The 57424-nt window shown below is 59.0% G+C and carries 57 protein-coding genes and 1 tRNA gene (1 of these 58 cut by a window edge); 7 read left to right on the forward strand and 51 right to left on the reverse strand.

The window, feature by feature from the left end:
• Window positions 1-157: 157 nt before the first annotated feature.
• The 7 genes from AWB81_RS20775 to AWB81_RS20805 form a co-directional block, all read right to left on the reverse strand.
• Entirely contained in the window at window positions 158-1042 is an 885-nt protein-coding gene (locus AWB81_RS20775) for a hypothetical protein (protein WP_062638438.1), read from the reverse strand.
• A 149-nt stretch (window positions 1043-1191) separates the two neighbouring features.
• Window positions 1192-1569 (reverse strand): hypothetical protein, encoded by a 378-nt coding sequence (locus AWB81_RS20780; RefSeq protein ID WP_062638439.1) that lies wholly within the window; start codon window positions 1567-1569, stop codon window positions 1192-1194.
• Between the two features lie 126 nt (window positions 1570-1695).
• A complete protein-coding gene (locus AWB81_RS20785; RefSeq protein WP_062638440.1) occupies window positions 1696-2106 on the reverse strand; it encodes a hypothetical protein in 411 nt (136 codons plus the stop codon).
• A gap of 433 nt (window positions 2107-2539) precedes the next feature.
• Window positions 2540-4786, reverse strand: a complete 2247-nt coding sequence (locus AWB81_RS20790; RefSeq protein ID WP_062638441.1) for a hypothetical protein — start codon at window positions 4784-4786, stop codon at window positions 2540-2542.
• Window positions 4787-4794: 8 nt separating this feature from the next.
• On the reverse strand, window positions 4795-5910 hold the full coding sequence (locus tag AWB81_RS20795) for a hypothetical protein (protein WP_062638442.1): 1116 nt from the start codon (window positions 5908-5910) through the stop codon (window positions 4795-4797).
• An 18-nt stretch (window positions 5911-5928) separates the two neighbouring features.
• The gene (locus tag AWB81_RS46905; RefSeq protein ID WP_062638443.1) at window positions 5929-9279 is read right to left on the reverse strand and encodes a hypothetical protein; all 3351 of its coding nucleotides are present in this window, start codon (window positions 9277-9279) and stop codon (window positions 5929-5931) included.
• Window positions 9280-9379: 100 nt separating this feature from the next.
• On the reverse strand, window positions 9380-10135 hold the full coding sequence (locus tag AWB81_RS20805) for a hypothetical protein (protein ID WP_144444146.1): 756 nt from the start codon (window positions 10133-10135) through the stop codon (window positions 9380-9382).
• Window positions 10136-10162: 27 nt separating this feature from the next.
• Here AWB81_RS20805 and AWB81_RS20810 point away from each other — a divergent pair, with 27 nt between their 5' ends.
• Complete coding sequence (locus tag AWB81_RS20810; RefSeq protein ID WP_144444147.1) at window positions 10163-10594, forward strand: hypothetical protein; 432 nt, start codon at window positions 10163-10165, stop codon at window positions 10592-10594.
• A 197-nt stretch (window positions 10595-10791) separates the two neighbouring features.
• Here AWB81_RS20810 and AWB81_RS20815 read toward each other — a convergent pair whose 3' ends face one another.
• The 8 genes from AWB81_RS20815 to AWB81_RS20850 all read right to left on the reverse strand — a co-directional run bounded on the left by AWB81_RS20815 (window position 10792) and on the right by AWB81_RS20850 (window position 19229).
• Entirely contained in the window at window positions 10792-13335 is a 2544-nt protein-coding gene (locus AWB81_RS20815) for a hypothetical protein (protein ID WP_062638446.1), read from the reverse strand.
• A gap of 104 nt (window positions 13336-13439) precedes the next feature.
• Window positions 13440-13880: a hypothetical protein gene (locus AWB81_RS20820; RefSeq protein WP_062638447.1), complete on the reverse strand. Its 441-nt coding sequence runs from the start codon at window positions 13878-13880 to the stop codon at window positions 13440-13442.
• A complete protein-coding gene (locus tag AWB81_RS20825; RefSeq protein ID WP_062638448.1) occupies window positions 13871-14587 on the reverse strand; it encodes a hypothetical protein in 717 nt (238 codons plus the stop codon). The genes AWB81_RS20820 and AWB81_RS20825 overlap by 10 nt, the downstream gene beginning before the upstream one ends.
• A gap of 10 nt (window positions 14588-14597) precedes the next feature.
• Window positions 14598-15917 (reverse strand): hypothetical protein, encoded by a 1320-nt coding sequence (locus AWB81_RS20830; protein ID WP_062638449.1) that lies wholly within the window; start codon window positions 15915-15917, stop codon window positions 14598-14600.
• An 11-nt stretch (window positions 15918-15928) separates the two neighbouring features.
• On the reverse strand, window positions 15929-16633 hold the full coding sequence (locus AWB81_RS20835) for a hypothetical protein (RefSeq protein ID WP_062638450.1): 705 nt from the start codon (window positions 16631-16633) through the stop codon (window positions 15929-15931).
• A 138-nt stretch (window positions 16634-16771) separates the two neighbouring features.
• Window positions 16772-17002, reverse strand: coding sequence for a hypothetical protein (locus AWB81_RS20840; RefSeq protein ID WP_062638451.1), 231 nt, complete (start codon window positions 17000-17002; stop codon window positions 16772-16774).
• The gene (locus tag AWB81_RS20845; protein ID WP_062638452.1) at window positions 17002-18102 is read right to left on the reverse strand and encodes a LamG domain-containing protein; all 1101 of its coding nucleotides are present in this window, start codon (window positions 18100-18102) and stop codon (window positions 17002-17004) included. The genes AWB81_RS20840 and AWB81_RS20845 overlap by 1 nt, the downstream gene beginning before the upstream one ends.
• Window positions 18103-18116: 14 nt before the next feature.
• A complete protein-coding gene (locus AWB81_RS20850) occupies window positions 18117-19229 on the reverse strand; it encodes a hypothetical protein (protein WP_062638453.1) in 1113 nt (370 codons plus the stop codon).
• Window positions 19230-19386: 157 nt separating this feature from the next.
• Between AWB81_RS20850 and AWB81_RS20855 the strand changes: the two genes are divergently transcribed.
• Together AWB81_RS20855 and AWB81_RS44795 are read left to right on the forward strand one after the other, a co-directional pair.
• A tRNA-Ala gene (locus AWB81_RS20855) sits at window positions 19387-19459 on the forward strand.
• Window positions 19460-19764: 305 nt separating this feature from the next.
• Entirely contained in the window at window positions 19765-20454 is a 690-nt protein-coding gene (locus AWB81_RS44795) for a hypothetical protein (protein ID WP_144444148.1), read from the forward strand.
• Window positions 20455-20552: 98 nt separating this feature from the next.
• Here the strand turns inward: AWB81_RS44795 and AWB81_RS20860 are convergent, their stop codons facing one another.
• The 21 genes from AWB81_RS20860 to AWB81_RS20955 all read right to left on the reverse strand — a co-directional run bounded on the left by AWB81_RS20860 (window position 20553) and on the right by AWB81_RS20955 (window position 33973).
• Window positions 20553-21326, reverse strand: coding sequence for a hypothetical protein (locus AWB81_RS20860; RefSeq protein WP_062638454.1), 774 nt, complete (start codon window positions 21324-21326; stop codon window positions 20553-20555).
• A 364-nt stretch (window positions 21327-21690) separates the two neighbouring features.
• Entirely contained in the window at window positions 21691-22221 is a 531-nt protein-coding gene (gene ybiA, locus AWB81_RS20865) for a riboflavin biosynthesis intermediates N-glycosidase (RefSeq protein ID WP_062638455.1), read from the reverse strand.
• Between the two features lie 9 nt (window positions 22222-22230).
• Window positions 22231-23217 carry a hypothetical protein gene (locus tag AWB81_RS20870; RefSeq protein WP_144444149.1) on the reverse strand — a complete coding sequence of 329 codons (987 nt, stop codon included), beginning with the start codon at window positions 23215-23217 and terminating at the stop codon, window positions 22231-22233.
• A 178-nt stretch (window positions 23218-23395) separates the two neighbouring features.
• Window positions 23396-23929 carry a Y16D family protein gene (locus tag AWB81_RS20875; RefSeq protein ID WP_062638457.1) on the reverse strand — a complete coding sequence of 178 codons (534 nt, stop codon included), beginning with the start codon at window positions 23927-23929 and terminating at the stop codon, window positions 23396-23398.
• A gap of 8 nt (window positions 23930-23937) precedes the next feature.
• Window positions 23938-24492, reverse strand: a complete 555-nt coding sequence (locus tag AWB81_RS20880; protein ID WP_144444150.1) for a hypothetical protein — start codon at window positions 24490-24492, stop codon at window positions 23938-23940.
• An 87-nt stretch (window positions 24493-24579) separates the two neighbouring features.
• Window positions 24580-24945, reverse strand: coding sequence for a hypothetical protein (locus AWB81_RS20885; RefSeq protein WP_062638459.1), 366 nt, complete (start codon window positions 24943-24945; stop codon window positions 24580-24582).
• Window positions 24914-25684 (reverse strand): hypothetical protein, encoded by a 771-nt coding sequence (locus AWB81_RS20890; RefSeq protein WP_062638460.1) that lies wholly within the window; start codon window positions 25682-25684, stop codon window positions 24914-24916. The genes AWB81_RS20885 and AWB81_RS20890 overlap by 32 nt, the downstream gene beginning before the upstream one ends.
• A gap of 71 nt (window positions 25685-25755) precedes the next feature.
• Window positions 25756-26058 (reverse strand): hypothetical protein, encoded by a 303-nt coding sequence (locus AWB81_RS20895; RefSeq protein ID WP_144444152.1) that lies wholly within the window; start codon window positions 26056-26058, stop codon window positions 25756-25758.
• Between the two features lie 528 nt (window positions 26059-26586).
• Window positions 26587-27645, reverse strand: coding sequence for a thymidylate synthase (gene thyA / locus AWB81_RS20905; protein ID WP_062638463.1), 1059 nt, complete (start codon window positions 27643-27645; stop codon window positions 26587-26589).
• Between the two features lie 106 nt (window positions 27646-27751).
• Window positions 27752-28522 (reverse strand): dTMP kinase, encoded by a 771-nt coding sequence (gene tmk / locus AWB81_RS20910; RefSeq protein ID WP_327372383.1) that lies wholly within the window; start codon window positions 28520-28522, stop codon window positions 27752-27754.
• Window positions 28483-28983, reverse strand: a complete 501-nt coding sequence (locus tag AWB81_RS45775; protein ID WP_159938918.1) for a hypothetical protein — start codon at window positions 28981-28983, stop codon at window positions 28483-28485. Before AWB81_RS45775 ends, tmk begins: the two co-directional genes overlap by 40 nt.
• On the reverse strand, window positions 28934-29287 hold the full coding sequence (locus tag AWB81_RS20915; protein ID WP_144444153.1) for a hypothetical protein: 354 nt from the start codon (window positions 29285-29287) through the stop codon (window positions 28934-28936). The genes AWB81_RS45775 and AWB81_RS20915 overlap by 50 nt, the downstream gene beginning before the upstream one ends.
• A 106-nt stretch (window positions 29288-29393) precedes the next feature.
• Entirely contained in the window at window positions 29394-29930 is a 537-nt protein-coding gene (locus AWB81_RS20920; RefSeq protein ID WP_144444154.1) for a hypothetical protein, read from the reverse strand.
• Between the two features lie 35 nt (window positions 29931-29965).
• Window positions 29966-30130, reverse strand: a complete 165-nt coding sequence (locus AWB81_RS45780) for a hypothetical protein (RefSeq protein ID WP_159938919.1) — start codon at window positions 30128-30130, stop codon at window positions 29966-29968.
• 14 nt (window positions 30131-30144) lie between these two features.
• Window positions 30145-30471: a hypothetical protein gene (locus tag AWB81_RS20925; RefSeq protein ID WP_062638468.1), complete on the reverse strand. Its 327-nt coding sequence runs from the start codon at window positions 30469-30471 to the stop codon at window positions 30145-30147.
• A 205-nt stretch (window positions 30472-30676) separates the two neighbouring features.
• A complete protein-coding gene (locus tag AWB81_RS20930; RefSeq protein ID WP_062638469.1) occupies window positions 30677-30955 on the reverse strand; it encodes a hypothetical protein in 279 nt (92 codons plus the stop codon).
• Between the two features lie 69 nt (window positions 30956-31024).
• On the reverse strand, window positions 31025-31750 hold the full coding sequence (locus AWB81_RS20935; protein WP_062638470.1) for a hypothetical protein: 726 nt from the start codon (window positions 31748-31750) through the stop codon (window positions 31025-31027).
• Between the two features lie 54 nt (window positions 31751-31804).
• A complete protein-coding gene (locus tag AWB81_RS20940; RefSeq protein WP_062638471.1) occupies window positions 31805-32119 on the reverse strand; it encodes a hypothetical protein in 315 nt (104 codons plus the stop codon).
• Window positions 32120-32304: 185 nt separating this feature from the next.
• Window positions 32305-32562, reverse strand: coding sequence for a hypothetical protein (locus AWB81_RS20945; protein ID WP_062638472.1), 258 nt, complete (start codon window positions 32560-32562; stop codon window positions 32305-32307).
• 150 nt (window positions 32563-32712) lie between these two features.
• The gene (locus AWB81_RS20950) at window positions 32713-33198 is read right to left on the reverse strand and encodes a hypothetical protein (RefSeq protein WP_144444156.1); all 486 of its coding nucleotides are present in this window, start codon (window positions 33196-33198) and stop codon (window positions 32713-32715) included.
• Between the two features lie 94 nt (window positions 33199-33292).
• On the reverse strand, window positions 33293-33973 hold the full coding sequence (locus tag AWB81_RS20955; protein ID WP_062638474.1) for a hypothetical protein: 681 nt from the start codon (window positions 33971-33973) through the stop codon (window positions 33293-33295).
• Window positions 33974-34368: 395 nt separating this feature from the next.
• Between AWB81_RS20955 and AWB81_RS20960 the strand changes: the two genes are divergently transcribed.
• Entirely contained in the window at window positions 34369-35613 is a 1245-nt protein-coding gene (locus AWB81_RS20960; RefSeq protein WP_062638475.1) for an NHL repeat-containing protein, read from the forward strand.
• 21 nt (window positions 35614-35634) lie between these two features.
• On the opposite strand, the gene AWB81_RS20965 is transcribed toward AWB81_RS20960, so the two are convergent.
• From AWB81_RS20965 to AWB81_RS21020, 12 genes are all read right to left on the reverse strand, one after another.
• Entirely contained in the window at window positions 35635-36102 is a 468-nt protein-coding gene (locus AWB81_RS20965; protein ID WP_062638476.1) for a DUF7941 domain-family protein, read from the reverse strand.
• 4 nt (window positions 36103-36106) lie between these two features.
• On the reverse strand, window positions 36107-36664 hold the full coding sequence (locus tag AWB81_RS20970) for a DUF7941 domain-family protein (RefSeq protein ID WP_062638477.1): 558 nt from the start codon (window positions 36662-36664) through the stop codon (window positions 36107-36109).
• A gap of 12 nt (window positions 36665-36676) precedes the next feature.
• Window positions 36677-38056 (reverse strand): hypothetical protein, encoded by a 1380-nt coding sequence (locus AWB81_RS20975; protein WP_062638478.1) that lies wholly within the window; start codon window positions 38054-38056, stop codon window positions 36677-36679.
• Window positions 38057-38065: 9 nt separating this feature from the next.
• The gene (locus tag AWB81_RS20980; RefSeq protein WP_062638479.1) at window positions 38066-38734 is read right to left on the reverse strand and encodes a hypothetical protein; all 669 of its coding nucleotides are present in this window, start codon (window positions 38732-38734) and stop codon (window positions 38066-38068) included.
• 23 nt (window positions 38735-38757) lie between these two features.
• A complete protein-coding gene (locus AWB81_RS20985; RefSeq protein ID WP_062638480.1) occupies window positions 38758-40110 on the reverse strand; it encodes a hypothetical protein in 1353 nt (450 codons plus the stop codon).
• On the reverse strand, window positions 40094-41629 hold the full coding sequence (locus tag AWB81_RS20990) for a hypothetical protein (protein ID WP_062638481.1): 1536 nt from the start codon (window positions 41627-41629) through the stop codon (window positions 40094-40096). Before AWB81_RS20990 ends, AWB81_RS20985 begins: the two co-directional genes overlap by 17 nt.
• 97 nt (window positions 41630-41726) lie before the next feature.
• Complete coding sequence (locus tag AWB81_RS20995; protein WP_062638482.1) at window positions 41727-43565, reverse strand: hypothetical protein; 1839 nt, start codon at window positions 43563-43565, stop codon at window positions 41727-41729.
• 82 nt (window positions 43566-43647) lie between these two features.
• Window positions 43648-45030: a hypothetical protein gene (locus AWB81_RS21000; protein WP_062638483.1), complete on the reverse strand. Its 1383-nt coding sequence runs from the start codon at window positions 45028-45030 to the stop codon at window positions 43648-43650.
• A 114-nt stretch (window positions 45031-45144) separates the two neighbouring features.
• Entirely contained in the window at window positions 45145-46443 is a 1299-nt protein-coding gene (locus AWB81_RS21005) for a hypothetical protein (RefSeq protein WP_062638484.1), read from the reverse strand.
• A gap of 112 nt (window positions 46444-46555) precedes the next feature.
• Window positions 46556-47164: a hypothetical protein gene (locus AWB81_RS21010; protein WP_062638485.1), complete on the reverse strand. Its 609-nt coding sequence runs from the start codon at window positions 47162-47164 to the stop codon at window positions 46556-46558.
• Complete coding sequence (locus tag AWB81_RS21015; RefSeq protein WP_062638486.1) at window positions 47157-48047, reverse strand: hypothetical protein; 891 nt, start codon at window positions 48045-48047, stop codon at window positions 47157-47159. Before AWB81_RS21015 ends, AWB81_RS21010 begins: the two co-directional genes overlap by 8 nt.
• Window positions 48048-48120: 73 nt before the next feature.
• Complete coding sequence (locus tag AWB81_RS21020; RefSeq protein WP_144444157.1) at window positions 48121-49623, reverse strand: hypothetical protein; 1503 nt, start codon at window positions 49621-49623, stop codon at window positions 48121-48123.
• Here AWB81_RS21020 and AWB81_RS21025 point away from each other — a divergent pair.
• Window positions 49589-50917, forward strand: coding sequence for a hypothetical protein (locus AWB81_RS21025; protein ID WP_144444158.1), 1329 nt, complete (start codon window positions 49589-49591; stop codon window positions 50915-50917). The genes AWB81_RS21020 and AWB81_RS21025 overlap by 35 nt on opposite strands.
• A 12-nt stretch (window positions 50918-50929) precedes the next feature.
• Window positions 50930-53902, forward strand: a complete 2973-nt coding sequence (locus AWB81_RS21030; protein ID WP_062638489.1) for a hypothetical protein — start codon at window positions 50930-50932, stop codon at window positions 53900-53902.
• 58 nt (window positions 53903-53960) lie between these two features.
• On the opposite strand, the gene AWB81_RS21035 is transcribed toward AWB81_RS21030, so the two are convergent.
• Genes AWB81_RS21035 through AWB81_RS21045 form a run of 3 tightly spaced genes read right to left on the reverse strand, consistent with a single transcriptional unit; the run spans window position 53961 to window position 57121 of the window.
• Window positions 53961-55370, reverse strand: a complete 1410-nt coding sequence (locus tag AWB81_RS21035) for a hypothetical protein (protein WP_062638490.1) — start codon at window positions 55368-55370, stop codon at window positions 53961-53963.
• On the reverse strand, window positions 55370-55816 hold the full coding sequence (locus AWB81_RS21040) for a hypothetical protein (RefSeq protein ID WP_062638491.1): 447 nt from the start codon (window positions 55814-55816) through the stop codon (window positions 55370-55372). Before AWB81_RS21040 ends, AWB81_RS21035 begins: the two co-directional genes overlap by 1 nt.
• A 21-nt stretch (window positions 55817-55837) precedes the next feature.
• Entirely contained in the window at window positions 55838-57121 is a 1284-nt protein-coding gene (locus AWB81_RS21045; RefSeq protein ID WP_062638492.1) for a hypothetical protein, read from the reverse strand.
• Between the two features lie 126 nt (window positions 57122-57247).
• On the opposite strand from AWB81_RS21045, the gene AWB81_RS21050 reads away from it, so the two are divergent.
• Window positions 57248-57424 carry the 5' end (the start) of a hypothetical protein gene (locus AWB81_RS21050; RefSeq protein ID WP_062638493.1) on the forward strand. Its footprint extends 1641 nt past the window's final position, so the window shows 177 of its 1818 coding nt (coding positions 1-177); its start codon is at window positions 57248-57250; its stop codon lies off the right edge, out of view.

Genomic DNA, 57424 nt, shown 5'->3' on the forward strand with positions numbered 1-57424 from the left:
GCTCTATCAGTATCGGAATCGAGCTTCACTTGGCTAGCCGCGCACAATAATTCACCCATAGATTCCCCCGACGATCCAAAAAAAGAAAAGAGAGGAATGCAGGCGGCCGAAGCGCGCCCACATTTCCTCTCTTTTCAATTACTTCGCTTGATGTTGCTTACAGATTTGCGCCCAGCGTCGCAATTGCGTCCGACTTGATGACTTCAGCTGCCGCCGGGTTGATGGCCTGAACGATGCCATTGACCGTGCCGCCGACCGTGGCTATTGCAGCGCCGCCCGAAGCGGATGCGCTGAAGTTGCCGTTGCCGTTGGTGTTGGTCGTTGCGGTGCCGAGCGTCGTCGTGATGGCCTTTCCGTCTGCGTCCACGCCGGTGTTCAGGTTCACGCTGCCCGAAGCGCCCGAGACCGACAGGTCAGCCGTATGGCTCGACGTGATTGCCACGCCGTTGACCACATTGCTGTTGTCGTTGATGCCCGTGGTGATGGGACCGCCGACCGTCGAGGCGCCGAGTGCAACTTGCAGCGAGCCCGACGAGGACGTTGCCGACACACCGCCTTGGTTGGTCGATGCGTTGATGGCATCTTGCGTCTTGACCGACAGCGCGCCCGCGCCGGCCAGGTCACCCGGGACACCAGCTTGCGCTTGACCCGGGATGCCCGTGATGCCGATGTTCGCGATGTTCGCTGCACCAGCGACGCCCGCTGCCGACAGGCCGTTGGAGTTCGCCGTGCCCGTGCCCGAGCCCGTCGAGTAGTTCCATGCCTGACCGGCGCCGGTCGTCTGCGTGACACCGGTGAAGCCAGCGGCGGCCGCGTTCACGTTGGTCGACGTGGTTGCGTTCAGGTTTGCTGCGGCGGTCTGGGTGTTGATGGCCTTCGATTCGCTGCTGCCACCGTTCACCATGTTGACCGAGCCGCTGATGCTGTTGCCGACTTGCACGACACCGAGCGCACCCGCAGCCGGGTTCGATTGAGCGTGAGCAACAGCCGATGCGAGCAGGGCAGCAGTGAAAGCGGAGATAGCGATGAAGTTCTTTTTCATTTGTGACATTTCCTTGTGTCAAGGGGTTATCGAATTAGTGACGAGTGCCCCTTGACCACTCAGTCACTGTAGGGGAAAGAGGTGTTGCAGAGATTTCATTGGTTCAATCTCACGGTTGGAATATATGGTTGAGATTTTCTAGGATCGCACTACTGATCATTCTGAACGCGCGTAAGGATCAGATTGTCCGTGCGACAACGTCCCGTGAAGACATACGACAGGTCTCCATGCTGATAAATGCCGAACGACCTGAGCTGGTCAAAGAGATCACGACCGAACTCCAAGATGTCCCAGGCGACATTCCCCGCCTCGGAGAGCGTGCCTTGTCTAGCGTGGCGATAACGCTCGGCTTCGGCGTACGTCATGAGACTGGACATGGCGCTGGCCTCCTGAGAGAGACACTGAACCACATCTTCGATGACATGGTTCAGGTAACCGTCGCTGTCTCCGCTCTCGCGGTCGATGCGCTTGTGCAGGGCCCGGACCGACTTGTTCAGGTCCAGGATAATCGTGTCAGGCGTGCTCATGTGCGTTAACGGAAAAAGAGCTCGCACCCGTGAGGATGCGAGCTTGAAGCGATGTTTACGAGGTTTGGACCGTGAAAGTCACTCCGGGTCCAGACGATGAAGCAGGGCGGTAAAAACAGACCCGCGTCACGAGGACCACCACGTCTCCGTATGCCCGGGGACTTGATAGGGCAGCGTAGACGCCCCGATCACTTCCATGACCACCTGCGTGGCAAGAGGCGGTCTGAATCCCGCACCGATCACTTCTATCGACACGCCGGACACTGGCATGTGTGGTGGCACGCCCCCAATGACCTCCATCGTCACCTGTGCGACAGACCAGTCCTTGAGCGCTTTGACAACCACCTGACCCATCACGGCTTGGGCGCCCAGGTTCGAAGGCGGTCTGAGGACGACTTGTCCCGTCACCCCTTTAACGCCTAAGTTCGAAGGAGCCTTAACGACGACTTGGCCGACGACGCCCTGGACGCCCAGGTTTGAGGGCGTGTCCACCATGTAGTGAACTGCTGCCGCCTGCACCGATACTGCTGTGGACATGACGGCCTCCTTATGTCACTTTGGCAACCGCAACTTTCACGGCCCTCGCACCGGAAAGGGTCCAGGGTTGATTGGTGTTCGGATCCACCGACTGGAGGCGGCTCGCGAACGATGGTGTTGCAGTTAAGCCACTCACCGCGGCACCGTCACCTTCCACCGTTCCGCTGACCAGTCCCACCTGACCTTGTGCGCGTGTTGTGACCATCCCGAAATTAGGATACGGCGCACTGGGCAGCGGCATACCGGAGACGTTGCAGTACGGTCCCTTCAACATCAGGCCGCGCCCGACTGCGCCCGAGCGAGACGGAACCGTACATACGGTGTTGCCGTTGACATTCGTCTGCTGGCTTGTTGCCCGGCCCCGCCTTGTCAGGTCCGAAGTCTCAATGACCGACTCATACCCTTCCATGTACTGTAAGGTCATAGTTCGTCGTCAGTTTGCTTTTGTGACAGCGATGTGTGCTGAAGTGACTCCGCTCTTCGTCCACGCTGTGTTTGTGTTCGGGTCGTTTTCCAGCAATACCGACGCGAATGTAGGGGCGCCCGTCGCTAACGCGGTGACCGTGCTCGAGTCGGCCTCCTTTCCGTTGTTGACGACCCCAACCTTGCCTTGCGCGCTGACGATGCCGTTCTTGGTAAAGTAGGCCTCAGCTTGCACTGCGCAGACACTGTAATTGGCTGGAATTGAAACGCTCGCGTTATAGACGTCCTGGGCGCCTGTGACCAGCGAGGAGACGTAACCCTCGGAGTTCGAAAGAGGACCACCGGAAAGGGCAGCGTTACTCGTCGATGCTGTGCTAGGAGTCATAGCGACTTGCGCGTCACCCGTAATCACCCAGGGAAGGACGTTGATCGGGCCTAGCTGACCAGCGTTGTTGCCGCCAGCCATCGACGTCAAATAGAGGTCGTCGATCATCACCCAATTACCAGTTCGAGGAAGGTTGATGAATAGCATCGACGCGCCTGTGTCCGTGCTTGGCGCGAGGAGGAGGGTGCCAATAGTTCCGAGAATCACACCGTCGAGGGCCCACTGAACGGTGAACGTGTTCGGAGTAGCGGTCGCTGTTGCGATGAGTTCGTAGAAGTGAGTGAGCGAACTCGCCGGAGCATTCGCGCTACCTCCAGTGGGCAAAGCAATCGACGTGGTGCCCGAGTTCGTCAACGCTGCATTGCCGGCGATGGTGTAAGCCGTGATCGTTCTGCTGTTGCTAGAGATGGCGCCGGCCACAAATCCTGCACCGACGCAGTTCCCGGAGGCCGTGCCCCACGGCGTGTACACCCCGGCCGCGCTTTGCGACCCGGAGAAGAGTGCCAACATCGAAGCACTCGCGCCCGTCGCTTCAGCGTGGTCTGGATAGTAGACCGGTGTCCACGCAATGCCATCTGTCGACGTTGCCACGACATTGTTGCTGGTGGCGCCCGTGATCACGAAGCGTTGTCCGTCCCAGGTCACGTTTGAGAAGCCGTTTCCGTTCGACGCGCTCGGCGTAGACAGGATGAATCGGTTCTGCTTGGTCCAGCTCAGGCCATCGGCGGATGTATAGATGGCCCCGAGTGCCGGCGACACCGGGTCTTGGCCGACCGCAACGAGCATGCTTCCGTTTGCCGCGATACTCCAAACCGTCGTGGTGCTCCAGCTCACGCCGCTACCCACAACCCATGCGTTGCTGGTCGAGCTGCCGTTGATGTAGATACCGCCGTACCCGACCCCGACCCAGTTGTTCTTGAACCGGACCATGTCGTTGATAAATGCCGGATAGCTGGGCAATGCGGTCCAATTTGCCGCTACCGTGGGATCGGCGCTTACTGGACAATAGAAGGCGTATGAGGTGGTTCCGGAAATCGGCAGGGTAGTCGCGCCTCCCGAGATCGTCGCCGTGGCAATGAAATAGCCGTTGCTAATCTTGCACCAGGCGCTGCCGTATCCGGAGCCGGTCATGTTAACGCCGGAGACCATCGTCGGCGCCGCCGAGAGCGAGCTGTAATAGAAAATGCGGAAACCTGGAGCGCTCGAATAGCCGACAGCCAAATACGGCGCGGCGCTAATCCCGGTGGGAATTACAGTTTTCTGTGAGGTCCCGGTGACGCTCATCGCTGTCCACGTGACACCCATGTTCGTCGAGTAGTAGGCGGATGAACTCGTCGAGCCACTCTTATTCGAGACAATGATCGTGGCGCTCGAACCACTACCCGCAACAGCGATGGTGCTATTGATGCTCTGACCGGATGGCGTCGCCCCCGTGACTGTCCAACTCATCAAATCGGTAGAGTAAGCAACGCCGATTGTCCCGCTGGCCAAGATGCAGATCGCCCAGTAATACTGCGCGCCGTCGTAGGCAATTTGCATCGTGTCGCCTGGAGCAATCTGCAAAACGCTAGCCTTGTTAAAGGTTGCATATGTGCCGAACGAGAAGCCACCCAGTTGCCAAAGGCCGTACACGCTCTGCTTCGTGTTGATCATCCCGAAGTCGGCGACGGTTGTGCCGGAGTTGGGCAACCCAGCTGCGCTGGAGTACGGCCCCCGCAACATCAATCCTCGGCCGGATAAGCTCGTGCGCGACGGCAATCCCAACACGCCCGCGCCCGCCAAATTCGTCGCAGATGCACGCATCCAACCGCGTCGAGTGATGTCCGTGTCATCGACGACAGACTCGAAACCTTCTGTGAAAAGCAACGTCATGATCTTTCCTAGTTGTGCGAGTTCTGACCGAACTCGGCAGCATTGACCGAGGCTGCCGTCCAAGCAGCGCTTCCGTCGCTCTCGGATATTCCGATGAATTCGTTCGGCCCTGACATCGTGACGCCCATATTCGTCTGCACGCCACCCACCGCCTGCACGGCTGTCAGCTGTGTGTACTTGTCGCTCGCTCCTCGATAAATCACTGCCTTTATGTCCGTCGCGGAAGTCGTCCACTTGTACCGGTCGGTCTGGTTCGCTGCGGTGGAGACGACAGAGTTCGCGCCAGTCGGATCCGTGGCTGACTGCCAGTTCGGCTCGTTTCCTGAAGCTGAGAATTGGGTGACCGAGCCATTTCCAACGGCGGTCGCAAACGAGATCTGTCGCGGCGTGAACTGAGCGATGAGCTCCGGGGTCAACGTCGCCGGAGCCGGCCAGTTGGTATCTGCGCTCGACACCGCGTGAACGATCAGGTCATCAAACTGCCATGGAGCCGTGACCGCGGAATAGAACTTCAGTCGGTTTGCAATCTGCCCCGCGCTGAAAATATCGGTACTGAACGTAACGGCAACGTCTTTGAAGATCGGACTGCCCGCAAGACACAGCGTTGCCATCAGCGCGCCGGTTGGTGCATACGAGAAATACACCCCTACCCAGACATACGTTCCCGCCTGCACCGCCAAGTAATGGGGGGCGTTGGTAAGGCCCGTCGTGGTCGAGGGAAGAACCAGATTGAGTCCGGTCGTTGCCGAATAGCTCAATCCGAGCAGGGGCAGGGCAGGGCCCGCCGCCGTGCTGCTACCAAGTGCCACGAGTACATCCGTGCCGCTGGCCACCGGTGTCCCGATCTCGATCCATCCGCAGAACCCAAACGCCCCCGACCCGCCGGCCGCGGCCAAGCTGCGAAGCACCTGCATCGTGGAGGCGAACTGATACTCCATGCCCGACTGGTTCTGCGCCGAGGCAGCGAACGCCAGCGCGTTACCATTGAACGCACCTGCGTTCTGCGTAATTTGGCCTTGATAGGCGGTGTTGGTCTGGTACCAAGGAAAGGCGTTTCCGATGGCTCCTGCCGGATAGACGTCCAGCCCTTCCGCACCGGCAATAAATTCGGCCGCTACACTCATGATTTCCCCTTCCTTCGATTAGCTGTAGCTTCCGCGCAGCGCCACCGACATCTGCGAAAGATTGGTGGTGTTGAACTGGAACGAAAGCTGATCGCCCGCGTTGAACACGGTGCTGGTATTGACAGAACTGAACGCCCCGCTACCTTGCTGACCGTTCCCGGTCGAAGTAAACGTGATGGTCCCGACCTGGATGCCGCTCGGGTGAGCGCTGGTGTATGCCATCACATTGACGACTGCGGTCGTGCCGGAATAGAACACGCAGTTCGCCACGGAGGGACTCCAATTGCTTCCGAACGTGCAGGTCTCGGTGAACGGATACCGGACCTCCTGGAAAAGATTGGGATTACCGTTTAGACAACAGACGATCCGTGCGTTAACGAGTGCCGATGCCGCGGCTGCTTGCGAAGCGGCGGCGCTCGCCGCAGCGGCACTCGCCTGCGTCTGCGCGTCGGCATCCGAAGCAGCCGCACTCGTCGCCGAGGCGGAAGCCTGAGCTGCACTGGACGAAGCCTGGGTCGCGTGCGTCGCCGCGGCAGTTGCGCTGCCGGAGGCGTTGCTCTCGGAGGTGGCGGCCGCGCTCGCGCTCACCGAAGCCGCACTGGCGGAAGCGGCAGCATTACTGGCCTGAGTACTAGCGCTGCTAACTCCGCTCGTCACCTGACTCACTGCGACTGCAGCGTTGGCGGCCGATTGTGCCGCTGCTGCTGCACTTGTTGCCGATTGAGTCGCTGCCGCCGATGCATTGCTGGCCGACGAAGCAGCCTGCTGCGAATAATAGTTAGCCGATCCCGAGGGACCCGCTACCAGATCCGCCGCGGTGGCCGCTGACGCTGCTGCTGCACTGGCGCTGCTGTCTGCGTCGGTCGCGCTGATCGAAGCATCCTGGGCGCTCGTCGCTGACTGCGCAGCGTAATATGCCGCCGAGTAATACTGCGAATTGTCGACCACACCGTCCTGCTGGGATGCCCATTGAGCCGCGAGGTCCGCCGAAGCGGCAGCTGCATCTGCCTTACCTTGAGCATCGGTCCGGGCGCTCGTTGCCGCGGTCGCCGAAACGGCGGCGGACTGTGCGCTATTGCTCGCGTCGTTTGCAGAAGCAGAAGCCGCTGCCGCGGAACCGGCCGCGTTGGTCGCGGACGTGGACGCGCCAGCAGCCGCGGAGGAGGCCATATCCGCCGACGCTCCAGCGTTCGCTTCGCTGGTCGCGGCGCTGCTCGCGCTGGTCGCCGCCGCGCTTGCAGAGCTTGCCGCTTGCGACGCGGCGAGCGCCACGTTCGCGGACGTCGTGGAATCCGATGCACTCGGTGCGTTCCATTGAGTTCCGTCCCACGTCATGATGACCGGTGGAGACTGACTCGTGTCCTCATACTGCGCACCGACATTTAGCTGATTGCCGTTGTTGTCGACTGCCGGCGGCGTATTGTGGGCACCCAACCACGTGGCGTTGAACGCAGCCAGCGCTGCCTGGAGTTGCGAAAACGTCGTCGCGGCGTTACCCGCGGAGGTCGCGGCATTACTTGCGCTCGTGGCGGCGTTTGATGCATAGGTCGACGCACCGGTTGCCGAGTCTGCGGCACTGTTTGCAGAGCCAGCGGCCTGGAGGGCATAGACATAGGCGGACCAGTAGACCGTCCCTCCCACCGTTCCCGATGTTTGAGAAGCCCATGCTCTTGCTAGTGCGGCTGAGTCTGCGGAGTTCGAGTTGCTCGCCGCTGCGCTCGCGGCATATCCCGACGCTTGGCTGGCGTAGTACTTCGCTGAATAGTCCACGCCACCAACCGTGCCCGAGCCCTGCGTTGCCCAAGCCTGCGCAGTGGCGGCTGATGCGGCTGCGCTGCTGGCTTGCGCTGTTGCGTCGGCGTCTGATGACGCGGCGCTGGTCGCTGCTGTTGACGCAGTAGCCGCTGACGCCGCGGCCTGTAAAGCCGAGTAGTAAGACGAGTAGTTCTGGCCGTCGACGGTACCGCTCGACTGCGTGGCCCATGCCTGTGACAACGTGGCATATTGAGAGGCACTGCCGTTCGTGGTCGTCGCATCTTGGAGTAGACCGGCTGCCTGCTGGGAGAACTGTTGTGCCGAGCTCGCGCTTGCCGCCGCATCAGTTGCCGACGCTTCGGACGCACTTGCACTATTGCTTGAATCGGTCGCGTACGTACCTGCCTGAGACGCCGCGGTCGCGGCCGTCGCAGCGGACCCAGCCGCGCTCGTCTGAGCGTTGCCGGCCTGAGTCGCGGCACTGGCCGCCGCGCTTGCGCTATTGGCTGCAGCGGTGTTGCTATTTGCCGCTTGCGTTGCAAACGACGCTGCCGCCGACGCCGAACCAGCAGCCGCAGTCGCTGAACTCCCGGCGCTGGTTGCCGAATTCGACGATCCTGTTGCCGCCGTCGACGCTGCAATCGCGGAGCTGCTTGCTGCCTGCGCGTACACCATCGCAGACGCATACCCCGAACTGGCGACATTGCCCGACGTTGAGATAGCCCAGTCCTGAGCGAGTTGTGCGCTTGCCGTTGCATCATTGGAACGCTGCGTAGCCGTTGTCGCGCTCGCTGCGGCTTGCGCGGCCGATGCAGATGAGGCGCTCGCCTTGATGTCTGCGTCACTTGCCGATGCGACAGCCGCAAGCTGAGCAGACGTCGCGTTGTTCGCCGCGGTTGCAGCCTGCTGTGACGATGTTGCCGCCGCCTGCGCCGAGCTCGCTGCTGACGTTGCAGCCAGCTGGGCGTTGGCGCTCGCCTGTTCGCCAGCCTCATCCCAATCCTGCCAGACACCTCCGAGATAGATCCGAATGTTTGGCGGGATAGTAGCGGTGTTCATGTACATCGCGCCATCGACCAAGGCATTGTCGTTGGCATCGACATCCGGATCCTCGGCGAACTCGCCCAGCCAGACCGCGCCGAAGCTTAGTATCAGGGCCTGCAGCTTCGCTTGCGTGGCCTGGACCTGCGTGAGCGTGTCGCTCAGATTTCCGCCGACAGCCGCGGCGCTTGCGGCTGCCGCTTCAGCAGACGCTGCCGCTGCTTGCGCAGATGAGGCTGCTGCGCTCGCTTGCGATTTGGCATCCGCATCCGCTGTCTGTACGACGCTCAGAAAGCTTTGTGCTGCGTCCAATTGCGACGAAATGCTGTTCGCCGTGTCCAGTACCGATGCGGCCGTTGCTGCGGCGGCGCTTGCGCTACTCGCAGCGTCAGTGGCTGATGTGGCCGCCGCGGCGGCGCTGGCCGTCGCAGCAGCTTCAGACGAGGAGGCACTCGCTGCATCTGCATCGGCTTCTGCGACGTCCTGCTCGATCTCGTCGAATGCGGCGCCCATTCCCTCAATGACATCAACGAGAGTTCCTAACTGCGTATTAAGATCGTCTACGACGCTCATGGCCGATTCCTATAAAGAGACCCTTCATAGGATTCCGACGACCCCCTGGTACAAAGGCGGGCATATACCCCCACCCGAAGGCAGGGGATCCTGGTTCCGTTCAGACCAAATCCGCAATCGTGACCGCACCCACGGCGTGACTGTTACTCACCACGTTCGAACCAATCCGTTGCTGGACTAGATTGACGATCTGACCGTTGTAGACTCGGAACGTGTAATCGAGAATCGCATCGAGACACCCCTGATCACTGGCAGGCGATGAAGCCGAGGGATTCGAGACCGAGTTCATGAACGTCCCGCAAGACGTCTCCAGCACAGGTGCCTGATTCGCCAGTCCTATCGCGAGATACGCCCCGCGATAAGGCATCGTGGAGGCGATGATCGACGGGATGCCGCCGAACAAGTTCGAGACCGCGCTCGTCAGCGCGTTCGCATTCGTCGAGGGTTCGTCGTAGGAGCAGATGACATACGGCGTTCCAGCAGGTATTGAACCCAATGCCGAAATCAAGTACTGAGTTGCGCTGTTGGCATTGGCGTAGTTAGTCGAATCGCCGAAGACATCGTAGACGTTGGAGGTCAAGATGTTGCCGTATTGGTCGAACGTGACCAGCACATAGGACCGATTTCCTGCGAACCCCGTTGTGCCGTTCGCCCACAATCCGCGGTTCGATGCGCTCACCACGCTTTGCTCGAGGCCCAGCGAGTACACCTCAAACACATTGCCGCCATGAAACTGGGTCCACGTGCCGTTCTGTTTAACGAAAGCCCTCTTGACTCGAGTCCACGTCCCCGCGGATTTCCCGTAGATGTTCCGGACCGTATCCCAGGTGCCGTTTTGGTTGCTGGACGCGCTCATGATTAGATCTGGTACCAGAGGTCACCATTGTTCCCGCCACTCGGTGCCGACGAAGAAATGGTCATTTTGGGAATCGAGTTCGCCGAGCTACTCGCCGCAGCGGCACTGGCGGCGGCCGCCGTCGCCGAAGTACTGGCATTGGTGGCACTATTGCCGGCACTGGTTGAAGCAGACGCGGCCGTGGTCGCGCTACCCGAGGCAGCGGTCGCCGAACTCTGCGCCGCATTCGCATATGTCTGGGCATTCGCCGCGTTGGCCGACGAGGCGTTTGCGTTCAGCGTGGCAGTGCTCGCAGATGCACTGGCGGATGTGGAGGAGTTACTAGCCGCCGTCGCGCTGTTCGCGGCATTGGTAGCGCTGCTTGCAGCTGCATCCGCGCTCGTGGCGGCCGCCGCCGCAGACGCTGCGGCATTACTCGCTTGTGCCTGGGCGTCCAGATCGTCGGCCGCGATCGAATGAATGCCCGTAGCCATGCCACTGATTTCATTAGCGAGCGCCGTGACTTGCGATGCGATTTGTTGCTGAGGATTGGTCACAGCCCACTCCTTTCGTGGAAGAGAGAGAGATTTAGAGACCCGTCATTGAATTTGCCGGATCATTAAAGACGAACGCGGACCCTCTACCGATCCAAACATCGGTATGGAGTCCATGCCGTTCTATTTCTGATTCGCCTGCAACTGAGCGATGAGAAGGGCCTGTGCATCAAGCTTGTTGCTCAAGTCCTGAACCGTCGCCATTAGTTGGAGGATTGCATTCGACGCGCGCATGGCTGAGTCGGATGCCGCCATCGCGCTGGCCGCTGCATCTGTTGCACTGGCGCTGGCTTCGTTGGCGTAATGGAGGGCCGAGTAATTGCTCGTGCCGTTGACCGGCCCCATGGCTTGTGAGGCCCAGGCCTGTGCCAGCAAGGCGGACGCACTCGCTACGCTGGCTTGTGATCTGGCATCCGTCTCTGCGACTCGTGCTTGGGTTGCGTAGTAATAGGCCGAGTAGTAGCTCGTCCCATCGACCACACCCGATCCTTGACTTGCCCATGCCTGGGCGAGGGCAGCCCTGGTCGTAGCATTGGCCGCCGACGCAGACGCTGCCGTCTCGCTGGTCGCGGCACTCCCTGCACTCGCCGCAGCCGCGAGCGCCGAAGCCGAGGATTTGCTTGCCTCGGTCGTGGCCGTCGAAGCACTGTTACTTGCATCGATCGATGACGCGCCAGCCGCCGCTGCACTATTACCTGCGCTGATCGCCGATCGGCTGGAATTGGCAGACGCGGTCTGCGCCTGCGTTGCCGAGGTCGCGGCTGCGCTTACACTCCCGGACGCACTCGACGCCAATGCGGCCGCTTGCATCGCGGCCAGTTGCGCGTTCGACGACGCCATCAAGGCGCTCCCATCTTGCGCAACCCATCCGCCGCTACTGTCGTACACCATCAGCACCGGTGGAGTCTGGGACGTATCCTCATACTCCGCCCCAGTTAGGAGGACGTCTCCATTTCCGTCGACCGTCGGTGGTGTGCTATGAGCACCCAGCCACAAGGCATTAAAGGAATGCAGCGCCGCCTGAATCGTCGTTGCGTACGTCGCAGCTTCCGAGGCACTGGTCGCGGCATCGGCAGCACTCGCCTGCGCATCCGACGCTTGTCTCTGCGCGTCGTCATCCGATGCCGCGGCTTGTTGAGCGTAGTAATACGCAGAACAGTAAGCTGTCCCGCCAACCGTCCCCGTCAACTGTGCGGCCCAGGCTTGAGCCAAAGCCGCATTCGTCGCCACTACAACGGCCCGGCCCGTTACTATCGTCGCTGCCGTCTGTGCTTGAGTTGCAGAGTTTGCTGCATTCGCAGCATAGTACTTAGCCGAATAATCCTGACCATTCACCAGCCCCGATGTCTGGCTCGCCCACTCTTGAGCGAGCGTTGCGGCCGACTCCGCACTTACAGCCGAGGTATCAGCCTCCGTAGCGGATGCAGCGGCGTTCGTTGCCTGGGTTTGAGCATTAGCATTCGAGTCAGCAGCCTGTTGAGCGTAATGCTTCGCACCATAGTTGGTGCCATCCACCGTGCTGCTGGTTTGCGTCGCCCACGCCTGCGCCGTCGCAGCACTGCTGTCCGCCTGCAACGCTGAGACTGCAGCATCGTTGGCTGAGACACCCGCCGCGCCCGCCGCTGTATTCGACGAACTGGCTGAAGCTGCAGCATTGACTTTCGAACTGGCCGCGGCCGAAGCCGCATTCGCCGCATTTGTTTCGCTCGTGTGAGCCGCCGCCGCACTATCCGCCGCACTTTCTGCACTCACCCCAATTGCACTAGCACTCGCCGCGGCACTGGTGGCATGGGTCTCCGCCTGAGTGACGCTGATAGCGGCGCTGTCAGCAGAGGCACCCGCCGCGGCCGCAGACAGCGCAGCCGATCCTGCTGAAGCCTCGGCTGCGTTAGCGCTTGTGGTCGCTCGAGCGGCACTATATGCCGCCGAGAAATTCGTACCGTCCACCGTACCATCCGCTTGCGACGCCCACGCCTGAGCGCTTACAGCGGCGTCCGAAGCCTTGTGAGCAGCGGCCACAGCCGATGTCTCAGCGCTGGCTGCATCGTGCGCTGAGATATTCGCTGCCGAGGCTGAACTTGACGCCGATGAAGCCGCCGCGGCGGCGCCGAACGCAGAGGTGCTGGCAGCTGCCGCACTGCTAGCGGCGTTACCGGCCGACATCGAGGCATTCGTAGCGGAAGTCCCGGCCTGGGTAGCAGCGAGCAGTGCAGATCGCGACGCAAGCTCACCGTCGGGATCTTGATCCTGCCAGGCACCACCTACATACACGCGTACTTGCTGCGGATCCGATGTGGTGTTTAGATACTGCGCCCCGTCGACCAGCGCCTGGTCGTTGCCGTCCGCAATCGGATCCGTGGGAAACTCGCCCAGCCACAATCGCTTAAACGAGCTGAGCTGGCCTTGCAACTGTGCGGCCACACTGTTCGCCCGGGTGAGGGTAGTTTGGACTGTCGCCAGAGTTGCGTTCGCATCGCTAATCGAAGCGGTAGCCGTATCGACAGCGTTCGTCGCTTTAATGGCAGCTGAACTGGCCGTTGTTGCATTCGACGAAGCGCCGATCGCAGCAGTCGCAGCTGTTAGTGCCGAGTTTGCTGCATCGATCGCTGCGTTTTGGGCTACTGTAGCGCTCGCAGACGCAGCGGCCGCATCGTCTTGAGTGGTCATCCTGAATTCCTATCCGAAATCAATCGTAAAGACGGTCATAAAATGCCCGTTCAGATAGGAGAGGGAATAAGGGCTACCCAGTCCGAAGACCAGGTAGCCGTCGCTTAGCGCGCGAATTGCGCGCAGAAACTCATGAAGTCGTACATGCCGTTGGGGTCAACACGCCATGCACCTTTGACGCCCAACGAGCGAAGACAAGCTCGCGAGCAGAAGAACTTCTTGCGGATGAAGAACGTGACCGGACGCAAGATGAAACCAAGCAGGCCCACGTAGTCATACGACTCACCGGCGTGAGCTACGAACCATGCTCGGACCTGAGACACGTCGCCGGGTACCGTCAAGAAGTCCCAGTCACTGTCGGGCAATGACTGGTTTTCAGCGATTCGCACGCCGACACCGGGCTTTGCCGAGGCGATGGTGTATGTGCCGTCGTCGTTTTCCTGAAGGATCATCTCGCAGTGTGCATATCGACCTATCTCCCACCAACGAATGACCTTGTCCAGAAACGAGCCAGAGCCTTTATAGAAAGCGATTTTTACGGCCATTCGATAGCCTCCACTGCAGCGACGGAAAGTGCTGCCAAGATTTTCTGTGCGAGATACTGGTTCTCGCCCATCAGCGAGAGAACCGCTTTTTTGGCATCCTTGCCGACCCGGAAGATCTGTATTGAGCTGTGGTCACGGAACGCCCAGGCCGGAGGATTGGTTGTGGTGTCTGCACACCAGAAGGGGGTTGACCAGAGCACCCATTGTGCGGACCCGTCGAGAACGGGCGCATCAGGCACGGTCGGCCAGTTAGGCGGGGTGCCAGAGGTGGTCCCATCTGCCGTCACCACGTAAAGCTGCTTGTTCGCCACCACGTACTGATCGGCAACGACCGCGGTGTTAGGCGTCCATGCGTCTGCCAGTAGATAGCCCAGCACCGCATCCATCAGGGACGAGAGCAGGTTCATCTGGTCAGTGGTCTTGGCTGGATACAAATACGCCTGGCCCATCGCCGTCGACGGAAAGCCCGTATAGATCAAATCAGCGCATTCGCCCGATAGCTTCGCAATTTGCGTCGACTGCGCGATCTGCAACGCGCTCGCATCCGAAATCGCTTCAATCGAGAAGGGCGTCGTCGAGTAGTTGATGATGTATTGATCAGGCTTCTGGTATTGCTCTTCCGTACAGATCACGGCCCCGGGCGGAATGGTGCCGTCAGGTGACAGCCCGACTCCACCATCTGGGGTGAAGAAATAGGTGAGTGTCATCACGACATCCTTAGTTGGGCAAGAAGATGAACAGCGACGCGAGCTGACTGCTGCTGGTTCCGGAGGGCGCGGTTTGTGTCAGCGTGAGCGTCACCGGCACGCCGGCCGTCACTGAAAACTGTCCGGAGGTGTTAGCTAGGTACTGGCCTGCGACGTTGCTCTGCGCAGCGATGGCGGTTGCGCCGTCGATAGTGGTGAATTCCTGGGATAGGGCGCCGGTGGTGTAGCCATAAGCGCCGCCTTGGGCAATGACAGCCACCTTGCCGCTGACAGTCGGAGTAAAGCTGAAGGTTGTGGAGACCGTGAGTGAGCTGGTGCTTGCTGCCGTCACGAGCTGTGACAGGAAGCCCGCAATCGGAGCCCCGCCGATATTGCTCAGCGCAGTGACGTCGTTCGCCAGGTCGCTCAGGTTATTACTCGCCTTCAGCAATCCCGACTGGATCTCGCCTGTCAGCGTTGAGAGCGTGGTCGAGTAAAGAAGACCTCCGCGCGCCACACCCAAGAGATCACCGCTCTTCAACGCTCCCGCGTCGGTCTCGATACCACCCACAAATGCATTCACCGTGGAGGCAGATGCCGTTGCGGATTTGGCTGCATTGATGGCCGTCGTCGCGCTGTCGTTGGCAGCACTGGCACTGTTACTGGCGTTCGTCGCATACCGACTCGCGCTGTTCATGTACGTCTGCGCATTGGCTGCGTAGCTCGACGCCTGAATCGCGTAGTACTTCGCTGAGTAGTCAGTGCCGGAGACCTTGCCTGTCGTCTGACTCGCCCATGCTTGCGCCCCCGCAATGACGGCGCTCCCCGTCGCCACCACGGCCTGCGCCTGAGTAACCGACGAGGCGGCCTGGACAGCCGATGCCGCAGCGTTATCGGCAGAGGCAGAGGCAGCACCGGCGAACCCTGCTGCGCTTGCCTGGGCCGTCGCCGCTTGGGTGGCGCTCTCAGCCGCTTGCACTGCTGCGAGCTTCGCGCTGCTCGACGTTCCAGTATCGACGATCCAGCCGTCCACGGTATAGACCATCAGCACAGCGGGCGACTGGCTCGTATCCTCGTACTCGGCGCCGAGTTGCAACACGTCGCCGTTGTTGTCTGAGGTAGGAGGAGTGTTGTGCCCCCCGAGCCAGTACTTGTTGAGCGAGGCAATCGACGACTGGAGCGTGCTCGCTACACTGGTTGCGGTCGCAGCCGCATTGCTTGCGGTCGCAGCGCTGTGATTGGCGCTGGTCGACGCGCTCGTCGCGCTCTGGGCCGATGCCGCGGCGAGACTTGCTGAAGCAGCAGCAGAGGCGGCCGCCGCCTGGGCAACCGTATCAACTTGATCCGTCATGATCGGTCCTCTCAGGCTGGAATGAAGAACCCGCCGACGCGCATCGTGAGTGCGATCTGGGGATCGGTTGTCGTGGTAAGCAGAAGCTCGATGTCGCAAGCCTGTCCCGCTGCGAGGGCGACAACGCCCATGTGGTGCTGCGAGACGTTGGTTGTATCGCCGGACACTGATGCACCGTTGACGTACAGGTTGACGTTGATCCCGGCCTGGGCGATGTTGCTGTAGTTGACCGCGCCGAACGCAAAGACATGTCCGGCCACTGGCGCGGTAAAATTCGCGTCGATCCGCAGCGTCCCGTTCGCCCCTGGAACCGCTCCTTGTCCGCCATTGGTTTCAACCGGGGAAATGAAGCGTCCACTCATCGCACTTAACGAGTTCTGAGCCTGCGTGGCGCTGGAGGCGGCCGATGAAGCACTGCTCTGCGCCTGCTGTGCGTAGGTGTTCGCGTCGAGTGCCGAGGCATTCGCGTCGCTCGCCTTCGTGCTCGCTGTCGCGGCGGAGTTTGCTGCGTTTGTGGCGGACGTCTGTGCCGCCGTGGCAGCACTACTGGCCGTGGTGGCAGAAGCACTCGCACTGGTCGCTGCAGAAGACGCAGTAGCCGCATCTGTGTCAGCTTCTTGCACGTCTTGGCCGATGTCCGAAAACGCCGGTGCCATCCCGCTGATCTTGGCTGCCAGCTCGGCTGTAGCGGCACTGAGTTGATCGGCAATACTCATAGTGCTCCTAATCGTTGAAGTCAAGTCATAACATGCCAAAGGAAATGAGTTGACGGCATAAGCGCCAGAGGGGACAGATGGCTCCCTCTGGCTTATGGCGGCGATCGAGTACCGGCACCAGGCTACTATCCGGCTATATCAACTGCGTGCCTGGACGACCAAAGCCGTCACCAAACGACGGCGTCCAAGTAATTGCGCGTCGCCGATGATCTCCGCATACACCTTGAGACCGCCGGCCTGGTACGGAAAATAGCCATACGGGGTGAGCGTCTCCGCATACACTTTCCGAGTCGCCGCGCTGTATGTGAGCGACGATGCAGCGATGGTCTCGGCATAGCTTTTCGTGACGACTGTGGAATCCGTAGCCATTAAGCTGACTCCATGCCGACCTGCATGCTGGCGACCGTGGCAGTCGTCCACGCAGCTCCGCTACTATCCGCATAAAAGGGTGTCTGGCTGCTAGTCGGTGTGGCCGTGAGCTGCTGCGCCGCCGTCGTCACCACTGTGCCTTTGGATTGCAACGCACCCTGCAGCTTACGAAGGCCATTGCCGGGGTTATTGGCATAGGTATTCACCACCACGGCATCGATTTGCCCCGGCGTGGCGCCATTTAGACCGGTCGTCTGGTAGAGATCCAGCTGACCCGCCGCCGTTGCCGTCAGTGTTCCGGTCCCTGAGTACGCCTGTGCCGCCACTGCGTAGTTCTGTCCGGCGCTCGGCGTGAACTGGCCGCTGGCGCCGGCGCCGTTGGGCGTGCCCGTATAGATGCGCTTCGGACCAAGCGGAAAGGTATTGAACGAAGAACCCGTGTTGTCCCAGACGATAAAATCATCAACCCAGTTCGTCACGGTAAAGGTGCCGTTGCTCGATGCATCTCCGAAACCTACGTGACCCGTCGGTGTCCCGCTACTCACCGTTTTTATGCCGGTCAGATGCAGATCGACCACTCCATCGACGATTACCGTGATCGAGCCATTCATCGTCGAGGTTAAGACAACCTGGATTTCGATCCAGTGGTACACGCCGTCGCAGATATTGATGCTACCGGTCGTCGCCGCGGGGGTACTGCTACCGAACGGGTAGAACACCAGCTTGCCGGCTGGATTCAGTCCAATGATCAAGTAGGAACTCGAGCTCCCCAAAGTGGCGAGGTCATACCCGAGCATCAGAAGTCCGCCGGTGTTGGTGGTCGACACCGGGGCCACGCTGGGCATCCCATTCTGTTTCCAGTACTCGCCGACGTTCAGGGTGTAGCCGTCCGCGTACGTAAAGAGATTGGTCTTGAACATGCCGCCGTTCCCGTTGGTCGGTCCGACCATGACGGCACCACCACCGTAGGCGCCAGCTGCAGGAGCAAAAGTGATGATGGCACTGATTGTCCCGGTGCCCGTGCCGCCCTGCCATCCCTTCGCGCTCAGCTCCGAGGTTTTTGTGTACGCGTCGAAGCCGTCGCAAAAAAGCAATGCCATATTCCCTCCGTTTTTTAGATTTGACCGACGAATGTCAGCGCGATGTCAGCAAGCTTCGCGTCCGCCGTCCCCGGAGTCATTTCGAGGACGTCCCCAGCGGCAAAACTCACGGCAGTTGCAAAGGCAATCGTTGGTGTCTTGGCGTTAGCGGCCCACGTGAGGGTTCCAATCGCGGTCGACGTCCCGCCGGAGACCTTGTAGAGCGTCAGTGTGCAGATAGCGGCGGCGGCGGTTTTCGCATCGGCAACCGTTCCGGCAAGGCCAGCCGGTAGCGTCATTGCGATCGCCACCTTATGCCGAACAACTTCCCCAGCCGTGAGCGTGCCCTGGAGATCAATCGCGATGAGGTACTTCAGGGCGACGGCATTGATGCTGGTCAGTGCACTGGCCGCCGCGGTCGCAGAAGCGGCGGCTGCGGTCGCAGAACTGGACGCACCATTCGCACTGTTCAGCGCGGTGACGGCTGAGCTGGCGGATGACACAGACGACGCCGCGGCCGCTTGTGAATAGTTCTTGGCTTGGGTCGCGTAGTACGTAGCCGAGAAGCTGGTCCCGTCGACCGTTCCTGCCGCCTGCGATGCCCAGGCTTGCGCGAGTACTGCGCTGTCGGAGGCCGACTGGGAAAAAGTTTCTGACGAACTTACGCTGCCCGACATGGAGCTCGCAGAGGCCGCAGCCTGAGTAGCGCTAGTGGCTGCTGCGGCTGCACTGGCGGCGGCCTGGGTTGCGGAGAGGGTCGCGCTCTGCGACGCTGCAGAAGTCGACCCATCGGTCGGCTGCCAGGCAGTTCCCGAATAGATCATTAGGACCGGCGGCGTCTGGCTCGTATCTTGATACTCCGCCCCGGCTTGCAGGGGGTCACTGTTGCCATCCACCGTCGGCGGTGTGCTATGAGACCCCAGCCATCGGCTGTTAAGACTCGCGAGAGCTGCGTTCACTGCGTCGACTGCGCTCGCGGCGTTCGCTACGGCGCTGGTCGCGGCGCTCGCGCTGCTCGCCGCATCCTTCGAGGACTGGGAAGCCAAAGCGACATAGGCAGAAGCGGCGACCGCAGACTTCGCCGCCCAAGAGGCCGCAGCGCCGGCTTCTGCGACATCGGCGGCGATGCTTGGATCCGTACTCGACATGCTTACTCCCCCAATTTTTGGTGCCTGACAAAGACGTCATACGATGCAAACCAAAAAACGAGGGGCGGCATAACGCCCAGGACCTGTCGGGCCCTGGGCCTATTAGCGGCTCCGGGATTGGTCGGGTCGCGGCCCGTGGTGATACGATTGGTGCGTCGGGGGGATAGCTCAGCTGGGAGAGCGCCGCGTTCGCAACGCGGAGGTCGGGAGTTCGATCCTCCTTCCCTCCAAGGTATTCGAACTACGCTTCGACTTCGCGGCAGGTCCACAGGACAAATTGTGGCTCTTGGAATCAACGCGCCTCGTCGACGAACACGACTTATCTATTTATATAGTCTTTCAGCGCCGATCTAAACGAAACCATTAAGCGACAATCGAAAATTTTCGCTTCCGAAATAAACTTCTGCGATTGTGGTGTTTCTTCTGGTGTTTATCGAGATCGCGCCTATGCTTCTAATTGGCGATCAAGCCTCCAAATTCAGCCCTTTCAGGAGATCGCGAAGCTGCGTACGGTCTATCCCTTAAGGAGGCTATTATGCGCCATTCCTTGCCTTACTTGCGTGCCGTCTTTAATAAGCCCTACGCCCGAACTGCATTCGCTGCGCTGGTCGTTTTCGGATCAATCGTGAGCGCGAATGCGACGACGAACAGCGAAACGGCAATGATCGGTGTTAGCGGCACGGCGACGGGTTCTTCTTTCGATGGTTGCATATCCACGGACGTGTATCTACAGGTCTCCGCGCTAGGGTCCAGGAACCTAAATCAAAACGCGAGCAACGTTGCATCTGTAACTATTATCCGCTTTGATTCCTGTCAAAGCGTCACTCTCGTCGCGTTTGGTGACGCGCAAGACATAAATCTGTCTGGCGTCAAGGCCAGTCAATTGCCCACGTCTATCGCGGCATCGGGTCGGATCCCTCTATCCGGATCTGTGTATGACGCTATGGGTAACGCCACGCCCTACTCGGATGCTTTAACATTCCAATTGGCGCTGAAACTGATTGGGCCGCACACGGATATTAGTCAAAGTACTCGCAGCAGCATTTTGAGTGCCGCCTCGCCCAGCACGACTTTAGTCACTATCGACCGTCGTATTGATGGAACCAAAGGCGACGCCGCCGTCACGTCATCTCTGCTGTTCACTAGTACCTTTTCGATACCGCCTTTATCGGTTGGATTTATGTCCAATGATAAATCTCGGTCTTCCGTAAGGATTACGCACTGAGAATTTGCCACAGTTCAATCGTTGGCCTCGCTTGAGTACACCAAAATGTACTTCAAGCTTACGAGGGGGACTTGTCGCTTGACGACGCGTAGATATCGTCAATCGGCCAAGGTCCCCTTTCTTTGTCTCCCGCGAGCCGAGGGCCGTCCGGGGGCCACCAGTAATACAACGTAACGCGCCCGATTCCCTACGACGGGGCGGCGGTAGTTTGACATTATTGGCATAATGTCCACCTTCGCGGCATAAACCCCCGTCCGCTTGCGTGAGGGGACGTGTTCCGGCACCGGATGGCCCAGGACGACCGGGCCCGCGCTCGATTGCCGAATCGCTTCCTTCGCCTCGGCTTCACGGCGGTAACGCTCGCGATAGACCTTGTTGCTTTCGCGAATGTCGACGACGGTGTCGTAGCTACCCATCGCGAACTTCGCCTTCGGGCGGGTCTCGACCGTCAATACGTGACCGGTCAACGCGGCAAGCCTAAGCGCCCCTCCGACCAAGACTTCGATAAGGGCGACTGCCTGCTGGTCGTTGAGGTTTGCCGTCTTCAACGCATCGGAAATCTTCATGCACGAGGCCGAGAGATGCTCGATCGCAACCTCCATGTCCGACGCCGATGGCTCTTCATTTGGCGTGTCCTGTAGGTCCGACTCATCGAGAGTGGGCAGACCCTTCCACTTAAAGGTCCGTCCTTCAGGCGCGGTGTCTGGCTGTTTCGCTTGCGCGACGGAGGGCAGGGCGGTGACAGTCGGGCTGGTCATCGGTCCATCGAATGCCGCATCCAACTCGCTCGCCGCGTAATACTGGTCGCTCTTCAACGGCTTGAAACCGAAGCGCTGTACGCGTTCGTAGTGCATCCCGACGATGTCGCGCACGCGTCGACCGAGGAAGGCCCACTACTGCTCGAGGGTCATGGGTACGTTGCTCATTTTGTTGTCGTCTTGTTTGATGAATTGTTTTCGCTTACGCGATCAGCAAAGCAGGGTGCTGCATCGACGGGCTGTACTCAATTGCGTCGGACTTGAGTGGGTGCTTGCGGGCGGTATGAACAAACCGGTCGACTGGATTAATCTGCTCGACGATGTCTTCGCCGCGCGGAGCACTCGTCTCTGGCCCACGCGCAAACACTCGTGACATCCAAAATGAGCAGAAGAATCGCTACGCCAACCAACCCATCCGCAAAAGTCTTCATTAGTCGTGCCAATTGCTACCTCCGAAGCCAAAAAAAAAACCACCTGCTTAAACCTTCTTGAGCAGGTGGGTGAAAACCCCAGGATGGGTTTGCTGCCCCTCCTTCAGTTCCTCGCGAACTTCCATGATCGCGCGACCGCAGAGGTTCTCGCCGCGCCAGTTGGCGGGGTCGCCAATGGCGGGGTCGTCCTTGTGCAGTCCGACGCCGTAGATCCGATCGTAGGGGTTGCCTTCGACGAGGATGTTCGGGTCGGTGTCGAGCAGGAAGCGGCCGAGACCCGGGTTCTGTTTGTACTTCTCGCGGTTGCCAACGAGGATGATCCGGTACTTGTATTTGTCCCACACTGCCGGATCGAACCCCTTCACCTGCCGCCCAAGCTTCTTACAGGCCATCGGCGTGTCTGTCTTCAGGATCCGGTCTCGGGTCTCGATGTCCTTGAACATGTTCGCCTTCGCGTACATCATGAACTTTTCGACGTGGTTGAACGTCAAGCTCATGTACGTGAATTCGCACCGATGCCAGTGGCTCAGGATGTCGCTATCGTGGAAGAATGCGAGGTATTGCCCATGCTGCTTCATTGCGGCTCCTCATGCGGCTTCGCTGACTTCCGCGGCGCCGATCAGACCCACGACCTTCTCAAGTTCCGCGAACACGAACTTGAACATGCCCTGACGGGAGAGCTCGTTAAGCGACGCAATCGAGGTCGACTGAAGTGTTCCTCCTACCGAGCGGACGAAAGCCGCACTGCGTGACGGATATTGACCGCGGGTGTTGGTGAACATCCACGAGTACCCTGCGCCCAGCGGGATTGTGATACGCGACCATTCATCGCTACGGAAGTAGACACCGTGTTGCGACGGCTTGATGTGCTCCTCGTTGTCGAAGATGGCCCGGACCATGTCATGCATCGTCTCCTCGTACACCGCGAGGTTCACCGGCTCAAGCGAGAGACCCAGCGGATCCAGCAGCTTCGCTAGCTCTTCTTTCAGCTTCTCAACGAGGCCCGGGAAGGTAAAGCTGAAGTCCGACGGATACAGCGCGTCTTCGCCGGGGTGGTAGAGCATCAACTTCTCGTCCTGTTCGCCGTTCGGCAGGATGAAGAGGACGTCGGGTCCATGCTCGGACACACGTGCACGCAGGAGCATCAGATGCAGCGGCACGAGACCGCGGCGATCGACGTAGAATCCGGACTCGGTCTCGGTCAGATGCGCCTCGACAGGCATGTCCGCGAACTCCTGGCCTTCGAGTGCGGCACCGCTCATCAGCGGAAAGGTGAACTTGACGAATGCTGCCAGCTCGTCGAGCATCGCCTCGTCTGTCGTCGGGTGGAAGTTGAAGTACTTCTCGATCTTCCTTTCGAGTTTGTTGAAGTCGGGGTGGACGTCGAACGGTGAATCGACGATCTCGAAGAAGCGTTGTGCATTCACGTGGTCACGCAGTTTCCGCGCGATGGGACCGCGACCGGAAAATACGGCCATGGGGGTGTCGCTGCCCATGTGTCGCAGCGTGTCCAGCTGACCCTTCAGACGCTTCGAGAGGGCGCCGAACAATCCTTTCTTTTCCGGGTGCAGCATGTCCAGGTGTTGCGCGATGACCGACTGTCGCGGCGACCGACTCGGCACCCATGCCGGCCGACGGTTCTCTCAACGCTCGGAGAATCTCTTTCATGTCTTATCCTTATCGCCTACTGCGTGTATGTTTCGTTCATTCCATTGATTCGCAGCGAAAAAATAATCGCCACGCCCCCATTGGTCACCACAGGTCTTCCGAGAACAGCTTGTGAGCAGGCGGCGTCTTGCGCTTGATCTGTTTTGCGAGTTGCGCGATCGCCAGGCCTTCGAGTCGAGAGACGTAGCGTCCTTGATTCGTGATGAACCCCTGATCTCGCGTGGTCCCCAAACCAGCGCGCTTGAGTGAGCTCATGTAGCGGATAACGTGATGGTGTCGGCCCGGCTCGATCACGACGTGTATCAAACCGTCCGGATGCCGGATGGCGCTCCCGATTACACGTTCCGTTCGCTGCTGCTTTGAGTGGAAGTGAAACCGGTAATTGCGTTCCGTGCCCGTCATGAATAGCAGTTCCTTCTGGTCCCTCAGCCGATGGGTTTTAAGCCAGGGATGGAACATCGCTTTCAGGCTTCGCTTGGCGGGCACTGTTTCACCGTCTTCATCCACCATTCGGCGGTGCGGCCAATAGAGGTATGCGAGGGTCCAGACAACGGTGGCTACCAGAGTGGCGAGCAGGATGCCCCCTATCCACTCCAGGGAGTATTGAAATTCAGTCATAGCGGTACTCAGTTCGTTACTGCCTCAATAGGGCGCTTGGCCTGTCGGGCGTAGTGCAGGCCACGGAAAGCGGGACGGGGCTCGATGGGGGCTTCGATTTCGTTGACGTTCACCCAGCTCCTGCCCAGGAGGGCAGAGGACCACATCGCGATGGTCCCGAAGCCGTAGCGATCCTGGAGATCCTTGACGAGCAATTCGGGTTGTTCTTTCAGAAGCTTGCGTGCTTCGACGACCATCGCTTGAGTGAGTCGCGTGTGTCGCCTGTGCTGGTTCGAGGTGATTCGAGTTTGAATCTCACAGTTTCGTGGAGTGAAGCCCTTTGTCACGTCCTTGCGACCGACCACAAAGTTCTCCGCGTCCGTTGCCTTTTTCAGTTTGGTCTCAAGCCAAACCAAGAAGTTGTAGAAGCCGTTCGGATTATCCTGGTGCCAGCTGTTGCAGATTCGAATACCGCGGCCTCCGTAGGTCGCGAAGTCCTTGTTATTCGGATTGATGCAACGGTTATTCATCTGCTTCCAGCGCGGATAGTACGGATGCTTGCGCGGCGATTCTCGTGTGGTCATTTATGTTTCTCTGAAATTCGACCGGCAAATAAAAACCCCTACCACCGCGTGACTTGCCAGTGGTAGGGGCTTTATGTCGGCACTGTGTTACGCGTGCGATGCTTCCTTCTGCTCCCGTTCCTCGTGCTGCATCTGGGCACCGATGACTGCGGTCACCAGCGAGAGGTTCGTTCGGGCATTCGCCACACGCGACGCGTGGCGTTGACGCAGGTACATCTCGAAGTCCAGCTCGTTGTAGATGCCCGACGCTTCCGCGGACTCGACTCCATGCAGCTGGATGCCGTGCCCGGAGAAACCGTCGCTAACGATGTAGAACTCACCGTCCGGCGTCGCGGGCAACGCGAGTGCGTACGACACACCGTTCGCATTGGACCAACTGACGTCCGCCACGACTGCCGAAATGAACGTCGTCTCGCCATCTTCATCGACCCGCAGTCGCACCTTCGCACCCATCTTCAAACGCGTCTGCGTAATCGCGCGTCCCATGGAGATAGCGGCCTCCGTGGCAGGTTGTCATTCCCTCCGGAAACATCGAGCGGCAGTTCCATGCATCGAGCACAAGTCGACCCGTCGCATCAGGTTCGACCAGCATGAAATCCACCGTCGTATGCGCGCCTACGCCTACGCGTCCGATCTCCCGGCCCCAAGTTTCGAAAAGTTTGCCGATTGCGCGACCGGCGCGCTCGTCGAACGTCATGCGCAAAGAGGATGCAATCGGCTCGTACACCGCTTTCGAATCCAAGTTAATCGTGAACCCGCGTGCCGCACCTTCAATGACGTGCGGGAACAGTTCCAGCGTCGACTTGATCGATTCGTTCAACTCCGACGACAGGCTACCCGCCAGTCGCGTAACGATAAGAATCAAGTTCTTTGCTCGGTACCCTTCGTTCAGGACGCACTCTCGTTCGGCTGCTTCGGATCCGACACGCTCGCCGGGCTCGGCAGCTTTGACAACGTCGCCGTCCCTGTACTGCTCCTGTACTTCTGCGAGCGTGCCAGCATCGCTCATGTAAGTGCCGTCTCCCATATCCAGCAACGGACGGCGCTGTGCTCCGTCTCCAGCTGCTTGCTCCATGGGTTTCGGCTCGCCGGACAGCACTTCTTTCAGTTCATCCGCCGGCGCGAATGCCTGGGACTTGTTATTGCGGCGACGCAGTTCCACGTTGGGGGTATTGCCCTTGCTCTTGCTCATTGCTTGCCTTCTCCTTCGATGTGTTCGGGCTCTACTCAATTGTTCTGATCAAATAAAACTTACTGGCGCCCTTATTGGTGCTTCGGGAACTGATAAATGCGTGCACTGCCAGTGGCTTTGATCTGGGAGACGCGTGCGTGAGACATCGCCCACTTCTTCGCCTGCATGGTGGCCGTAACCTCCGGATGACGGATGATGTCCAGGTCACGCAGAGAGTTCGGCTTCTGCGACAGCCTGCGCATCCGAGATACGTCCTGACCATCGAAGGTCTCCCCGCTATTCACTGCGGCTTCGATGGCGAGGTATTCCTGCTCGATGACCGCGAGGCGCTCGGAAATGCTAAGGTCGGTATGCATGCGGAATGCTGGTTTCATGAGGTGTTTTGACGGCATAAAAAACGCTCCCGACCTCAGGGGAGGAGGGAAGCCTTTTGGGGTGAATGGATTAGTCAACGGACCAGCTCAGGTGCCGCGTCGTGACGACACTCGGCAGATCGATCGGGGTTAGGGGATTCATGACAGTCAACATCATTCGTTCCCAGGGATCGGTGGTCCCTTTGAGTCTTTCGAGGGTCTTCTCTTGCCTTTCGAGGGCGTACCGCCTTGCGTTGTAGCGGTCCACTGCTTCCTTCCGGACCTTGACTGCGGGCTTCGGTACGTCAGCTTCACGACCCGCTCGGAAAACAGGAGTCATTTGGCCACTGCGACCGAGGTGTCGGATCCAACGGGAAACATAGAGGACGCGCTTGTGGCCCTTCAAATGGCGCGCAACATTCATCGCGCTCTTGACGGTGTGCTCGTTCATCTCGAGGAAAGCGGCAACCTGTACCGCTGTCAGGCCACGGCCCTGGCGTCTGAGAAGTCCCACGATACGATTGCGCGTAACGGGAACTGCAGGCATTGTCAGACCGCCATCTCCGCTTTGATCGCTGCGTGGTGCTCGTACCCCTGCAGCGAGAAGTGATACGGCTCGACCTTCTTGAGCCACTCCACAGCGCGCTCTGCGGCCATGTCGCGAACGTTGATCAGCTCCGTAGACTTGGCCGATAAACGGCTCGTCGCCAGGACAAGATGTTCGTAGGTCGGCACGTCTTCGCTGATCGCCAAGCGCGGCAAATGGTGCGGTTCCCGGGTGAGCTGTTCCTTCACCTGATCCAGCGAATTCTCATAAATGTGCATGTCGCCCACGAAGTACGTGAACCACTTAGCCTTGAATCCCGTCAGACGAGCAACTAGCTCGAGCAACAACGCCCCTTCGGCGATGTTGAACGGTGTCCCCAAAAATGCGTCATTGCTGCGCAGGTACAAACACATCGACAGCTCACCGGTCGAGACGTTCGGCAGGAACTGATAGAGGAGATGGCAAGGCGGCAACGCCATCTCGTCCAGCTTTGCCGGGTTCCAGGCGTGGAACAGGATGCGACGATCGGTCGGCGTCTTGATGATCTTGCGAATGCAATCGCCCAGCATGTCGATCGTCTTGGTGAGAACGATTTCGTCGCAGTGTTCCCGACCGTACGACATGGCACCTACTGCTTCCCAACCGCTACGAAGACAGTGATTGACGATGTCGTCTTCGCTCGTGTCCAGCACCTTATAAGCCGGCCACTCGCGCCACATCGCGCCGTAAACTTCTCCGAGATCGTCTTCGCCCTTCCGGAAGGGATTGCTCAACCAGGCGTTCGGTGAGCCTTCTTTGCCCGGATGATTCGCGTTGTCGTCCCACACTTTGCAGCCCAGTTCACGGAAGTCGGCGGCACTACGCGCGGCGCGCATGAAGCCGATCAGCTCACCCACGATCGACTTGAACGCAAGCTTCTTCGTGGTGACTGCCGGGAAGCCCTTCGCTAGATTGAAGCGCATCGAGACGCCCGGGACCGAAATAGAACGGATTCCCGTGCGATTGTCTTGCCAGCTACCCTCTTCGAGGATCATCCGGCATGTGTCCAGATATTGTTTCATGATCGATCTACTTGTTTAGAGCAGGTGTGCTTGTGAGACGGGTACGATTACCCGGTTCTGCCAGCCTGCTGCGAATCCTTGGTTTTCGTTCTGTTCCATGATTACCTCAGCCCTCTGCGACCATGCCGGTGACTTTGCCAACGTGTCGGACGAGCCACGGGAGGAAGGTGTTGCGGGAGAAGGTGCGAACCTGGTTGCGCACCTCTTCCGGTGTCTGCATCGCGTCAATGCGGTACATCCGGTGCAGTTCCGCGTTGTACCGTTCTTGATAGCCGTCAAAACACCGCTGTCTAAAGTCGACATCTTCCGCATTCAGGCGATTGAACTCCTTCTTGCGAGCTTGCAGACGCTCGAGCGCGGTGTCGAACGACACGTCGAAAAAGAGCGTGAAGTCCGGCTGGAAGTCCTGGTTCGCGATTCTTTCGATGGCGATGGTTTCTTCCAGAAAGCCGCGGCCCCATCCTTGGTACGCGTACGAAGAATCGTAGTGGCGGTCCGAGATCACAACCTTCCCTTCGCGCAATGCCGGCTTAATCACCGATTCGATCACCTGATTGCGGCTCGCCGCATATAGCAGGATTTCCGCTATCGGCGTCATCGGCTCTTCGGTGTGCGGCATGCCCACCAACACATGGCGAATTTGCTCGGCGGTGAGCGAGCCACCCGGCTGGCGTGTGAGCACTACCTCAAAGCCCAGCGCCCGGATCTGTTCAGCGAGGTAATCCACGTTGCTTGTTTTTCCCGAGCGTCCGGCCCTTCGAGCGTGATCAATGCGCCCGGGAATTCTTCTTGATTCATGCTTGTCCTTTTTCTTACGTCCTGAGGCAGACGCGTTCTTCACACAGCGGCAGTGGCGCCCAACAACATCGCCACGCACTGCTCGACGACTGCGGCCGACACCTTGCGCTGGCGAAGCTCCTGAGGCGTTGCGGTGGTGGAGAAATGCTTGATGCAGATCCGGACCTTCCGAACGCTCCCGAACAATTCGGCCAAGGGCTTGAGCGCCGGGAACTGATTGAACAGCTCCATCACGGCGTCGGCGTAACTACAGTCCGGCGTCATTTGGAGATACATCTGTCGCTCGAATCGCTGTCCGAAGTCGGTGACGTGCTCGCCATCACACTCCACGAATGGATAGAGATTCAACGAGTCCACCGCCGTGATCTCGAAGGTCAACGGCTGTTCGAAGTCGATGTCAGGCAACGGTTGTCCGTTGGTCATGAACTTGTTGTTTTCGAAGGCTGTTCGGATGATGTCTGTGAGGCCAGGAACAATCATGGCTATGTTTTTAAATTTGGCTGTAGAAGCGATCGGCGTCGAAGCGCGAACTCGATTCATGGTCGAGCGCATCGAGCGCTGAGTCGTCTTCGTCTTCGTCGAACAGGGTGGTCTCCCCGACGCAGAACACGTCGATGTCCGAGATGACGAACTGTGGTTGGAGAAGGCTGCGGATGCCGCTGAGAACGCGTGGCGTGAGTCGAAGGCGACTCGGTAACTGCCAGACCAGCAGAACACACCGGCCCGCGCTATCCCGCTCAAAGTCCCAGACCAGTTGCACGCCTCGTGAGCGGCGCAGGAGCAGCCGAACACGGCGATTGAACTCCCTTCCATGAGGAAGTTCGGAAATTGGAATTACGTTCACGACAATTCTCGAGAATGTCTTATTGCGTTTTGCTGTCTCGATAGACAGCCCCCGGATGATGCATAGCATTCGCTGCGCACCACCCGGAACGCATCTCGACGTCGCGTTACTGCTTTGCTGCGTCGCCCATCGCGGCGCTGAGTGCGACTTCTTGCGACTCGACTGCTTTCCGGCTGGCCATCACCGCGTCCCATTCACCGAGCGAGTCCGCAGCCGCTTTCAGATTCTCGGCAGCAAGCTTCATCCCGTCGTGGAGGGACTTTGCGATGATCTGCGACCAGTTCTCGTACTTCTCGATCTCTGGGAGCAGGCTCGGCATCGTCAGGACCGGCCCGTCGAAATGGACGTTCTCGCGTTTCATGACGGTCATGTGGCTAGGCACGATGACCAAGTTGACGATTGCCAGATGGTACTTACCGACATCGTTCGACGTGTCGTAGATGAAGCCGAGCGGAGCGAGCGAGGCCTCGTCGACGAGAGTCCCGATGTGGACTTCCTCACCGGTCATCGAATCGATGACTACGACCTCTTCCTGCAGTTCGCGCAGAATGTTGTTCTCGATCGTCTGCGCGAGATCTATACTCGGCGTCCAGTGCAAGGATGAACTCGGGATATTTGATTGCGGGAGTTGAGCGACAGACATTGCTTTCCTTTTGCTTATTGCTTGTGGTTGTTGTGTTACAGCTTGTCGAAGCCGCCGAGCGCCGATTGGTCAACCAGATCGCTGAGCTTCTTCTTTCTGTTTTTCAGGTGGTCGTAGACCGCCTTTGTCCCGATCGTGAGCAGACCCACCCCGATGGTGGCGCCTGCGATCAAGAACCACGAATGGACGAGATGGGCCATGGGTCGCGTCGTCCTTAGTTGGTGTCGAAGCCGTTGAGCGTCGACTGATCGATCAACGCTTGAATCGACGTGTCACGGAACTGGCCCGCTTCGATCACGAGCTGGTCTTCCAGCATCAGGATGTACTCGAGCAAGACGTCGATAGTCGCCTGCTCGTACAGGCTCTGGTCGTGCAGATTGCTGCGCTGCCAAGCGAGCATGTGCGTGTGAGATTCGGGGCGCTTGCCCTTGACGATCTTCGCGTTACCCAATGCACGCGCGTACGCGATCGGGTCAATCTTGAGCTTTTGCAGCAGTTCAGCCTTGCTGATCTTCGCGGGGAGCTTGGTGGATTCGGACATGACAGTTCCTCAGGATGAAAGACGCACGGATGACTACTGATGGCCGTACACAGCATGTGCACGTGTGTAAAAAAGCCCAGAACAATTCGTGGAAGCTATGTCCTTACAAAGTGATATAGGTCCGAATTCAATTTGAATCTTTTCTCATCCGAAAGGACAAAAAAAAGAGAAGCCACCCGCGAGGGTGACTTCCGTTGATCGCCGATTAGTGCAGCGTGTCTGTCCGATAGATCTGAGCCCGACGGCCAAGACGAACCTCGATTGCGGCCGGACGGAAGCCGAGTTGCTGGAACTGCTGGTACATGTCCGCGATGACTTCCATCGTCGGGTGCCTCAGAACGTTCGGGCGATCCACCGAATAGTGCACCACTTCGTAGCCGCCGTTGGGCTGAAGCACGGTGATGGTGCCGTGGCTTTGAGCCGGGTCCATCGCGGGGTTGATGCCGACCTGAACTGCGTTGTCGATAAAGCCAAAATTCATCATCTTCTTTCCTGAATTGGTTTAGTGTTATTGGTCATACCGGGGAGCAGAAGCTCCCCGCGCGAGAACTACTTAATGGGAACTTGCTTCGCCTGCGTTGGGCGCGGCGCCATTCGTGCGGCGGAATTGAAGCTTCAGTGCGGCAGCAGCTTCTTCCGTTCCCGGGATCGTGTCAGGGACTGCCTTTTCGTACGCTTCCTGTACCTTCAGCATCAAGGTCTCGTTGTCGTACTTGAGTGCGCGACCGTTGCTCATGATCTGGTCGATCGCGATCTCAAGGGCTTCACGGTCCTGCTCACTGAGCTCCTGAACGCGCGGAGCCCACATTGCATGGAGATCGGTCAGGAACTTCAGCGACGACTGTGGACGCTCTGATGCCTTCGTAATCGCCTGTTTGCGAACCACAGCAGGAACAGACTGAAGGCGTCGCTCGAAGGTGCTGTTCTCCGGGGTCCAGAGCGTCGGTGCCGCTGCCGGTGCTGCAGGCGACGCTCCTTGTGCTTCGGGCATCGGCTGGAGAGCCCCGTACGCCGCAAGGCGGTGCGGGATGAATCCCTGCGACTTGGCCGCTTCGAACAGGTCGAGCATCAAACGCAGGTCGAGGTCCGGTGCGTCCGAGAAGTTCGGGAACGAGAACGCCACAGCGCCTTCGCGGACGCCCAGCTGGCGGTGCGTCACGATCAGGTAGCCGTGGATCGTGTGGTGGTTGGCCTCCTTGTGGAACCGCACGTCAATCTCGTTCAGCTCGTTGCGTTCGAAGCGCGGCGCACGGTTCATCAAGCGATCAATGATGCTCATGATTTGGTATCCTTACTTTATTGGTTAAGTGGTATTCGGAAATCGATGATCGGCTTACTGCCAGCCGGGGATGTGATAGGAGACGAGGTGGTCGAGCTTGTAGCCGAGATAGGCGAGCTGTTTGCGAATGATCTGCGTGACTTGCCCGTCGAGGATGCTCAAGAACTCCGGGCGGTTCACCTTGAACTCGTACTCGACTTCACGGCCGTCCGTGATCGAACGAAGAAACACCATGCCGTGAGAGGCATAGATCGAGTTGGGTTCGAGCAAGGTGATTGCGAGCGCGGGTTGTTTGTTGCGGTTGATGCGTTGCTTCAGGCGGGACATAAAGCGGCGCGCCATCGTGATAGGCAGATGGTCACGCAGCATTCTTGTTGGCTTCCGCGGTGCATTCATGAATCTTGTCGCAGACGATGATGCCGACGACGATGCCGGTGGCGAAAATGAGAATCGACTTCATGGTTGGTCCATACCTTCAAGGGAAGTGGTAAAAAAAGGATTCAGCGCAAGGGCGCATAGGCGCGGGTTTCCCCGCACCGCTATGCCGTCAGCGCTTAGTTCTTCGCTTCGTCCGTCTTCACTTCATCCTTCTTCGCTTCCGGGTTCTTCTCATCCGTTTCGCGGTTCATCATGTAATCCACCCCGCGGTAGATGCCATAACCCACCGCCCCAGCGACAGCGACGCCAGCGGCGGCGAGGGCCACCTTGGCCACCGTCATTTGGGTCTCAGTCGGTTCCTGAGACGATTGCGTCTCTGCGTTCTCTGCGGTTTCTTGAGCTGCGTCGAATGCCATCTTCAGAAAGTTCATCATGGTGTTGTTTTCTAGTTGGTTAATTGAGAAAGAATCAATTCCTTTACTGGTCTTGATTCACGCCAGGAATATATGTTTGAGTTTTTTTAGAATCCCAATAGACGGCATAAAAGCCAGTGCCGAGGCACTGGCTATATGTCGGTTGGCAACTCAGGACCAGTTGAGTGTGACGGTCACCGGACCTTGGAGATAGAGAAGGGAGTTGATTGAGTCAATCTGGACGGTTGCGGGTTCACCATTCAACAGTGTGAGCAACAGGATTTCTTCTGCCACCAGACGGAAGCGGGCAGCGATTGCATCGACCAGCTCATTCGAGGTTAGTGGTCCATGGAGAACCACTGTCGGATTCGCCGGAAGGGTTTCTGCCAGCGTCTTGCGCTGATAGATGATCGTCTGGTTGATCCCGTCATTTGAGACATCGTCGACATCGGGACGGAGATAAACGATGACCTGCGTGTTGCTGTTTGGCCCATCGACGTTCAGGCCCGGTCCGGTGAATTCGTTTAGGGTTGACCGGTTGAAGGGAACCGGCTCGGCGCAGGCCCGTAGCTCGGGTATGGTTGGCTGGCCCAGTGCGGGATTGGTCACAAGCTCGAAGATGTTCTCTTCTGCGGTGAGGGAGGGATCGATGTGCATGATGTTTCTGGCGGGCATAAAAAAGAACCCGGGGGTATCCCTCCGGGTTCTTTTTCATTTACTTCAGGGCTAACTTGCGCGCTCGGCGCAGAGGTTAGTTGGTAGCAGCGACGTTCGGTTCGGTCGACGACGGAGCAGCGTCAGCCGGTGCGTCAGCAGCCGGAACTGCATCGGTCGACGCATCCGCTTGTGCGGGTGCGGCCTGTGCAGCAACGTCAGCTCCTTCGAAGCCACCGAGCGCGCTGTTGTCGACGAGCGAGGAGATCGACGGCGTCACGGGTGCAACCGGTGCCGGATCCACTGCGGGCTCCGGGGCCGGTGCCGGTGCCGGGGCCGGCCACGTCAGCGCGACGACGATCGTGCTCGGTGCATAAACCACCGACGACGAAGCGGCGACGACCGTCACCGAGGATGCAGCGCCGGCGACAACTGCGTCGCCGTCGATGAGCGACAGTTCGCTTGCGAGCAGGCCGTACGAAGCAGCCACGCCAGCGACCAGATCAGCAGCTTGCGCATCCGCAGCCGGTGCGAGCGAGAAGGTCGAGACGCCAGCAGCGTCAGCGAGGGCGACGCGCTTGTAGGTGAAGACTTGCGTGTCGGCGTAGCCGCCAGCTGCAACGACGACCGAGCTGTTGACGCCGTCGGCACCAGCGTCAATGGCTGCAACCGACTGAACCTTCAGCGCGTCTTCGGTGATGACCGAGAACTTCGGATTCGAGGCGACGATGAGTGCGAGCAGGTTGCCGACTGCACTCAAAGAGGCGGAGATACGCATGGGTGATCCTTGTGGAGCGAGATGGTAAGAGGTGTACCGGGGCGATACGCTTGAGCAGAGGCTAACGCGCGCTCATAGAATGCTGACGCACCACTTTTTACTGCGACTGTTGTAACGGCTCGTTGAAATGGACAAGTTCCGTTAGCCAACAGGAGGACAGCGCAGCTCGTTGGCGAAGAAGTTTCCGAGCAGACGTCACCGCAATGGTCTATAAAAATATATCTGCCGTGTGAGCTTCACTACTTGTCGTCGCTTTCACGGAGAAGCGCGTTTCCACTCCAGGCTTTCTGCTCCTATCAGCACCTCTCCTGATCGTGACGGTCTCGCGCGTTTTGAATCCCTCCGGTCGGATTCTTTTGCGACCACGCGACAAGAGCAACAAAAGGAGCACCGTGATGAAAAGCCCGCAAAGCTGGTTCATGCTCGCTCACATCTTCCCGTCCGGATCTCGAAGCGCAGCACATCGCCTCGCTTGTCGGCGACTCCTCCGGAGTTGTCTGTGGCTACTCGGTGTCTTCGCGCTGGCTGGGGGACTTGCCCAGGCCGCGGTGATCAAAGAGGGCGACATTCTGGTCACCGACCCGAATGTCGACGCGCTGATTAAGGTGGACCCCGAGACTGGCGCACGCACTGTGGTCAGCGATTTCGGCGACCCTTCGCAGGGACCCGGAAACGGAGGATTTCCTTTCGGCGCCCTCGGGGGCATTGCCGTCACGGGAGGGCAAATATTCGTCACCGATTTCTTCGTTGGCATCTTCGCCGTCGACCCCCGCACCGGAAAGCGAACTCTGGTGACCGACATCACTAAGGGTGCAATTCACGGATTTCTCTGGTATGGCATGGGCGCAGAGGTCGGCGGGAGCGTCGTAGTACCCCTCGCGACGACTTCGCTGCCGACCTATGTAGTTCGCGTCGACACGCGCTCCGACCATCGCGTCCTCGTCACGGATTTCTCAAATTTGACACAGGGAGCTGCGATAACCTGTTGCTATATTCAGGATCTCACGGTGGGGCCCCTCGGCGGGATCTTCGTCGCCACGGAAAACAACGCAGGTGGGGCATCAGGGATCTATCGGATCAACCCGATAACAGGGAAAAGAACGCTTGTGAGCGATTTCACCAACGGGGCTCAGGGTACCGACGTTGCTGACTTCCAGTTCGGAACCGGCATTGCCATTGAGAGCTCCGGCCAAATTCTGGTTAATTCGACTCCGAATTTTGGCACAGTCACTAGGACTCTACTTTTTCGGATTAACCCGATAACAGGTAAGCGTACCGTGCTCAGCGATTTTGATGACGCCAAGCAAGGACCGCTGGGGTTCGGCCTTAACGGCCTCGCCGTGGAGAAGTCCGGAAGGCTAGTCGTCGGTACCGGCAACGCAACGATTCAGGAGCTAGCGGGAACGTTAGTCTTCCGGGTGAACCAGTTGACTGGACAGCGGTCTCTGCTGAGTGATGGAAAAAATCGAACGCAAGGGGTACTGCTCAAAGGGATTGCTAACATTGCGGTTGTACCGGGAGATCACGACGATCACGATGGTCACAGCAATCATGACGATCAAGGTCATCGCGATGGCCCGGGATCCAATTCAAAGCCGACCGGGGATTCACTCGTAAGTCCATTTGGCGTGGTCAAGTGATCTGTTGAGTCATGCCACACCTCAATTCGCCATTGACAGCGCGACAGAGCCTCGCCAAAGCAAGGAGTCCGGTGCCATAGTGAGCGTGAACGGTACAGCTTGATCGGCGACAGGAATCGGCAGATCGCCGTCGACGATGTCCGCTTGCGTGAGATTCAACGAGAGCCGCTGGTTGATCATTCCGACGATGTCCGAGACGGTGAGTGCCTGACTGCGAGAGAAGAGTGTCGACCGTGTGCCGGGCACTGTGCTGATGTCGATCCGGTCGTAGCGGAAGTACTCCTGTCCCTCGAAGCTCGCGCCCTGAAGCGCTGCCACAAAGACGAGCGTGTTCTTGCCACTCGGGTCATCATCCGGCAGCTCAGCGACCTGACCGAATCGAATCTGATCGCCGGTCACTGTCGTACCGTTGTCAAAGTTGATCTGGGCGAGCATCACGCTCGCCGCTGGCTGGGTGAAGTCCAGCACGAGGGAGGGCGTGCTCATCATTTACCTACGCGTGAACTAGGCCAGTCGATGCAACGGCGATCGTCGCTGCCAGATCCTTCGCCGTGGTTGTCAGGGTGAGAATTGCGCTGCCGGTATAGACCAGCGACGCCGGGTCGGCGGTCAGCACGAAATTGATGCTCGGCTTTTTCGCTGTCGGCTGCGGCAAGGTGATGTCGATGAAGTCACCCGCTACGGCACGAGCCCCATTGGACGGATCGGCGACAATCGGACTCACGAGCTTGATGCCAAGCGCGGTATTGATCTGGTCGATCAGATCGCTCAGTGTTACTGCACTTCCCACCGCATACGTGCTGTTGCTCACGTTGAAAAGCGATGCGAGATCGATACGGTTATACGGATACGTCATCGGGCCAGTGAAACCCTGACCCAGCACCGGCGTGATTTCGACGACCGTGTTGTACGAGGCCTTGGTTGTCGGATCGATGTTTTTCCACGGCGCACTGAAACTCACCATCGCGGTCGTCATGGCTGCGGCAGGATTGTCCGCATTGATCTGATCGACCAAAACTTCCGGGCCGGCTTTCGTGAAATCCAAAGACATGAAAAGCTCCTATCAGGGCGTGCTGGTCGGTTGATTCGAAAGGTCCTGCGGCTGAACGAAGATGTTCAGCACGCTATTCGTTACATGGCGCGTCGCCGTCATGCCCTTACCCTGCATGTGGGTGTAGTGGTGAGCACTGACGACAACGCCCGTGAGTGTTTTGATCTGGTCCGTATCCAGATAGAGCACCTGGCACGGCAGTCCGGGCGTGATCAAATCCGGGTTCGAGTTCTGCCATTCCAGCGAGATCGTCGAACCCATCGCGCGCGACAGATGCGAATACTGCTCGAGCGAGTTGGACGTGATGGGTTGCGGTGCAAGTTGAACGTTGTTGTTGCCGTTCGGACGCTTGGTCGCGATGAACTCGTTGGCGTTCCCACCGCGCGAGGCGAGTGCGGTGTTCATCAGCAGCTTGACGAAGCCACCCATGAACTTGGACGCATCGGTGAAGCGAATGCCGTTGCCGTGGTTCAACTGTTGATGGTTGCTCGGATCACGGAACTTCGCGTGACCTGTCGCCAGTACCACCAAGTTCCCGGCCGACTGACGGTAGGTCCGCTCGATGTGGGGGAACTTGTTCTTCGGAATGTTGATCAACGTGAGCGTAGAGGGTTCGCTATAGAAGCGCGTCGTGTCGAGCGCAGGGTAGACGTACCACTGATTCCCCTGAACGTAGTAGCCCATCGACGAGTTGTACACGCCCCCACAATGCTTCTGGATATACTGCGGCACGTCCATCAGTCGAGTACCGTGCGGAATCACGATGTGTTCGCGCGGCTTGGGGTTGGCTGACTTGACCATCGTCACGCCCTGGACCTGTCGCTGGCCGTTGACCTTCGTCTGCTGTGACGCCCACGTGAGGATGGTCTTGATCGCGTCGTCCACCGTCGTGTTGCGGAAGATCTGACCGACCGACATCATCCGCATCTGCTCCACGCCCTTGTTCACACACTGGAAGTGAACCGTCGCAATGTCGGTCAGGTCCAGGTTCATCCGGCTTGGCGAGTTGAATCCATTCTGCTCGAGCAGCGGCGAACCTTTGTCAATGAGCGTCCCGGTGAAGAGTTCCGACTTGATGACGCTTTGCTGGTCCGTGGTGTCGCCCATTTCCTTCAAAGGCGTGTAGGTCAACATCACGTCGATGGCGTTCTTGTAGGGATACACTTCATGCGCATACACACCCATCGGAATCTGCATCTCGACGATGAGCTCGTCCGAGTAGGAGTCCAGGTAGTTGCGCACCAAATCGATGCTCGTGACCTTCAGCGGCTGGACGTACATGCCCGTGGTCAAGACGAGCAGATCCGCCCGCACTGTGAAGTGCACCGGCTTTGCCCCGTCATTGACGACCTGCTCGACCTCCATCATCAGGGCCGATTGTTCGAGTTCCATGGGACCCTCTTATTTCCAGCGAATATTTGCAGGTCCGTTGAGCCGACCCCGTGTGAAGGCGTCGGCCATGCTGACGCGCTCGGGATATGTCTTCCCTTCCGGCTCTTGCGAGACTTCCGCATTGATGGTGGTGACTTGGGGCGCCACCGGCTTGAGGAGCTGACCGCGCGGCACCCGCATCGCGCCCGAGAGCTTCCGGTGCAGGATCGACTCCACGTAATCCTCCGGGAATTGATACTTGGCGTGGCGATAGACGGTGTTCGCGAACTTGTCGAGCTTCACGAGTTCGTCGATCGGTGCATTGCGGATGTTCAGGTCGTACTCCAGCTTGTTCTTCCACACATTCAGGTGATCCGTGATCAATTCATAGATCGTCTTGGTGTCTTTCTGATCGACCACCCCAATGGTCACACCCGCTTCCCAATACTCCACCATCTGCGCAATCGTCAACGCGCGGTCCACGCGCTCGTTCTGCATCTGCTTGTCGAAATCCGGATCTCCCGAGGTCGGTGTGCCGTACTCGCGCATCGCCTCGATCGACACCGTTTGAATCGCTTGCACCCGACAAAGAAAGAGCTTGTGAAAGAGGTACCAGGCCGGATCGCGTTGCTCGGGCGGCAACCACGTAGTGGCCGTGGGTCTTTGCACCGGCGTGGCGCGCGGCACTCGCTGTTTCATGTCGGAACTCCTTGTTCAGATTGTTAGGTTCGCCGAATCGCTGCACGGATAAGCATCAGCACAATCGGCGTGTAATAAAGACGCTCCAGCCCGCCCCATCCGTGATACGTGTCACAGAAGGCGAGGAGCAGATCCTTGTTGATGGCGCGATCTTCGAGGTAGTCGCGGACAGCCAGCTCGAGCTTCGACTGACCGGGCTGGTTGTTGTAGAACGCCTGCGAGAACACGTAGTGATCGTCGATCAGCACGGGGTTAATCAACGGAGCGCTGGCGTATGGCAAACCGGCGAGCGCGGTGTTCTCGATCAGATCTTCCAGACAGCCGTTACGCGACGGCACGGACTGCAGACTTGCCTCGGTGATCGGCGTAATGCCATCGAACTCCTGGTCTACTGTCAGCTCAACGTCGCGCGGATAGACCACGAGGTTGATGCCGCTCCAGCGAATGCCATTGAGCATCGGGTTGCGGGTGAAGCGGCTGACCCACACGAGCCCGGCTCGCTTATTGGCGAACTTGAGCATTTGCGGATCTTTCTGCAACAGCACGTTCCAGAGCTGAGTGCAACTCATCGACGGATCGTCGTCGCAATCGAGTTGCCGCATACGAAGCAGCTCCGGCGTATCCGTGCTCTCGAACATCTCCGTGAGCGCGCGCACAAGCCAAGCATCGTAGGTCGGGTAGGGCTGACCCGGTGCGATGATCGTCATGAACTCTTTGCTCATGAACTGCTTGGTGTACGTCGCAAGCATGGATTCGTAGCGGCTATGCAGCTTCGCAATCTGCTGCCACTCGTCCTTCTCCACCAGCGGGTTCTGTCCGGCCTGCAGATAGTCGCGCACGAACTCCAGGGTCTGGACGGACTTCGTTTCCAGATCCAGCAATCGTTCGGGTTCTGCGTAGTCGACCATCTCGTACTCGATCGCGAAGACCGAGTCCTTGTAGAACGACTTGCGCTCGCTCGACGTCACCGTGAAGATGCCCATCCGGCCGTCATCGACCTGAGCGATGAACATGTCACCCTGGTTCGGGATCAGCACCGGATACACGTTGGCGCCGCCCTTATACGACATCTTCTTGCTGGCTGCGTCCTGCGATGCGGTGAGCGACTGCGTGACCTTCAACTCCATCTTGCGGATACGACGATACTGCTGAAATTGCGCTGGCTTGTTGACTGCCTGACCCGCAATACCGTTGTCCTGATCCAAGACCTGGCTGTAGTAGTCGACGGTCCAGCTGCTACCCTCGACATGCGTGAGCAGGTCGGTGGTCGGGACATAGCGTGTGTCGATTACGATGCCCTTGTACTTCGGATCCGTCACGCGGATCTTGTCGCGATGCGGAAGCGGCGGCGTCGTAGCCTTATCGACGAGCGGCATGTGTGTTCTCCACGGCTTGAACATAGAACGTCTCGACGGACTTGAAACCCGTCTGACTGGGCACGGCACTCATGAAGCCGAGCATGGAATTGCGAGAGGTCTGGTTGCTGTTACCGATCGGTTTCGGGTAACGGTCCCGCGGCAGTGCGGGCCACATTGCACCGATCAAGCGGACAAGGATGTCGTAGTTAGCGAGCAGGCGCCCCATGGCAGCTGGGCTGAGAAGCCGCCAGTTGTAGCAGAGGCCAAACCAGACGTGGAACCGCGCGCGGGGGTTGGGAGCGAACGTCGTGAGCACATTCAGGTCACTATCCACCCGGATGGTGCCGTCAGCCTGCAAGTCATTCGCCCCGTACAGGTTGCATGAAAAGACCGAGTTGTAGAGCTGGGTGATGTAGGGCGCCTCTCCCGTGACGAACTCCTTCATCCGGTCATCCATCGACCAGCCCTCGGACAGCTCGTCGAGATTCATCAGCAGGTTCGGATTGCCATCGGCTGAGAGGTCGAGTGCCGTCATGCCGCTGAAAATGCGGATATAAAATGGTGGTTGATTGTTCGGCACGAACTCGTCCCACTCGGGGAAACGCAAGCCTTCATTGCCGTTGAACCACCCGTCGAGTGCCCGGGTTCGATTGAACTGTTCGAAGTAGTAGGCCGACAGCGAGAAGCTCTTCTGGACCTGCTCCGGATTGAACGGCAGCTTATCTTCGCGGTACTTGATGAGCTGGTTATGGATCATCTGCGGATATTCCATCACTACAGAGACCGGCTTGTCGTACTTGAACTTGAACGCGCAGCTGATCGTCCACGTATCGGCATCGTCTTCTTTGGATCCGATCTCCGGTTCGCCTTCGAAGTCCCAATACCCAACGATGCGTCCTTGATGCTCGGGAATCGCCACTTGCAGTTGTGAACCGCTGAAGTTCGATTCGACGGTCGCACGGGACGTGACGCTGTTCTTGAACCACTGAGCGAATGTGTCACCGTAGCCAGCCACGTTCTCCATCAGCGTGTAAATCTCCTCGAGGATGACCATAGAGACCGGTGGCATCTGATAGGCGTATCGGACATCGATCACCTGCACGTCGCGCATCTGGGAGGTGCGCACGCGGATCTGCTCGCGCCAGCGCTTTGCTTTCACCTCGTCGATCGCGCGGTATTTGAAGTTGACTGTGATCTCGGTGGACGAGTACACGGGCTTCAGCATCGTCTCGACACGCGGATCGTGGAAGATGAAGAGGTTGTCCGGATACAGGACGGCGGTGCTCAGAAGACGGTCCTGGTCGACGACTTCGTCGACTTCAATCGTGACCTGATCGTAGTAGGCAAGTTCGCTGTCAGCAGGATCGTGATGGAGCGTCGAGCCCGGTTGCATGGTGTTACCGTGCGCGGACGGGTAGAGAATCGGCGTGTTGTCAGGCAGACCCGTCAGCTTGAAGAGACGACGAGCCACGTCATAGACCACTGGACGCGTGACGCTGTCGTACGTCTCCGGGATAGGCAATACAAGTTTCGGCATGATCGGTCGCCTTATGCTGGGTTACATAAAATCGACCGAATTACAAACCGGCATAAAGGGAGGGCCGAAGCCCTCCCGTTTATGCACGCAGCCAGTGTTAAGCAGCTGCCGGCTTTGCCTTGCCGCCCTTCGGTGCTGTGACTTCAAAGCACGTGAGCGCTGCGTCGATGACCGCAAGGATCGAGCGCAACGTACGCAGTGCGTAGTTGTACAGCGGAACGAACGGCTGGTACGACCAGTCCGCGAACGCCTTGTTGAAGTTCAACAGGGACCGATAGTGGTGCAGTGCCTTGCCTTCGCCCATGGCCGCTTCGCCTGCCTTACCGATTGCAGCAGTCGCGCTCTTCGATGCAGCTTTTGCCTGATCCGCCATCTTGTCGAGCTCGTGGTAAGGACCGCTGTAAAAGTGCTCCAGCGAACCCACGAGGTCATCGCACTGGCTAAGGAGCTGCACCCATTGCGACTTGTTACCCGGACGCAGCGCGATCTGTGCCCGCGCCATCTTCGCGGCCACGTGAACATCGCCCTGAACCAGCTTGAGCCCGGAGGCGCGCATCCGCTCGAGCGCCTGGTCCACCGGCTCGTCAGGATGCGGCTCGTAGACATTCAGTTCCAGCTTGGCGTTACCAAGCAGCTTCTTGCTCTCGCCCGGCGTCATACCGTCGGGGTGCATGCCCACCAGCTTGCCTTTCAGGTCGTTCACGGCCTTCTCAGGGCGGTTCGGATCGAACTCCCCGATTGCTTTCACGATTGCATGACCGCGCTCGACAACACCATTCGCGTAGTTCGCGAACACACCGTGAATGGTTTTGGCGAAGTCCGCGAAGTCCCGCTCGATATGCTGCGTGAACGAGTCACTGTCGATTCCCGAGCCCATCACGAGGCCGTGAAGATCCACGCTGACTTTTGCCTCGGGCACAACGGCCTCATCGCCGACCGTCGACGCCTTCTTACGAAGTGCCTCGATCTTCTTGCGCCAGGTGGGGATCGAGCCATGAATGCGCCAGAAGCCGCGGATCTTGCCCCAGATCTTTTCGACGAAGAGAACGATGGCTTCCCAGATCCTCTTCGCGGTCTCTTTGATACCTTCGGTCGCGATGGTCGTGCCGATGTAGCTTTCCATCGCCGGGATGATCACGTCGGGTTCCACGTCGGTCCCTGCGACTGCGAGGTTGCCTGCCGTTTCCATCAGCGCAGCCTCAGCCGGCGTGGCCGTCTTGATGGTGCTGGCCACGAACGCAAGGTCTTCGAGCGCGTCCGACACTTGGATCACGCGTTCGGATTCCGCGAGATCGTGGTTGATCTCGGCTGCCGTTTCACCGCCTTCCGCCATCGCGAACGCAGCTTCTTCCATTGCGTGTGACAGTTCGAGCATTTCGCGCATCGACTCCATCGCTTCGCTGTCGGCTTCCGGTGCGCCACCTGCGGGCGTCGGTTGGTCATCGGCACCGTCCACCGGCGTTTCGGCCGAGCTCGCCGCACCAGCAGCGTCAGCCGGCTCGGTAGCCGTAGGTTCGTCCGCCGTCGAAGCAGACGGTGCCTCGCCTTGAGTCGATTCGCCACCCTCGGCCGATCCCGAATCCGTCGATGCGTTGGTCGGTTCACTCGGCACGGCCGGAGCGGGTGTTGCAGGAGCTTCTGCGGGCGTCGGCGCGTCCTGCGCGATCGGCGCCGGGTCAACGCCCGCTTCTGCGGGAAGTGCAGGAGCATCAGCCGGATCGACGGGTTTCGCTTCGTCGGGTTCCGACGGCTCCGGGTTGGTACCGGCGCCAGTGGGCTCGGCAGGCACCGGTGCGCCCGCTGACGGCGCAGAGGCGCTAGCAGCAGGGTCACCATCCAGTGCAGCCGCTGCGTCCGGCTTGGCAGTTTCGGCGTCCGTGGGCGAACCGGTGCTGGTGTTGTCGAAGGCCTCGAGGGCCAGGAAATGTCGTCGCATTATTGTCTACCTTACGTTTGAAAAGAGACCCATGGCCAGAGCGCTCGCGGCGCACGCGCCACGAGTCTCTTTGTCGGGCGTATTAGGCCGGGAGGAGCGGATGCTCGGGAACCGGTACGCCGTGACGTTCCTTCTGAACCACGTGCTCGAGGTCGTAGCATTTGATCGATTCCTGAACGCGGGCGATGCCGCTGCGCAGGTTCGTGAGCGTAAGACTCGTCATCTGGAGCAACGGCTGGTTGATCCAGTGGCAGAAGGCCGCGTTGAACGCGAGCATCGCGCGGTAGTACGTCTCGACCACCTTCGAATGGCCGGATGTCTCGCTGTGATCCAGGTCACTCAGCGACTTCTCGGCCTTCTTCGATGCAGCAGCCAGATCCTTGCGCACGCGCTGGAAGTCGCCTTCGTTCTTCGACTTGTCGAACTTCTCGATCGCATCGAGCTGGGCTTCCAGTTCCTTGACGACTTCTTCCATCTGCTCGACGGTCAGCGGCTTGCCCTTGTGGACTTCGCCCGAGCCGTTTTCCATGCTGCGACCGCCGACGGAGTCAGCGAGCTGCACGTGGTGGGTGCGCAGCTTTTCGAGCACGCCGAGCGTCGTCACGTCGCCTTCCTTCTGCAAGTCGGACACGATCAGGATCTTGTTGTGCAGCAGGTCGTCGGTGGACTGCGTTTCGACCTGACCGACCTTCTTCGTACTCACCACGCCCGGCAGGCGCCCCAGCTTGACGCCCTGGAGCGCGTATCGCAGCTTGTTGGCCGACGCTTGCGGATCTTCTGCGTCGAATGCTTCGATGCCGGCCTTCGCCTTCTCGCCCATCGCAAGCACGTACTTGGCGTAGCTCGAATACACCCAATCGACGATCGAGGTAAACGTCTTGTTCGCCTGGATATACTGGGCCGGATCCGTGACGTCCTTGTGCGCCACCACGGCGAAGACGCCGACGTGACTGCCTTCCTTTTGCTTCGACTTGGACTTGTCGATCGACTTGATCTGCTTCTTCAGTTCCTCGAGGCGATAGCGCGCACGCGGGATTTGCGCGAAGATGCGTTTGAAGAAGTTGACGATCGTGTCCCAGACGTGGGCGAGGAACTTCTGGATACTTTCCCAGATCTTCTTTGCCGTCTCTTTGAAGTTCTCGGTGGCGATCGTGCCATCCTTGAAGCTTTCCATCGACGGGATGATCTCTTCCGGCGCGACGTCGGTACCAGCTGCTGCCATCTGACCGCAGATCTCGGTCAGCTGGGTCTCTTCGACGCTGGCGTCCTTGACGTTGGCCGCCACGACAGCGAGGTCTTCCAAAGCATCGGCCAGATCGATCCCGCGATTAACTTCGCCGAGGTCTTTCTGAATCCGTGCTTCATCGCGCGCGTTCTCGTCGATGAGGAGCATTTCCTCTTCGAGCGAAATCAACGGACGCGGCTCATCCTGGACTGCTTCCAGTGCAGGAAAAAAATTGCGCATGATTGCTTGAACCTTTCAGATGAAGGAATAAAACCTGAGACTCCAGGAATGCATCCCCGGAGTCTCAGGTCCTACCCAAGACGTGTAGAACGTATTAGGTCACCGCACGATCCGTTAGGCCGCTGCCGGTTCCGGCTTGGCTTCGGGCTTGGCTTCTTCCTTCTTCGCGCCGTAGGCCTTGATCGACTGCTCGACGAGCTGGTTCAGCGAGCGACCCGACTTCACGGCGTACGAGGTCAGAGCGACGAACGGCGTGTCGGCCAGCTTCAGAATCGCGCGTGCGTTCTTGATCGCTTCGCCTGCGCCTTCTTCCTTGCCCTGTTCCTGTTCGACGGCCTTCATCAGCTCGCCCTTGCCGCGCTCGCTTTCCGCGACGGCTTGCTTCGAGCGCTCGATGATTGCGCCGATTGCGATCACTTCGTCAGCGACCTTGATCATCGCTTCCTTGACGAGGACCGGTGCGCTTTCGCCCTTGAACTCGGCCGAGCTCTTGTTGAACGGCATGATGCCGGCCGTCGATTGCGACGGATCGCCACTGATCACGACCACCAGCGCCTTGCCGCCGGGCAGTTCGACCGAACGTCCGACCTTGGCGTTTTCGCCAGCCGGGATGCCTTGCGAAGCTGCGTCATGCACGTCGGCCAGACCGAGCGCGCCGTAGTTCACGGCCTTCGACAGTGCACCAGCGTCGCCCAGATTGGACATCGGGCCCTCGAGCATCTTCGCCCAGTCGGCGTACTTGCCGACCACGCCTTCGACGGCCTTGTGCAGCTGTGCTGCTGCAGCGATGCCGTCCACCTTGCCACCGACGTGCACGGCGCCTGCGATGCCCGCGTTCTTGATTTCCTTCACGCTCGGTTCGCCTTCGACCTTGCCAGCCATTTCCTTCAGCTCGTTCGCGCGCGCAACCATCTTCGCGTTGTTGTCGAAGAGCTTCGTCACGAAGTTCTTGACCCACTCGATCGCCTTCTTGATCGCGGCGACGATGGTCTCCCACATCTTCTTGACGTTTTCCTTGACTTCTTCGAGCGCGATTTTCGTCGCGTCTTCACGGCGCGAAATGGAACCGAACGACTCGAGAGCCGGCGACACGCGCTTCGTCCGCAGGCCAACGCGACCGTACATGTGGCTCAGCGACGTGCGCAGGATGGCGGCGCCGCCTTGTTCCAGGCCGCCGCTTTCCAGCGCTGCCTTCAGGTCGTCACGAATCGATTCGAGCGCTTCGGCAGTTTCGACGGCTTCGTCGGTCAGCGCATCGTGCTCGGCGAGGCCGGCTTCGTCTTCAGCAATGTCGGTCAGACCTTCTTCTTGCGAGTTGGCCAGGTCCGAGACTTCGTTGGTTTCGGCTTCTTCGGGCAGCAGGTTTTCTTCTTCCATCGCTGCGACGAGACCACGGTGAGAAATGCGACGCATGTTACTGCTCCTATTGCAATAGGTAAATGAGAGGATGACTAACCAGTACCCGCGCGGTACTAGCTGCCCCATGCGTTATGAGGCGGCTATACTATTGGCGGGGACGGCCGGCTCAGAGGTTGCCGAACAGAAGGTGCAGCGTGCCCAGGAGGTCTTCTATCCCGCCCGGTTGCGACAGCCATCGCTGGATCACGTTGGCCATCGAGTACTGCGCGAGCGACGGGTACACACCGTCCTTGTAGATCTGGAAGAACTCTTTAGCGGTCGGCGTGAGTTCTTGCGGGCGCTCACCTGCATCGTTCATCTGCAGGAAGCTCGCCCACGTCTCCAGACTCATCTGGCGTCGACCAGTGGAGATGAAACGCAGCACGTCGTCGAGGAAGCGCAGGTGCACGTCTCCGACAGCCGGGCTTTGCATTTGCGTCTTGCACCAGCTGTAGAAGTTCTTGTCACCGAACGCGTCGAGCGCGGCGATCAAAACCTTCTCGCGGAAGTCGAACGACATCGTGGAGGCAGCACGCTTGATGTACTGAGCGTACAGCGTCTCGACGACCGGGTTCGCGTCGGCGGTGTTCTGCTGGGGCGTCACGATACCGACCGAGGTCGTCGTGCGAACGCGGATCTCGTACGGGCGAGGCTTAGCGACCAGCCGGGGAGGCAGGACCTTGCCCAAGAATCCCCGCGGGTACAGCCGAAGCCCAGCGGCGATGACTTCAGGCATATTTCGCCTCCATCGTCGCGATCTTCGCGTTCAGGCCCTGCACCCGGTTCTCCATGTACTGGATTTCGTTTTGCAGGGCAGCGTCGGGCTTACGCTCGTTGAGCTTCTCGAGGTTCAGCTTGCGCAGCTGCACGAGGCGCAGTTCTTCCTTCGCCGCGTTGTAACGCGCCACTTCCCCTTCTGCGCTCCACTTGCCCCACCAGTAGAACGGATTCATTTTCGCGTTGATGAAGCCGAACTTGAACGGGTCGAGGCGCTTCTCGCCGAGCGTCTCGCGCAGCGCGTGCGGATCCGACGACTTGATCGTGATTTCCGGAATGCTCTCGATGGCGTCCTCGACCGACTTTACGGCCTGTGCGACGCTGGCGAATGCCGTGCAGAATGCGATGAAGTTCTGACTGATCCACTTCTCTTCGGCCGGCGTGATGGCGTCCTTGACAAACGTGTCGCTGTCCGCAATGAGTGCGGTTTCGTGGACGAACGCGTAGTTGATGAACTTGCGCGCGAACTTCGACACGAACGCGACCGCTTCGATGAACTGCAGCACGTTCGCCTTCTTGTAGGTGAGGGCGACCGAGGCAACTTCTTCGTTGTAGCTCTTGATCACGTAGCCTTCGGCCGCCGCGAGCGTGCCGATCGTTTCCTTCAGGCCTGCATCGATGAGGGCGATCATGTTACCGCCCTTGACGAGCCGCGAGAACGAGCTTGCGAAGCCCTTCATTTCTTCCGACTTCCACTTCCACTTGCCGAGCAGCGGTGTGGCGACTTCATAGGCGGGAACGGTGGTTTCGCGGAGTTCGACGCGCGTGTTGCGCACGTCGTCGAGGATTTGATCCTTACGCAGCGTCGGGAACAGACTGGCGAGGTATGCTTCTATCTTCATGGTTTTTACTAACCCAGTGATAACCCACACGCCCAGCCGAAGCTAGGCGCGTGGGCGTATGGAAAGGAGTCTGTTACAGCGAGGGGCTGTGGCCGACCTGATAAGCGCGCAGAATGTCCGAGACATCCGGGCCCGATTTTGAAGCGCTCTTCAGATCACGGAAGCTGACGTCGGTGGCTTCCGGCAGACCGCGGTGATAGAAGCGCACCCGCGACCATTCCTTGTCGATCACCGCAACGATCATCAGCGAGGTCTTCTCGAAGACCTTCTGGCGCGTCGCGAAATGATCGAACTGACCACCCAGGGACAGTTCCAGCTCGGAGACGGCGTTGGTCGAGGTCACGACCATGTTGGAGGCTGCGGCGACCGACGGATTGCCGCTGTAGAGCGCCGCGAGGGTGTTCTTCTTTTCCTTCGCCAGGATGTTCATGTACAGCGCGTCGCCGTTGGCCATCAAGTTCTTGCGATGGGCGTCGATCAGGTCGCGACAGAACACGAGGTCCTTCCAGAACGCGAGGCGGCCCGACTTCCAGCCGTGGTAGCGCTCCTTCGAGGACGTTTCTTCGTCGGCGAGGGATAAAATATGAACCAGCTTAGCCGTCGGGATCGTGTTCGCGATCAGGCGGATCGAGACGGGTACGGTGTACGTGGTGCCGTTGTGCGTGAGGTTCACTTCCAGCATCTTGCCCACGGACAGGTTCGAGTTCTCCTTGATCTCGGAGACGGTGTCGCGGCCGAACGACGCAGCCACGCGAGCTCGCTCTTCTTGCTCGCGCTCGAGGCGCGCCAATTCTTGGTCCTGCTTGTAGTGGTGCGCGTACTCGTCACGGAACTCTCGGGTCTGCCCCGCCGGGCGATCGAATGCCTTGTTGACGTCTTCGCGCGCTTTGTCTTCACGCTCCGTCTGAGCCTGCTCACGCTCGCGCTTCCGGTCGTTGTGCTTGTCATCCGATGCGCGGCGCGCGTCGTCTCGCTTCGCGCCTTCCTGCTCCCGATTCATCCTCCAGACCTTGTGCGCGCGTTCGGCGTTCTTCACTGCCTCGTCGGGATCGATCTGACGACCTTGCGAACCGCCGTCCGACTCCATCGCGACTGACTGCTCCCAGTGCACGGGCAGTCGGTCTTGATACGACTCCTTGGCGAGCATGTGGGTCAGACGCGACGTAGCTTCACTCATCAGCTTGCCTTGCGCACGGCCGACATCGCGGCTCGTCGCAAACTTGTCCAGGGTGTCCATCACCTTGACGTTTCCGATCGTCGAGTTCAGGGCCACGGCCTGCAGGTAGTAGCCCGCAAACATGGACTGCAACGACTGCATCACATCGTGCAGCTCGTCGACGAACAAAACGTCCGTATCGACCAACACCAGCGGCTCCACGCGCGCGGCTTGCGAGAACGAAATAAGCGAGTCGTACTTGGGGTTGTTGAGCATCTGCGCGCGATCGACGACCGCTTTGATGGCACTGATCCCAACTCGAGTAGCGTTGATAGGCGCGTCGGCACTCATCGCATTTTCCTTTTTTCCAGAACAAGAGGTTAGTATGGCTAACGGTACGAACCCGGACGGCACATCCAACCCGAATGGCACGCCTGCAGCGCCTGATTTAACAGACGTATTCGCAAAAGCAGGAGTGACTCCCGCCGATGCAGTGGATTCGGTGCTGTTGGGGACACCGCAGACGACGCGAGGAACCGCAGCCTTGGCGAGTGCCTATTACGGCATCAACCATCGTCAGACGCCCGCAGCCATTCCGAGAAATAAAGACGTCTTTGGCTTGACGTTCTTTACGCGGCCCAACCTGAACCTGACGTTAGGGAACCTGCGCGCGGTGCGCTTGTTCAATCCGCTAACGACCACGAATCAGTACAGCCTTCAAAGAATTATTCGTTGCTACCTCGACCCGCGCAGCAACCAAGGCGGCAATGCCGGTCAAGCGTCGGTGCTTTCGCCCATGGTCGATCCTCAGCAGGCATTCATCCCGATTCTGACGAACACGCTACAGTCAATTTCGGGTTGGCCTGATGTCATCGTGCCTTACGCAACGTCCCACGAGGGCGTGTATAAGGAGGTGTTTGGACTCGTTGACGGAGTCACCGAGTTCTATGGAACATACGATATAACGGCCAATTTCCGGAACATTCCAGGCGATCCGGTGACTGCGCTCTTCCTGTATTGGGCGCATTACATGTCGAACGTGTATCAGGGGAACATGACACCGTATCCCGACATGATCATCGAAAACGAGATCGATTATCAGACCCGGATCTATCGCCTCGTGCTGGATCCGACCAAGACCAAGGTCCAGAAGATCGCTGCGTGCGGAGCAGCCTTCCCGACTGCATCACCGATCGGCGGTGTCTCATTCAACTACGACCATGAGAAGCCGTACAACCAATCCAACGATGACATCAGCATTCCGTTCCAGGCGTTCGGAGTGGTCTATCAAGATCCGATTCTGCTGTACACCTTCAACCGCACGGTCTGCGAGTTCAACGACACGATGGCGGACCAGTATCGGAGCTCGCACTACACGAAGGTGTCGATGGGCGCGCTCGGTATTTTCAACAACCAAGGCTATCCGCGCATCGATCCGGATACGTGGGAGCTGGAATGGTGGGTCGACAACGACGTCTACAAGCGCTTCCTGCCATGGATGAGCACGACAACGGTTCAAGTGAACAACCAAACATATCAACAGGTGGTCCCGAGCGCCAGCACGCTCTCGACGGGCGCGACACCGGCCGGCAACGGCAACCAATCGACGGATAGCAGCAACACGCTTTATACCGCGCATAGCGAACCAACTGTGAATCCAACGGTGACGGGAACAGCCATCCGAGCGACACCCAGCTCGACCAACAATGCCTAAGGAACAATCAGCGTGACAACGACTTCGCTTTCGATTACGAGCGTCCCCTCGGGCAGCCCGACGATCGCCGATCTGATCGATAACATCCTCGATTACCAGTACAACCCTGCCGGCATTAACCAGGTGGCGTTCAACTATTTGAATGAAGTGACGAACGGCTCGGTGACGATCGTCGACCCGACGAACCCCTACGTGCACGCGATGGAGACGAGTGCGGTGAATACCGCGGCGTTCCTGCAGCAGAATCAGGCGTTGACACGCAAGCGGTACGTGGTCGCGGCCCAGACGATGAGCGACCTGTATCTGCATATGTCGGATACCGACTACGTCAATCGATTCGCCACGCCAGCAACGACCACCTGGTCCATGTTGATTGGGGAAACGGAACTGCTGAGTAAGCTCGTGCTGGATCCGTCGACCGGTCTCAAGAAGATGGTGATTCCGCGCAACACCTTCTTCACGGTGGGCGATGTCCAGTTCAGCCTTCAATACCCGATCGTCATTCAGCAGATGGCGCACGGTGGCCTGAGCATCACCTACGACACCACGACGACCTCGCCACTGCAAACGCTCTCGTCGAATCTCGTGCAGTGGTCGTATCGCCCGGCTGCGGATCAGACCTGGGTGTACCTGGAGTTCCCGGTTCAGCAGTTCGACATCATCACCCGAAACGGCACGTGCTCGCCGGCGCAGGCGTTCAACCTGACGATTCCAGTCAGCGACCAGTTCTACTACTGCCGTGTGTACTCGCAGGATCCGACCACCAAGCTTTGGAACGAGCTGGAGGTAACGTACTCGACGGAGGTCTACGATCCGTTGACGCCGACGGCAGTGATCACGCTGGACACCAACACCCAGACGGGTGGTACGGAAGCGACCGTCATGATCCCGCAGGTCTATACGACGACTCGGATGCTGAACCAGAACATCCGGATCGATCTGTACGAGACGAAGGGTCCGCTCAACATGAATCTCTCCAACTACGACAGCAGCGCTTTTGCTGCGACGTTCTTGGCGATCGATTCGAACGATTCCACGGTCTACACCGCGCCGGTGAACACCTTCCAGTCGCTCATCACGTACTCCGATCAGGTGGTGCTCGGTGGTACGGACGCAGTGGACTTTGCGACGCTGCGCCAGCAGGTCATCGACAACTCGGTCGGGCCGCAGTCTCTGCCGATCACACCGGCCCAGATCACCGACGTCCTGAACCAGCAGGGCTTTGGCGTGGTGAAGAACATCGACAACATCACGGACCGAACTTTCCTCGCGACGGCGCCGATGCCGCAGCCCACGGACTCGACCCTGATCACGGCAGCGAACAGTACGATCGAGACGGTGACGACGTCGGTCTCGGAGGCGGTGACCAACAGTGCGGTGATCGACAACGGCACGAGCATCACGTTCACGCCGAAGATGCTGTATCAGAACAAGAACGGCGTCGTAACGATGGTGACCGATGCCGTGCTGAACCAGCTCAACGCGATGACGGTCAGCAACAAGGCGCTGGCAATCAGTGCGGGCAATTACCTGTGGAGCCCGTTCCACTATGTCGTCGACATGACGAAGAGTGAACTGGCCTTCCGTCCGTACTATCTGGCGGCACCGAAGGTCGTCACCAAACTGTGGGTCGGCGAGAACGACAGTACGGGTCTGGAGGTGAGCACGAACACGTACAGTCTGGTCACGACGGACACCGGGTACAAGCTCACGCTGGCGACCACCTCGAGCGCAGCGTACCAGGCGCTCAACGACACGGAAGTGTACTGCCAGCTTTCGTTCATCCCGCCTGGCGAAACGGCACGGGCGTATCTGCAGGGCACGCTCGCTGGAAAGACGAGTGCCGGAGAACGACTCTTCGAATTTGATCTCTCGACGAACTTCAACATCAATTCGAGTGGGTACATGTTCCTGACGAAGTTCTTCATGTACAACGCGACGCCGCGTCTGACGGGTGCAAACCTCACGACGACGTTCGACGTGGTGTACTCGACGAGCGCAGACATGCCGACGACCTGGGCACAGGGCGCAGTCGATAAGGTGGTGGGTCACTTCCTTGTGCCGTCCAATGCTGCTGGTATCACGAACGAGCAGTTGGTGATCGAGCTCGGTCAGTATCTGAACACGCTCTGGTCGCGCAGCCGCAGCGTCGTTTCGACGATCCAGTACGAGACGTACCAGACGAACGTGCCGTACTACTACAAGGAGGACATCTACCAGATCGATCCGACCACGGGTAGCGCGATCTCGATCGTCAACGGCGTGCCGAAGTTCACGATCCTCCATCACAAGGGCGATCCGGTGCTCAACCCGGATGGCACACCGAGCTATCAGCACAAGGTAGGCGACGTGATTCTGGACGGGGCGAACAACCCGATTCCGACTAACCCACGCGGCGTCAGTCAGCAGCTCGACATCATGATGATCGATGCGACTTACCGATTCGCAACGGATAGCGTCGCGGCCACCTACGTGCAGCAGCTTGTCACGACTGTGGTGGGCTGGCTCACCGGGGCGTTCGAGACGATGAACGAGGAACTCCTCGAGAACACATCGCTCTACTACTACCCGGTGGCCAACATGGGTACGGTGCGAGTGTATGGTCCGGATGGCCTCATCTACAACGTGGATGCCGGTCAGAAGTTCACGGTCACGTGCCTCGTGCCGCCCGCGGTGTTCAACAACGATGCGCTCAAGCAGCAACTGCAGGCGACCACGATCTCCACGATCGCGGCACAGCTCAAGAACACCGTCGTATCCAATTCGTCGATCAACGCAGCACTGACGGCCGTGTACGGCAGCGATGTGGTGAGCTTCGTGCAGTCGGGTCTGGCCGGAAGCTTGAACCTGAACACCATGACGCTGCTCGACCAGTCGACGCAGTTGGGCATCGCCAAGCAGTTGGTGGCGAACGCCGATGGGTCACTCACGGTGCAGGAAGCAGTCACCGTCAGCTTCGTCGCGTACAACGTGGCGACCAGCTAACAAACAGCATAGACGCCAGGGAAGGCCACGAGCCCTCCCTGGCGCTTATGACGCATGGTCAGCGAAGCTCTTGCAGACGCTTGCGGTACGACCTGAGTTGCTCGACCGCTTGTTTCCAGCTCGCCGGTGGCTTCTTGTCTTCGTCTTCGAGGTGAGCGACGACTTTCCTTGCCACCTCTTCGGCGAAAGCGACCGCCTGCACAGCGAGATAGGACAAGTGACCGGTGTAATACTGCACCTGAGCCATGATCGCCTGAAGGTCTGCCAAGTCCTTGCCCATCACGAAGATCGCATGACGCAAGTCCGAACCGATTGTCGTCGAATGGGCACCTTCTGCGCCATCGACTGAGAAGCGCTTCGCAGCAACTTCCATCTGGGTCAGATGTTCCCGCATCGTCGCCATCGGCGTGACAACAGCGCGCATCTCAAGAAACAGCTTCGGAACATTCGCGCTTTTGAAGGCCTCCTCCATCACCCCGAACAGCTTGTCGAAGTTCAGATCCTCGTGAGCTTGCTTTCCCTCCGCGGAGGCACGCAGATTCGTGATCTCGGAGGAGAGGGCGTTGAGCGTCATCTTCCGGCCATCGTACTCGACTTCCATCGGCTGGAGCAGTGGTTTCAACGCGGCGACGTTCTTCATCTTGTCGATGGCGAAGTTCGGCTGCTTCAAGTCTCGCTCAGCGATCTCCTGGAGCAACGCGATGCGCTGCTGCATGACGAGCTTCAAGGCGGAGAAGAGCGGTGCAACCCGCGTCATCTCCTGCGAATACTCGCCCTTGCTGACGATGTCGTGAAAGACCGGGTCACGCTGACTCAGGAACATGAGCACTCGCTGGTCGCGCGCCTCTTGCCTGAAGAACGTATCGATCACCCTCTGCATCGTGAAGATGCCTTCGTTGTCCTCGCCCGCGTACTCGCTATCCGGCTTGATGCGATACGGACGGTTCTCGAACGCATGCATGGCCGTGCGCAGTTCCTTCGATGCCTTCTCGAATTCCTCGGCCGCCTTCTCTGCTTGCTTGGCCTTGCGCTCCAGTTCCGCTTCGGCATTTTCAGCGGTCGGCTTGTCGTCCCCAGAGAGCCACTTGAAGATCTTGTAAATGACGGCGATCACCGCAGCGATGCCCGCCGCAATCAAGATCCAGATCCCCTTGCCGATCGACTCCAGCGACACCTTCAGACGAGTCGAGGTCGGCTGTACCGAGTAGTAGGCAACCGGCGCCTTCCCACCGAAGTCCGGCAAGATGCGCAGGCCTTCCATCGCGAGCGCCTGGCTCATGCCACGCTGCTCCTCGATTTCACGCCGCAAGACGAGCAAGTCCTCGACACGCTCTTCCATCGAGAAGAGTTCGACCACCTCTTCGTCGAACTCCGGTGCCACGCCCGTACCGATCGTTTCCACGATCTGCGGCACCAATTCCAGATCCGTGTCGAAGTCCAAACCCGCGTTCAGACTTTGATTGAACATCAGACAGCTCCGTTCATAAGATCGAAAGCAAGCTGCGCGAGCGCGAGAATCTCGACCTTGTGTTCGTTGTTGAACTGGTGACTGTCGCCATCCACCCACTCAGCGACGCCGAGCAGGTTGTCGTAGAAGCCGAGGTCCAGGTCGATGATCACCTGGCCGCACGGATGCACTGCGTGGTAACGCAGGAACCAGAACTCGCGGACCTGGGCGAGCGCGTGCTTCACGTCGAAGACGACTTGCTCGTTGAAGCCCGCGATCAGCTCCATCACCTGCGGCAGCACGGTGAAGTTGTAGTGCGTGCTCGGCGCGTCGACTGGCGCCGAGGGGATCGACACGAGTCGCGATGCAGCCAGCGCAACGGCCGTGCCGATGATACGGCCGCGATCGCCCAACGACGAAATGGCGGTGTCTGCGCGATTGTAGAAAGAAATGAATTGCGGTTTCATGATGTCAGCTCGTGGTTGTGGTTAGGCAAACTGCCGAAGCGATGCGGCTCGTACGAAGAGGTCGTTGTTCGCGATGGTCTCCAGCTCGCGCTGCAGCTTCTCTTGCGAAATGCGACGGCGGCGAACCGGCGAAAGGAAATCGCGCACGTAGCCGAGCAACTGCTGTCGGTCTTTCACGCCCGCGATGACTTCGTCGATCACCGTGAGGTCTTCGGTGTACGAGGTGATCTGTTCTTCCGTCAGCTTCTTGTTCTTCATCGCTTCGACCAGCTGATCGCGCACGCGGCCGAAACGCACTTTGGAGAGCGCGTAGACGTCTTCTTCCATTTCGAGCGAGTCCGACGCGCACATGAGGAAGCACAGGACCCAGCTAACACCATAGGTGAGTGGGCCGGCGGCCATCATGGCGAGCTTCACGGCTTCCGTGAACAGGTAGGAGACCGTGCTGCGGTACTGGATGTGGCCGGAGTCACGCATGAGCTTGTCGAGGGCCGTGACGATGTCGCGACCAGCACCATGGCGAGCAGCGAACTGGTCAGCCAGCACTTCGAAGCTGTTCATGTCGTAGAGCGACGTGCCGAGTTCCGATTCGATCTCGCGCGCGATGTTCGAAACCACGACAGTCTCGATCACCCTCTTGTCCGAGGACTTGGCAAGCGCTTCAGCATCGAGGTCCTTCAGACCGGCCGCGTCCTTCACCTTCACGAGCACAGCTTCACGATCTTTCACGTTGCCCGACTGGTCGAGCTTCTTCGAAAGGCCCGCCAGGATCTGGTTGGTCGAGAGCGTGGCGCTGATCAGCTCGAAGTAGCCGAAGACATGTCCCAGTTCGTGCAGGACCGTCGATGCGATTTCGGCCGGCGTCAACCGTTTGCGGAAGAACGTGTCAACCGGCATGTACATCGTGCTTTCGACGTTGCTGAACACGCCGGATACACGACCATTCTTGCGGTCCACGCGGCCGAGCGGTCGCACCTTCGCATCCGCGATCAGCTTGTCACCGTCGGTGTTCGGTAGGTATTGCTGCCGCACCCAGTCCGCCCAGCGGATGAGCACCGGATTGTTCTTGTTGATGAACGGCGGCATCACAGCCGGACCCGAATCGCCCCACATGATCCGAACGTTCATTCCGGTGTAGTGCGCGATCAGCGACGACAGCTGCTGCGCTGCCGGATGGTCCGGAAGGGATTCCGCGCTTAGGTCGCTCAGCTCGGTGAAGATCCCGGTCAACTCACGGAAGAAGGCGCCCGACTGGAAGTCGATGCCTTCCACAGCGATCGCAAGCGTGCGGTTCTTAAGCCACATGGCGTGCGTCCTTAAAGAGGGAAGTGAAAACTAACCTAGGCTCCTCATGCTGTGTATTCAGCCAGGAGTCGCTAGTGGTCATAGTGATTACTGGGCTTTCCCTCACGAATTCCCAGCACCGCCACCATGTCAAACGCAGCAAATCAGCAGGAGATCAAGGGCTACGAGTGCAAGCACGTCGTCTATTGCCCGCCTCCGAAATACGAACGCGGTGACTACCACCTCGTGAAAGAAATCATCCACTTCAAGGACGGCACGACGAAGCCCAACGTCCGGATGCTCAAGGATTACAAGCGCGACTTC

The sequence above is a fragment of the Caballeronia arationis genome, from assembly GCF_001544975.2.
Taxonomy (GTDB): domain Bacteria; phylum Pseudomonadota; class Gammaproteobacteria; order Burkholderiales; family Burkholderiaceae; genus Caballeronia; species Caballeronia arationis.

Coding starts and splice junctions, on each gene's coding strand:
- ybiA (WP_062638455.1), bottom strand. CDS start 22,221: ATGAAGCAGCATGGGCAATACCTCGCATTCTTCCACGATAGCGACATC.
- AWB81_RS20880 (WP_144444150.1), bottom strand. CDS start 24,492: ATGACCACACGAGAATCGCCGCGCAAGCATCCGTACTATCCGCGCTGG.
- AWB81_RS20820 (WP_062638447.1), bottom strand. CDS start 13,880: ATGGCCGTAAAAATCGCTTTCTATAAAGGCTCTGGCTCGTTTCTGGAC.
- AWB81_RS21005 (WP_062638484.1), bottom strand. CDS start 46,443: ATGCGTCGCATTTCTCACCGTGGTCTCGTCGCAGCGATGGAAGAAGAA.
- AWB81_RS21040 (WP_062638491.1), bottom strand. CDS start 55,816: ATGAAACCGCAATTCATTTCTTTCTACAATCGCGCAGACACCGCCATT.
- AWB81_RS20970 (WP_062638477.1), bottom strand. CDS start 36,664: ATGTCTTTGGATTTCACGAAAGCCGGCCCGGAAGTTTTGGTCGATCAG.
- AWB81_RS20965 (WP_062638476.1), bottom strand. CDS start 36,102: ATGATGAGCACGCCCTCCCTCGTGCTGGACTTCACCCAGCCAGCGGCG.
- AWB81_RS21025 (WP_144444158.1), top strand. CDS start 49,589: ATGGCTAACGGTACGAACCCGGACGGCACATCCAACCCGAATGGCACG.
- AWB81_RS20975 (WP_062638478.1), bottom strand. CDS start 38,056: ATGGAACTCGAACAATCGGCCCTGATGATGGAGGTCGAGCAGGTCGTC.
- AWB81_RS20925 (WP_062638468.1), bottom strand. CDS start 30,471: ATGTCCGAATCCACCAAGCTCCCCGCGAAGATCAGCAAGGCTGAACTG.
- AWB81_RS20950 (WP_144444156.1), bottom strand. CDS start 33,198: ATGCACATCGATCCCTCCCTCACCGCAGAAGAGAACATCTTCGAGCTT.
- AWB81_RS20825 (WP_062638448.1), bottom strand. CDS start 14,587: ATGACACTCACCTATTTCTTCACCCCAGATGGTGGAGTCGGGCTGTCA.
- AWB81_RS20785 (WP_062638440.1), bottom strand. CDS start 2,106: ATGTCCACAGCAGTATCGGTGCAGGCGGCAGCAGTTCACTACATGGTG.
- AWB81_RS45780 (WP_159938919.1), bottom strand. CDS start 30,130: ATGGCCCATCTCGTCCATTCGTGGTTCTTGATCGCAGGCGCCACCATC.
- AWB81_RS20815 (WP_062638446.1), bottom strand. CDS start 13,335: ATGACCACTCAAGACGATGCGGCCGCTGCGTCTGCGAGCGCTACAGTA.
- AWB81_RS20930 (WP_062638469.1), bottom strand. CDS start 30,955: ATGATGAATTTTGGCTTTATCGACAACGCAGTTCAGGTCGGCATCAAC.
- AWB81_RS20780 (WP_062638439.1), bottom strand. CDS start 1,569: ATGAGCACGCCTGACACGATTATCCTGGACCTGAACAAGTCGGTCCGG.
- AWB81_RS20920 (WP_144444154.1), bottom strand. CDS start 29,930: ATGTCTGTCGCTCAACTCCCGCAATCAAATATCCCGAGTTCATCCTTG.
- AWB81_RS21000 (WP_062638483.1), bottom strand. CDS start 45,030: ATGCGCAATTTTTTTCCTGCACTGGAAGCAGTCCAGGATGAGCCGCGT.
- thyA (WP_062638463.1), bottom strand. CDS start 27,645: ATGAAACAATATCTGGACACATGCCGGATGATCCTCGAAGAGGGTAGC.
- AWB81_RS20940 (WP_062638471.1), bottom strand. CDS start 32,119: ATGCTGCGTGACCATCTGCCTATCACGATGGCGCGCCGCTTTATGTCC.
- AWB81_RS20805 (WP_144444146.1), bottom strand. CDS start 10,135: ATGAGCGCGTCCAGCAACCAAAACGGCACCTGGGATACGGTCCGGAAC.
- AWB81_RS45775 (WP_159938918.1), bottom strand. CDS start 28,983: ATGAATCGAGTTCGCGCTTCGACGCCGATCGCTTCTACAGCCAAATTT.
- AWB81_RS20790 (WP_062638441.1), bottom strand. CDS start 4,786: ATGACGTTGCTTTTCACAGAAGGTTTCGAGTCTGTCGTCGATGACACG.
- AWB81_RS20845 (WP_062638452.1), bottom strand. CDS start 18,102: ATGGCATTGCTTTTTTGCGACGGCTTCGACGCGTACACAAAAACCTCG.
- AWB81_RS20835 (WP_062638450.1), bottom strand. CDS start 16,633: ATGAGTATTGCCGATCAACTCAGTGCCGCTACAGCCGAGCTGGCAGCC.
- AWB81_RS20895 (WP_144444152.1), bottom strand. CDS start 26,058: ATGAAACCAGCATTCCGCATGCATACCGACCTTAGCATTTCCGAGCGC.
- AWB81_RS21015 (WP_062638486.1), bottom strand. CDS start 48,047: ATGAAGATAGAAGCATACCTCGCCAGTCTGTTCCCGACGCTGCGTAAG.
- AWB81_RS20985 (WP_062638480.1), bottom strand. CDS start 40,110: ATGCCGCTCGTCGATAAGGCTACGACGCCGCCGCTTCCGCATCGCGAC.
- AWB81_RS21045 (WP_062638492.1), bottom strand. CDS start 57,121: ATGTGGCTTAAGAACCGCACGCTTGCGATCGCTGTGGAAGGCATCGAC.
- AWB81_RS20850 (WP_062638453.1), bottom strand. CDS start 19,229: ATGTCGAGTACGGATCCAAGCATCGCCGCCGATGTCGCAGAAGCCGGC.
- AWB81_RS20795 (WP_062638442.1), bottom strand. CDS start 5,910: ATGAGTGTAGCGGCCGAATTTATTGCCGGTGCGGAAGGGCTGGACGTC.
- AWB81_RS20840 (WP_062638451.1), bottom strand. CDS start 17,002: ATGGCTACGGATTCCACAGTCGTCACGAAAAGCTATGCCGAGACCATC.
- AWB81_RS20830 (WP_062638449.1), bottom strand. CDS start 15,917: ATGACGGATCAAGTTGATACGGTTGCCCAGGCGGCGGCCGCCTCTGCT.
- AWB81_RS21010 (WP_062638485.1), bottom strand. CDS start 47,164: ATGCCTGAAGTCATCGCCGCTGGGCTTCGGCTGTACCCGCGGGGATTC.
- AWB81_RS20955 (WP_062638474.1), bottom strand. CDS start 33,973: ATGCGTATCTCCGCCTCTTTGAGTGCAGTCGGCAACCTGCTCGCACTC.
- AWB81_RS20890 (WP_062638460.1), bottom strand. CDS start 25,684: ATGAGCAAGAGCAAGGGCAATACCCCCAACGTGGAACTGCGTCGCCGC.
- AWB81_RS20960 (WP_062638475.1), top strand. CDS start 34,369: ATGAAAAGCCCGCAAAGCTGGTTCATGCTCGCTCACATCTTCCCGTCC.
- AWB81_RS20990 (WP_062638481.1), bottom strand. CDS start 41,629: ATGCCGAAACTTGTATTGCCTATCCCGGAGACGTACGACAGCGTCACG.
- AWB81_RS20945 (WP_062638472.1), bottom strand. CDS start 32,562: ATGATGAACTTTCTGAAGATGGCATTCGACGCAGCTCAAGAAACCGCA.
- AWB81_RS20935 (WP_062638470.1), bottom strand. CDS start 31,750: ATGAGCATCATTGATCGCTTGATGAACCGTGCGCCGCGCTTCGAACGC.
- AWB81_RS44795 (WP_144444148.1), top strand. CDS start 19,765: ATGCGCCATTCCTTGCCTTACTTGCGTGCCGTCTTTAATAAGCCCTAC.
- AWB81_RS20980 (WP_062638479.1), bottom strand. CDS start 38,734: ATGAAACAGCGAGTGCCGCGCGCCACGCCGGTGCAAAGACCCACGGCC.
- AWB81_RS46905 (WP_062638443.1), bottom strand. CDS start 9,279: ATGAGCGTCGTAGACGATCTTAATACGCAGTTAGGAACTCTCGTTGAT.
- AWB81_RS20995 (WP_062638482.1), bottom strand. CDS start 43,565: ATGCGACGACATTTCCTGGCCCTCGAGGCCTTCGACAACACCAGCACC.
- AWB81_RS20885 (WP_062638459.1), bottom strand. CDS start 24,945: ATGGGTGCGAAGGTGCGACTGCGGGTCGATGAAGATGGCGAGACGACG.
- AWB81_RS20870 (WP_144444149.1), bottom strand. CDS start 23,217: ATGCTGCACCCGGAAAAGAAAGGATTGTTCGGCGCCCTCTCGAAGCGT.
- AWB81_RS21035 (WP_062638490.1), bottom strand. CDS start 55,370: ATGTTCAATCAAAGTCTGAACGCGGGTTTGGACTTCGACACGGATCTG.
- AWB81_RS20875 (WP_062638457.1), bottom strand. CDS start 23,929: ATGACTGAATTTCAATACTCCCTGGAGTGGATAGGGGGCATCCTGCTC.
- AWB81_RS20775 (WP_062638438.1), bottom strand. CDS start 1,042: ATGAAAAAGAACTTCATCGCTATCTCCGCTTTCACTGCTGCCCTGCTC.